Origin of the sequence: Methylobacterium sp. V23 (genome assembly GCF_002917135.1) — a bacterium.
Classification (GTDB): domain Bacteria; phylum Pseudomonadota; class Alphaproteobacteria; order Rhizobiales; family Beijerinckiaceae; genus Methylobacterium.
Window position 1 is genome coordinate 1 of sequence record NZ_PDHT01000012.1, and the last position, 56,317, is coordinate 56,317.

At 66.5% G+C, this 56,317-nt stretch carries 52 protein-coding genes and 4 pseudogenes (1 of these 56 cut by a window edge); 26 read left to right on the forward strand and 30 right to left on the reverse strand.

Features of this window, described 5'->3' with window-relative positions; translation table 11 throughout:
* Positions 1-175: 175 nt before the first annotated feature.
* Together CRT23_RS12950 and CRT23_RS12955 are read left to right on the forward strand one after the other, a co-directional pair.
* Positions 176-1,618 (forward strand): tyrosine-type recombinase/integrase, encoded by a 1,443-nt coding sequence (locus CRT23_RS12950; protein WP_103710041.1) that lies wholly within the window; start codon positions 176-178, stop codon positions 1,616-1,618.
* Positions 1,619-2,053: 435 nt separating this feature from the next.
* Positions 2,054-2,647 (forward strand): hypothetical protein, encoded by a 594-nt coding sequence (locus CRT23_RS12955; RefSeq protein WP_103710042.1) that lies wholly within the window; start codon positions 2,054-2,056, stop codon positions 2,645-2,647.
* A gap of 115 nt (positions 2,648-2,762) precedes the next feature.
* On the opposite strand, the gene CRT23_RS12960 is transcribed toward CRT23_RS12955, so the two are convergent.
* The 9 genes from CRT23_RS12960 to CRT23_RS12990 form a co-directional block, all read right to left on the reverse strand.
* Positions 2,763-3,899 (reverse strand): tyrosine-type recombinase/integrase, encoded by a 1,137-nt coding sequence (locus CRT23_RS12960; protein WP_181017342.1) that lies wholly within the window; start codon positions 3,897-3,899, stop codon positions 2,763-2,765.
* 90 nt (positions 3,900-3,989) lie between these two features.
* A complete protein-coding gene (locus CRT23_RS12965; protein ID WP_103710044.1) occupies positions 3,990-4,400 on the reverse strand; it encodes a helix-turn-helix domain-containing protein in 411 nt (136 codons plus the stop codon).
* 81 nt (positions 4,401-4,481) lie between these two features.
* Positions 4,482-4,808: a hypothetical protein gene (locus CRT23_RS12970; protein WP_103710045.1), complete on the reverse strand. Its 327-nt coding sequence runs from the start codon at positions 4,806-4,808 to the stop codon at positions 4,482-4,484.
* A 471-nt stretch (positions 4,809-5,279) separates the two neighbouring features.
* Positions 5,280-5,522, reverse strand: a complete 243-nt coding sequence (locus tag CRT23_RS27805) for a hypothetical protein (protein WP_146056380.1) — start codon at positions 5,520-5,522, stop codon at positions 5,280-5,282.
* Positions 5,519-5,749 carry a hypothetical protein gene (locus tag CRT23_RS12975; protein ID WP_103710046.1) on the reverse strand — a complete coding sequence of 77 codons (231 nt, stop codon included), beginning with the start codon at positions 5,747-5,749 and terminating at the stop codon, positions 5,519-5,521. The genes CRT23_RS27805 and CRT23_RS12975 overlap by 4 nt, the downstream gene beginning before the upstream one ends.
* Positions 5,742-7,709, reverse strand: a complete 1,968-nt coding sequence (locus tag CRT23_RS12980) for an AAA family ATPase (protein WP_103710047.1) — start codon at positions 7,707-7,709, stop codon at positions 5,742-5,744. The genes CRT23_RS12975 and CRT23_RS12980 overlap by 8 nt, the downstream gene beginning before the upstream one ends.
* A 582-nt stretch (positions 7,710-8,291) precedes the next feature.
* A complete protein-coding gene (locus CRT23_RS27810) occupies positions 8,292-8,408 on the reverse strand; it encodes a DUF2474 family protein (protein ID WP_146056381.1) in 117 nt (38 codons plus the stop codon).
* An 11-nt stretch (positions 8,409-8,419) separates the two neighbouring features.
* Positions 8,420-9,433: a cytochrome d ubiquinol oxidase subunit II gene (gene cydB, locus CRT23_RS12985; RefSeq protein WP_103710048.1), complete on the reverse strand. Its 1,014-nt coding sequence runs from the start codon at positions 9,431-9,433 to the stop codon at positions 8,420-8,422.
* 5 nt (positions 9,434-9,438) lie between these two features.
* Positions 9,439-10,881, reverse strand: a complete 1,443-nt coding sequence (locus CRT23_RS12990; RefSeq protein WP_103710049.1) for a cytochrome ubiquinol oxidase subunit I — start codon at positions 10,879-10,881, stop codon at positions 9,439-9,441.
* Positions 10,882-11,146: 265 nt separating this feature from the next.
* Between CRT23_RS12990 and CRT23_RS12995 the strand changes: the two genes are divergently transcribed.
* The 4 genes from CRT23_RS12995 (at position 11,147) to CRT23_RS13010 (ending at position 14,769) form a co-directional block, all read left to right on the forward strand.
* Positions 11,147-13,093, forward strand: coding sequence for a heavy metal translocating P-type ATPase (locus CRT23_RS12995; RefSeq protein WP_103710050.1), 1,947 nt, complete (start codon positions 11,147-11,149; stop codon positions 13,091-13,093).
* A 75-nt stretch (positions 13,094-13,168) separates the two neighbouring features.
* On the forward strand, positions 13,169-13,984 hold the full coding sequence (locus CRT23_RS13000) for a universal stress protein (RefSeq protein WP_103710051.1): 816 nt from the start codon (positions 13,169-13,171) through the stop codon (positions 13,982-13,984).
* Positions 13,984-14,307, forward strand: coding sequence for a cytochrome c (locus tag CRT23_RS13005; protein WP_103710052.1), 324 nt, complete (start codon positions 13,984-13,986; stop codon positions 14,305-14,307). The genes CRT23_RS13000 and CRT23_RS13005 overlap by 1 nt, the downstream gene beginning before the upstream one ends.
* Positions 14,308-14,376: 69 nt before the next feature.
* Positions 14,377-14,769 (forward strand): BLUF domain-containing protein, encoded by a 393-nt coding sequence (locus CRT23_RS13010; RefSeq protein WP_245436187.1) that lies wholly within the window; start codon positions 14,377-14,379, stop codon positions 14,767-14,769.
* Positions 14,770-15,029: 260 nt separating this feature from the next.
* On the opposite strand, the gene CRT23_RS13015 is transcribed toward CRT23_RS13010, so the two are convergent.
* A complete protein-coding gene (locus CRT23_RS13015) occupies positions 15,030-15,896 on the reverse strand; it encodes a universal stress protein (RefSeq protein WP_103710054.1) in 867 nt (288 codons plus the stop codon).
* Between the two features lie 299 nt (positions 15,897-16,195).
* On the opposite strand from CRT23_RS13015, the gene CRT23_RS13020 reads away from it, so the two are divergent.
* From CRT23_RS13020 to CRT23_RS13040, 5 genes are all read left to right on the forward strand, one after another.
* Positions 16,196-17,746 (forward strand): PAS domain-containing sensor histidine kinase, encoded by a 1,551-nt coding sequence (locus CRT23_RS13020; protein ID WP_103710055.1) that lies wholly within the window; start codon positions 16,196-16,198, stop codon positions 17,744-17,746.
* A complete protein-coding gene (fixJ, locus tag CRT23_RS13025) occupies positions 17,736-18,344 on the forward strand; it encodes a response regulator FixJ (RefSeq protein WP_103710056.1) in 609 nt (202 codons plus the stop codon). Before CRT23_RS13020 ends, fixJ begins: the two co-directional genes overlap by 11 nt.
* Before the next feature lie 89 nt (positions 18,345-18,433).
* Positions 18,434-18,826: a response regulator gene (locus tag CRT23_RS13030; RefSeq protein ID WP_103710057.1), complete on the forward strand. Its 393-nt coding sequence runs from the start codon at positions 18,434-18,436 to the stop codon at positions 18,824-18,826.
* A gap of 203 nt (positions 18,827-19,029) precedes the next feature.
* On the forward strand, positions 19,030-19,254 hold the full coding sequence (locus CRT23_RS13035) for a hypothetical protein (RefSeq protein ID WP_103710058.1): 225 nt from the start codon (positions 19,030-19,032) through the stop codon (positions 19,252-19,254).
* Between the two features lie 122 nt (positions 19,255-19,376).
* Complete coding sequence (locus CRT23_RS13040) at positions 19,377-20,069, forward strand: helix-turn-helix domain-containing protein (RefSeq protein ID WP_103710059.1); 693 nt, start codon at positions 19,377-19,379, stop codon at positions 20,067-20,069.
* Between the two features lie 89 nt (positions 20,070-20,158).
* On the opposite strand, the gene CRT23_RS13045 is transcribed toward CRT23_RS13040, so the two are convergent.
* On the reverse strand, positions 20,159-21,019 hold the full coding sequence (locus CRT23_RS13045; RefSeq protein WP_103710060.1) for a universal stress protein: 861 nt from the start codon (positions 21,017-21,019) through the stop codon (positions 20,159-20,161).
* 116 nt (positions 21,020-21,135) lie between these two features.
* Complete coding sequence (locus tag CRT23_RS13050) at positions 21,136-23,802, reverse strand: cation-transporting P-type ATPase (protein ID WP_245436205.1); 2,667 nt, start codon at positions 23,800-23,802, stop codon at positions 21,136-21,138.
* A 305-nt stretch (positions 23,803-24,107) separates the two neighbouring features.
* Here CRT23_RS13050 and CRT23_RS13055 point away from each other — a divergent pair, with 305 nt between their 5' ends.
* On the forward strand, positions 24,108-24,758 hold the full coding sequence (locus CRT23_RS13055) for a BON domain-containing protein (protein WP_103710062.1): 651 nt from the start codon (positions 24,108-24,110) through the stop codon (positions 24,756-24,758).
* Positions 24,759-24,847: 89 nt separating this feature from the next.
* Positions 24,848-25,246, forward strand: coding sequence for a hypothetical protein (locus CRT23_RS13060; protein ID WP_103710063.1), 399 nt, complete (start codon positions 24,848-24,850; stop codon positions 25,244-25,246).
* 305 nt (positions 25,247-25,551) lie between these two features.
* Here CRT23_RS13060 and CRT23_RS13065 read toward each other — a convergent pair whose 3' ends face one another.
* The 3 genes from CRT23_RS13065 to CRT23_RS13075 all read right to left on the reverse strand — a co-directional run bounded on the left by CRT23_RS13065 (position 25,552) and on the right by CRT23_RS13075 (position 29,530).
* A complete protein-coding gene (locus tag CRT23_RS13065) occupies positions 25,552-25,785 on the reverse strand; it encodes a polyhydroxyalkanoate synthesis regulator DNA-binding domain-containing protein (RefSeq protein WP_245436189.1) in 234 nt (77 codons plus the stop codon).
* An 80-nt stretch (positions 25,786-25,865) separates the two neighbouring features.
* Complete coding sequence (locus CRT23_RS13070; RefSeq protein ID WP_103710064.1) at positions 25,866-26,978, reverse strand: acetate/propionate family kinase; 1,113 nt, start codon at positions 26,976-26,978, stop codon at positions 25,866-25,868.
* Positions 26,975-29,530, reverse strand: coding sequence for a phosphoketolase family protein (locus tag CRT23_RS13075; protein WP_103710065.1), 2,556 nt, complete (start codon positions 29,528-29,530; stop codon positions 26,975-26,977). The genes CRT23_RS13070 and CRT23_RS13075 overlap by 4 nt, the downstream gene beginning before the upstream one ends.
* Positions 29,531-29,661: 131 nt before the next feature.
* Between CRT23_RS13075 and CRT23_RS13080 the strand changes: the two genes are divergently transcribed.
* The 6 genes from CRT23_RS13080 to CRT23_RS13105 all read left to right on the forward strand — a co-directional run bounded on the left by CRT23_RS13080 (position 29,662) and on the right by CRT23_RS13105 (position 33,016).
* Positions 29,662-29,862: a hypothetical protein gene (locus CRT23_RS13080; protein ID WP_103710066.1), complete on the forward strand. Its 201-nt coding sequence runs from the start codon at positions 29,662-29,664 to the stop codon at positions 29,860-29,862.
* 32 nt (positions 29,863-29,894) lie between these two features.
* Positions 29,895-30,542, forward strand: a complete 648-nt coding sequence (locus tag CRT23_RS13085) for a BON domain-containing protein (RefSeq protein ID WP_103710067.1) — start codon at positions 29,895-29,897, stop codon at positions 30,540-30,542.
* A gap of 55 nt (positions 30,543-30,597) precedes the next feature.
* Positions 30,598-30,888 (forward strand): hypothetical protein, encoded by a 291-nt coding sequence (locus tag CRT23_RS13090; protein ID WP_146056382.1) that lies wholly within the window; start codon positions 30,598-30,600, stop codon positions 30,886-30,888.
* Between the two features lie 85 nt (positions 30,889-30,973).
* A complete protein-coding gene (locus CRT23_RS13095; protein WP_103710069.1) occupies positions 30,974-31,789 on the forward strand; it encodes a universal stress protein in 816 nt (271 codons plus the stop codon).
* Positions 31,789-32,136 (forward strand): cytochrome c, encoded by a 348-nt coding sequence (locus tag CRT23_RS13100; protein ID WP_103710070.1) that lies wholly within the window; start codon positions 31,789-31,791, stop codon positions 32,134-32,136. Before CRT23_RS13095 ends, CRT23_RS13100 begins: the two co-directional genes overlap by 1 nt.
* A gap of 19 nt (positions 32,137-32,155) precedes the next feature.
* On the forward strand, positions 32,156-33,016 hold the full coding sequence (locus CRT23_RS13105; RefSeq protein ID WP_103710071.1) for a universal stress protein: 861 nt from the start codon (positions 32,156-32,158) through the stop codon (positions 33,014-33,016).
* Positions 33,017-33,130: 114 nt separating this feature from the next.
* On the opposite strand, the gene CRT23_RS13110 is transcribed toward CRT23_RS13105, so the two are convergent.
* Entirely contained in the window at positions 33,131-33,550 is a 420-nt protein-coding gene (locus CRT23_RS13110) for a helix-turn-helix domain-containing protein (protein ID WP_245436190.1), read from the reverse strand.
* 113 nt (positions 33,551-33,663) lie between these two features.
* Between CRT23_RS13110 and CRT23_RS13115 the strand changes: the two genes are divergently transcribed.
* From CRT23_RS13115 to CRT23_RS29095, 3 genes are all read left to right on the forward strand, one after another.
* Entirely contained in the window at positions 33,664-36,075 is a 2,412-nt protein-coding gene (locus tag CRT23_RS13115) for an EAL domain-containing protein (protein ID WP_103710072.1), read from the forward strand.
* Positions 36,076-36,680: 605 nt separating this feature from the next.
* Positions 36,681-38,624 (forward strand): GAF domain-containing protein, encoded by a 1,944-nt coding sequence (locus tag CRT23_RS13120; RefSeq protein ID WP_103710164.1) that lies wholly within the window; start codon positions 36,681-36,683, stop codon positions 38,622-38,624.
* Between the two features lie 54 nt (positions 38,625-38,678).
* Positions 38,679-39,068 carry a methyl-accepting chemotaxis protein gene (locus CRT23_RS29095; RefSeq protein ID WP_280951981.1) on the forward strand — a complete coding sequence of 130 codons (390 nt, stop codon included), beginning with the start codon at positions 38,679-38,681 and terminating at the stop codon, positions 39,066-39,068.
* A 482-nt stretch (positions 39,069-39,550) separates the two neighbouring features.
* Here CRT23_RS29095 and CRT23_RS13130 read toward each other — a convergent pair whose 3' ends face one another.
* Both CRT23_RS13130 and CRT23_RS13135 read right to left on the reverse strand, forming a co-directional pair.
* Positions 39,551-40,882: a globin-coupled sensor protein gene (locus tag CRT23_RS13130; RefSeq protein WP_103710073.1), complete on the reverse strand. Its 1,332-nt coding sequence runs from the start codon at positions 40,880-40,882 to the stop codon at positions 39,551-39,553.
* A 283-nt stretch (positions 40,883-41,165) separates the two neighbouring features.
* Positions 41,166-42,272 (reverse strand): PAS domain-containing protein, encoded by a 1,107-nt coding sequence (locus CRT23_RS13135; RefSeq protein WP_245436192.1) that lies wholly within the window; start codon positions 42,270-42,272, stop codon positions 41,166-41,168.
* A gap of 460 nt (positions 42,273-42,732) precedes the next feature.
* On the opposite strand from CRT23_RS13135, the gene CRT23_RS13140 reads away from it, so the two are divergent.
* A complete protein-coding gene (locus tag CRT23_RS13140; protein ID WP_103710074.1) occupies positions 42,733-44,211 on the forward strand; it encodes a PAS domain-containing methyl-accepting chemotaxis protein in 1,479 nt (492 codons plus the stop codon).
* A gap of 37 nt (positions 44,212-44,248) precedes the next feature.
* Positions 44,249-46,420, forward strand: a pseudogene (locus tag CRT23_RS13145) (chemotaxis protein CheA); the annotation flags it as partial.
* A 112-nt stretch (positions 46,421-46,532) separates the two neighbouring features.
* Here the strand turns inward: CRT23_RS13145 and CRT23_RS13150 are convergent.
* Together CRT23_RS13150 and CRT23_RS13155 are read right to left on the reverse strand one after the other, a co-directional pair.
* A complete protein-coding gene (locus CRT23_RS13150; protein WP_181017343.1) occupies positions 46,533-47,624 on the reverse strand; it encodes an HD domain-containing phosphohydrolase in 1,092 nt (363 codons plus the stop codon).
* Positions 47,625-48,059: 435 nt separating this feature from the next.
* Positions 48,060-48,500, reverse strand: a complete 441-nt coding sequence (locus CRT23_RS13155) for a hypothetical protein (protein ID WP_348628854.1) — start codon at positions 48,498-48,500, stop codon at positions 48,060-48,062.
* A gap of 210 nt (positions 48,501-48,710) precedes the next feature.
* On the opposite strand from CRT23_RS13155, the gene CRT23_RS13160 reads away from it, so the two are divergent.
* A complete protein-coding gene (locus tag CRT23_RS13160) occupies positions 48,711-49,175 on the forward strand; it encodes an Rrf2 family transcriptional regulator (RefSeq protein WP_103710077.1) in 465 nt (154 codons plus the stop codon).
* A pseudogene (locus CRT23_RS29100) lies at positions 49,165-49,435 on the forward strand (class I SAM-dependent methyltransferase); the annotation flags it as partial. The gene CRT23_RS13160 and the pseudogene CRT23_RS29100, both read left to right, overlap by 11 nt.
* A 126-nt stretch (positions 49,436-49,561) precedes the next feature.
* Here the strand turns inward: CRT23_RS29100 and CRT23_RS13170 are convergent.
* The 10 genes and pseudogenes from CRT23_RS13170 to CRT23_RS13215 all read right to left on the reverse strand — a co-directional run.
* Positions 49,562-50,206, reverse strand: coding sequence for an NAD(P)H-binding protein (locus tag CRT23_RS13170; RefSeq protein WP_103710078.1), 645 nt, complete (start codon positions 50,204-50,206; stop codon positions 49,562-49,564).
* Entirely contained in the window at positions 50,203-51,126 is a 924-nt protein-coding gene (locus tag CRT23_RS13175) for an SDR family oxidoreductase (RefSeq protein ID WP_103710079.1), read from the reverse strand. Before CRT23_RS13175 ends, CRT23_RS13170 begins: the two co-directional genes overlap by 4 nt.
* Positions 51,127-51,144: 18 nt before the next feature.
* Complete coding sequence (locus CRT23_RS13180; RefSeq protein ID WP_181017344.1) at positions 51,145-51,672, reverse strand: TetR/AcrR family transcriptional regulator; 528 nt, start codon at positions 51,670-51,672, stop codon at positions 51,145-51,147.
* Positions 51,673-51,853: 181 nt separating this feature from the next.
* Positions 51,854-52,613: pseudogene (locus CRT23_RS13185) on the reverse strand (IS3 family transposase); the annotation flags it as partial.
* A 251-nt stretch (positions 52,614-52,864) separates the two neighbouring features.
* On the reverse strand, positions 52,865-53,674 hold the full coding sequence (locus tag CRT23_RS13190; RefSeq protein WP_103710081.1) for a universal stress protein: 810 nt from the start codon (positions 53,672-53,674) through the stop codon (positions 52,865-52,867).
* A gap of 74 nt (positions 53,675-53,748) precedes the next feature.
* Positions 53,749-54,174, reverse strand: a complete 426-nt coding sequence (locus CRT23_RS13195; protein ID WP_245436209.1) for a histidine kinase — start codon at positions 54,172-54,174, stop codon at positions 53,749-53,751.
* A gap of 128 nt (positions 54,175-54,302) precedes the next feature.
* Positions 54,303-55,645 (reverse strand): annotated as a pseudogene (locus CRT23_RS13200) (divalent metal cation transporter).
* Positions 55,642-55,932, reverse strand: coding sequence for a hypothetical protein (locus CRT23_RS13205; RefSeq protein ID WP_103710083.1), 291 nt, complete (start codon positions 55,930-55,932; stop codon positions 55,642-55,644). Before CRT23_RS13205 ends, CRT23_RS13200 begins: the two are co-directional and overlap by 4 nt.
* 25 nt (positions 55,933-55,957) lie before the next feature.
* A complete protein-coding gene (locus CRT23_RS13210) occupies positions 55,958-56,173 on the reverse strand; it encodes a hypothetical protein (protein ID WP_103710084.1) in 216 nt (71 codons plus the stop codon).
* Positions 56,170-56,317, reverse strand: the 3' portion of a protein-coding gene (locus CRT23_RS13215; RefSeq protein ID WP_103710085.1) for a potassium channel family protein. 470 nt of this gene lie beyond the right edge of the window; only the last 148 of its 618 coding nucleotides appear in the window; its start codon lies beyond the right edge, outside the window; its stop codon occupies positions 56,170-56,172. The genes CRT23_RS13210 and CRT23_RS13215 overlap by 4 nt, the downstream gene beginning before the upstream one ends.

Genomic DNA, 56,317 nt, shown 5'->3' on the forward strand with positions numbered 1-56,317 from the left:
GAGGAAAAAACCAGCTATATCAGCGGTTTAAGGGTATCTGGCGGAGACGGAGGGAATGTCCATCGCGGAACCCTAACCCGTTGTTAACCATCTAAGTATCTGAATAGCTGCGGCTTGCGGGGCCAAACCCCGGGGACAAATCGGGGACAAATGCCCCTGCCGCGGTGATTTCTTCATGCCACGTAAGCCTGATCCCAAGAACGCCTATCTCGAACTGCACGACAGCTACTATCGTGTCTCGATGGGGGTGCCGGCGCCCCTGCATCAGCATCTGGGAAAACGCCTGAAGAAGGCGCTCGGGACGAAGTCGCTCCTCTCGGCCAACGTCCTGAAGGTGCCCATCGTCAGGGACTTCCACGCCCGGATCGCGAAGGCATGGGAGGTCCAGGGCGGCAACAAGGGTTCCGTTCTTCAGGAGGCGGTAGGCTGGGCCCAGACGCTCGCGACGGCGGGGAAGCCCGGCGACAACGCCTATGACTTCTACTCCAAGGACATCGCCGAGCGCCGCGCGGAGATCGAGATGACGAACGCGCGTACCATCCGCTATTTCGACGAGGAGGAGGGCTGGGTCGAGGTCGACCTGCCCAGCCCGGAGGCGAAGGAGGCGGCCGCGCTGTTTTCGTCGGTCGTGCATGGTACCGCGACCCCGATCACGCTCCACCATGACGCGTACATGCAGACGCTCGTAATCAAGGACCGGTCCAAGACGGACGACCCGAGGGCTCTAAAGATCCTCCTGGACTGGTGCCACCAGAAGGACATCCCGCCCTACCTGGAGAACATCGACCAGCTCACCGCCGTCCGCTTCATGGATGAAATGCCCAGGTTCACCGGCCTAAGCTGGGCGACCAACGCCAAGTACCTCGGGCGCCTGGGCCATTTCTGGAAGTGGATGCTTCTCCGGATGAAGGTGAAGACGAACCCATTCCAGGGGCTGGCTCTACCAAGGCCATCAGTGGTCCACGGAGAGGAAGAGAGGGCATTTACGGATACGGAGGTTCAGAGGCTGCTAATGGGCACCCAGGACCCTGCCATGCTCGACGTCATGATGGTCGCGGCCTTGACTGGCGCTCGGCTCGACGCGGTGATCGACCTGCGCGTCGGCGACAGCGCCGACGGGTGGTTCACGTTCAAGCCGCAGAAGAAGGAGGGTAGGGCCAGGGACGTTCCGATCCATCCCGACCTGCGCGAGATCGTGGCGCGAAGGGCGAACAGACATAGACCCGAGGATGAGTTCTTCCCGGAATGGCCTGGCCCAAAGAACCCGAAATCACTCCGGGAGCGTTCGTCCACGTATTCGAAGCACTTCACCCGCTATCGGAAGACCGTCGGGGTCAGCGACGAAGTGTTGGGCAAGCGTCGAAGCCTGGTCAATTTTCATTCGTTTCGGCGCTGGTTCATCACCAAGGCAGAGCGCGCGGGCTCGTCAGGCGACCTCATCGCCGCCATCGTCGGTCATAAGCGATCCGGTTTGACGCTGGGTCGTTACAGCGAAGGGCCAGACATGAAGGCAGCTGAGGCCGCGGTGGCCAAGGTCATGCTGCCGCCGCTCGATGGCAGCCCGGTTCGCGAGACACAGGCCCTGACCCCACGTCGTCGGAAGATTGCCACCGTCTGATCGGCCGTGCAGTCGATTCGCACAACCATCCCTATTTGCGCCGGCGAAGGCCGCAGTAGAACAAAACAGAATCAAACGGCACGGAAAGGCTCAAACAAATCGTCAAACTTTTTGGCAAGTCATTGTTCTAACTTGAGAAATTGAGGGCCTAATTACTGGCTTCGCAAATCCTCACGGTGTTTGATCCGCCTTGCGATAGATCGAAGTGACCCCCCCCTCCGCCCTACTAAACCATTGATATGATGTTCGAATTTTATGTCGTGCAGACAGGGCCAGTGTCTACCACCTCTATTCCGTTAGCACCGGATCTGCACCATTCGGAGCGTGTCGGAAGGTACATCGTCAAACATTCGTCAAACCTGCGAGGCCAGTGCGGGATGGCGTTTGGCTTGGCCAACTGCGGCGGGCGTAGCTACCGGTTGGATGAGGCTGACCATGATTGACGATGTTCGCGACGTGCTGCGGCGGCGAGAGGCCTTGCTCGTCCACTTCAACACACCGATGTCCCGGCACGAAAGCGGGTATCCGCGAGACTTGCACGATGCCCTCGCCAATCTCCAATGGGAGATGTGCTACTCGACGGTCGTCAGTACCGATGTCGGCCCCACACACCTGGCTGATCCCAGCAAGGCGGCCGCGTGTGGCAGCGTCGGGATTGTCGTCGACCTGCAGCCGCTCAGCCAAATCATCACGGTTCACAGCTCGGATGCTGGCAGCAACGGGCGGGACGGGAGTTCAGGGATGGGTTCGGTCGCGAGCGTAGCAACCTGCGAGCAAAGTATGATGGGCCGCGCCGGTGGCCACAACGAATGGTATCTCTCTCACCCGAGATCTCTCGGAATCTTCAGCTTCACCGGTCCGGCGGTGTTCGTTCCCGGCAACGGTGAACTGCCTTACGGGCTCGACGCAGTTGCCGGAGACTTTCCTGGTGAACGCATCTTCACCGTCTTCCAAGGCCAGTTCCATGAACTAGATCGAAACACCTGGCGGTGGCTACCTCGAAGCTATTCCGAGATCGTGCCCAGGTGAACGCCTGAGGAACTGGATCAGGCGGCACATCGGGGCATCAACGGCCGAGAATAAGCGCCGTCAAACAAAAAAGGCCACCCTGGGGGTGGCCTCATATTCGAGCTTGGCGTGTGGTTTATTCAGCGAGTTGCTCGCGGACCCGATCCCTCGTAGCCAATTCCAGCGCCTCGGCGGCGATGATGCGGTTACTCACGTCGTTAAGCTTGATATGAACGTAGTGCTTGCGAGTGATCTTGATGTCCCTGTGCCCAAGGAACTGCGCGACCAAGCCAATGTCACCCGTGGAGCGGTACTTCCTCGACCCAGCGGTCCGCCGCAGATCGTGGATGGTCAGGTTCGTCACCCCCGACTTCCGGCGGAAGTGACGGAACGCGCTGAAGAGCATCTCGTCCTCGATAGGGATGCCGGATCCGGCCGGGCGCTCCGGCAGGTTCTCGCCGTACCGCAGGCCTTCCTTTCGCACGGTGAACACGTGTGTGTCATGCCTGCCGCGGTTCGCTTCCAAGAGGCGACGGATACCAGGGGTAATCAGCACCTCGTGGGTCATGCCGCCCTTGACCTTGACCCTGATCCGATTGAGCTCCCACAGCACATTGTTCCACTTGATGGGCAACTCGGCACGGCGGAGGCCGCTCAGCAGGGCAAACTCCAGGATGTCCCTGTAGTCACCGGCAAACCTCATGATCCTGAACTCCTCCTGGAGAGAGAGCTCGCGCTCCCTCGGATCCGGCCGCTTCACGTGCATGCCGAAGTCCGGCATATGGGGCAGACTCACCCCCCACATCCGCTTGGCGCGCCACATGACGCCGCTAAGCGGCGTCACGACCTCATGCCCCACGGTGCAGCTCGACACCTTGCCGGCCGACGCCCGGCCATACCGGTACATGCCCGCCCGACGGGCACACAGCTTGGCCACGAGGTTATTGTCGATGTCGACGAGCCTGGTTCCCGGGCCAATCTCGTCCACCAGCCAGTCCAGCTGTCTCTCCAGCACGGCGAGCCGCTTGGCGGTCCCCGTGAACTCCTGCACGTACCTTTCGACGGCGGGCAGCAGGGTCAGGTTGGCACCCGCGGACCCATCAGTGTCTTCGTACTTGCGGACCTCGATCCGCTTCCATTCCTTCACGAAGGCAATGGCCTCCGCACGGCTGGTCTTCTTCGTGGACCCGCGGAAGATGTGGCCGCCGACGGTGAAGCGACAGTAGAAGAACTTCGACGTCTTCGGCTTCCAAATGTTGAAACGCTCAGCCATTGTAGAATTCCCTTGTGTGCTGTGAGAGCTCGCCTCGTCATGCGAGCCTGCAGGGGGAGGACGGAGCGCAGCGCCCCGCGGTCGCATCCCTTAGTTCTCGGAGAGGCCTCGCTTCGCCGCGAGGCGGGCGGCACGCCTGGCGGCATAGCCAACCGGCTCGGGATCGGCCTTTCTGTGCGGCGCCGCCTTGGGCGGCACGAACGCGGCCGTGCTAACGCCGGTCTTTCTCCGCCTGGCGAAGCCCTCCAGGTCCTCGTCGAGGATCCGCAGGTCCCGACGGTCCCTGCCGCGGCCGACGTTGACCGCGACGAGGTTGCCGTCGTCGATGTGGGCCTGGACCTGGCGGAGGCTGATGCCGAGCCGCTCGGAGACCTCGGCGAGGGTGAAGGCCCGGTCGAAGTGGAAGGAGACATCGCCGCCGGGGGACGAGATAAGCTTGTTCGGGCACAGGTCGGCCCGCTCGCGCGCCGACATCGGCGCACGCCTGTTCAGGTCATGCATCTAAGTGTTCCTTTTGGCTGGGTTCGCGTAGGCGGGCCAGGCGTGCCGCCCGGTGAGGGACCGTCCGGCCCGCCGAGGATGTCAGGCGTTCGTCGCTGGCTGCACGGTCGGGTGCCCGTACGCCACGCACTTCGCGAGCTTCATCTGCGCCCGGGCCCTGACGACATCGGCATGCGCCGCGCGGGCGAAGGCCATGGCGGCCCTGCGGTCCTTGGTGTGGGTGGGGCCGAAGTACCGCCGCCCTGCCACGGTGAACAGCATCCGGTATTGCGGGTCGCCCCCGCGCCGGAAAACGGAGGGCTTCCGGTCGTCGGTCGTCACATGATCCGTGAACGGCAGCGACAGCTGCAGGCACGCGTCGGCTCTCTCGCGCCCGCCGATGCGGGCGCGCCTGGTGGTCTTGGACATGTTACGGTTTCCTTGAGGACGGCGTTGCGCTGATGGATCGGGTGGCGCCCGTGCAGGGCACCCCGACCGTCGGTGCCGTCCGGCAGCCGGTTTGACGGCCGCCGGACGATCGCTTAGCGTCCACGTCACTCCTTGGGTCGCCTCTCGGCGCCTTCGGGTTACGCGGATGGTCCGGTGCTGCCTGGTTAGGGACTGGCCGAACGTTCTTGAGAGCCCTGGCGACGCCACATCGCTGGGGCTTTCTCTTGCCTGCGGGGCCGAGGTCCCGCCTGCTTTCTTCCGGAGCGGCTGAGGCGTTGCCCCCCGCTCGGTGATCCATGACTGACTCGATCTGGCGCCGAACGCGAGTCCACGGATTTACGGCCCTTGGATGGCCACCTACGCCAGCGTCGCGGCCAATTTTCCCTTATTCATCAACGACATAATAGATCTGCCTTTGCATTCCTTGTTAAATGGCCGCCAATACCTTGGTCATCCTTGAAGGATAAGGGTCACGATCCTTGTCCCGCCCTCTGGCAAGCACTTCGTGGATTGACCCTTCGATCCTTTGTTTTGAACGCCCTGGGTCGCCTGGGAATAGGCTTTCGCGTCATCCCGGCCGCCGATCAGCCCCGAAAGTTTTCCACAGCCGAATCCAAAAAAACTCATGTTTTGCCCCATGCCCTTGGCGAGATTCGTGTTTTCGCCTGGGCGCCGATCATGCCAGGCCGTCATGGATGGCCGCCGCTTGCCGAGCCCGGAAACGGGATGACGATGCCGTCGCCTGTGATCGGGGGCTCGGCCCGTCGCCGAGCCTTGAGCGCCCTGCGTTCGGCCTCGACCAGGACCTCGTGCGCAACGGCCACCCGCGCCCGTTCGACGACTGCCTCGAAGGCGTCGCGTCCGAGTTCCCGCTCGATCTCCGCGAAGGTGCCCAGAAGGGCCAGCACCGCCTCATCCATGGCTCGCCTCCATCGTCATCCCTGCGGCCGGCGCAGGAGCCATTCCCTGGGCCTCGACGAGACGCAGGAAGTCCGCCCCATCCACGACGCGTCTCTCCATCAGGAGGGTGGCCAGGGCCCCGATCAGATCCCGGTTCGCACGGACACTTGCCAGGGCTGCGGCATAGCCACGGTCGAGGTCACGGCCTACGGCCGTGCGCAGGGTACGGTCCTGCTCCAAGAGGCATGCGGCCCGGTCCATGTCGGCGCGATGCACCAGGGTGCCGCCAAAGCCGAACGAGACCCTGATCGAGGCGGCGATGCGAGTGGCCTGGGCGAGGTCGTCATGAGACCCCGTCGATGCCCCGAGGCCGAACTCCGCCTCGCCGGCGCGACCCGCCAGGGCCGCCACCACCAAGGCCTGCAGGCCGTCCTTGCCGAGGGTCGGGGCTCCGCCGCTGCTCACCATCGTCGCCCCGCCGCGCTTGCCGATGGAAACGATGCTGACCCGCTGGACTCGTCCCGAACCTTCGGCGTGAGCCACGACGGCATGTGCCGCCTCGTGAACGGCGCATCTCCAGAGATCGGCCTCGCTTCGGTCCTCGGCGGGCAAGACCTCGGCCGCGAGGTCTGCCAGCATCACCGGTCGTCCGGCGATCCGCGCGGCCCTTCGGGCTGCCTTGACCCAAGCCGTGACGTCCGCGCCGGTCGAGCCCAGCCCTGCGTCGGCGACGCCAGACAGGTCGGCATCCGGGAGTTCGGGTCCCAGGTGCTGACGCAGGATGGCGGCGAGCGCGATGGCGTCCGGCTTGGGAACATGAACCACGCGTCCGAACCGGCCCGGACGCAGGATGGCGGGATCAAGCCGGCCTGCGTAGTTCGTGGCGCCGATCAGGATGACGCGCACGCCCGCGGCGGCCGTGGCCTCTACTTCTCGGAGATAGGCTTGCTGCAAGGGCTTCCAGTAAGAGGTGTGCCGCTCGTCGCCGCCGTCTTCACGCGACGGCATCGCGTCCAGCTCGTCACAGGCCAGGATGACCCCGCGGCTCGACCGGCCCTGGCTCCTGGCACCCGAGAATGCCGCGACCAGCGCAGCAAGCGTCCGATCAAGGTACGAGGAACCCTCGAACCAACTCGAAATTGAGGTCTCCAGGAGATCGAGCTTCATGGTCAGCGCAAGGCTATGCATGAGCGAGGTCTTGCCCACGCCAGGCGGCCCTGAGATCACGCAGCAGCGATCTGCCTCACGCCAGAATGCGTCCGCCGGCATCGTCCTGAAGTCCTCCACGAGGCGCCTGCACCAGTCACCGGCAGGACCCATGCCGTGCAGGTCATGGATCGGTGGAACGTCCCTGAGGGGCGTGGAGGACTTCACACCTGAAGTCACAGCCCTTTCCAGGCGCCGCACGCAGGCCGCGGCGCCCCCTGCACCGGACCGGAGGGCCACCAGTAGATCGGAAAGATCCAGCCGGTCGACCTGAGCGGGAACATCCCTCGGCGCCTCTCCGGTCACCGTCTTGATGGCTGCCTCAACGAGGGACACGGTGGGGCGACCGAGCCGTAGTCGCATGTCGGCCGTGGCGATGAAGGCGGGCGGGACGTGCGCCTCCGGCGCGTGGCAGACGACGGCGACACGCAGGCCGGCTCCGACCGCGTCGGCGAGAGCGGCACCATCCTCAGGCTTCCTCTTGTATCGGGAGGAGCCGTCGCGGACCTCGATGTGGCCCCATGCGGCCAAGTCGGCGAGCGCTCCACGTAGGTAGGACACCCAGGCGGCGGAGGGGGCCTCGACCAAGACGGCGATACCGCGCTCCGTACGGATGCGAGCTCGCACTTCCGGTGACAGGACTTCGTCCAGCAGCAGGCGTGCGAGCACGCCGCCGCAGGAGGTTGCCTTTGGGTTTTCCGCTTCATCGCCCAGACCAAGGTAGTCGTCGGCTGGAATCTCGTCGGGGTGCTTGTTCTTGAGTTGCTTAATCATGGCTGCCTCCGCGCAGGGGCAGCCGGCCGCGCACTCTGGCGGCGGGTCAGCCCTGGGGGGTGTCGGGAAGGCGCGAACGCGCCCGTGACGGGTCACGGCCGGGGTTTGCCCGAGCCGGGATGGCAGCCGATTTTCGGAAGGTTCGCGTAGCTGGGTTCATCGAGAAGGCTCCGTTTGGCAGCCTCCCGGGCACGCAGGCTTACGCCGCGTGACTACCCTCGGGAGGAGGAATCGGCGCAGGCCGGCACGGGGATACCCGTCCGGCTCGCCTCAGGTTTCATCCGTGCGAACATAAGAGCCTAAGTGAATCTAAACGCAGCCTTCCGCAAGCCGTCCCGCGCAGAGACTTGGCGATGCCTGTGGATGACACATCATCGCGGTAGAAGGTAAAGGGTAATCCTACCCCTTACCCGATGCGCGCGCCGACGCCAGGTGCGCGTAGCGTCACTCACGCGCGCAGGCTGAATGACGGAGACGGAGCCGCTCGACTGCGGATCCTGCCGATCCATGATTTTGCAGCCGATGTCGGATGCGGACAGAATGGAATGGTAGACGGTGGTGCAGGTACCGCCCAGGGAAGCATCATACCACCTTGAGAAGCCATCGCAGGGGCAGGGCAACCGCCGTGAGGCAGGCAATACCGCCGGCCCACAGCGCCACGAACCAGCCGATGCGGCGCACCGAATTGGGAATGGTCATGACACGCCCCCTCAGTGATATCCGGGTGCGCCGGAAGTGACCTTCCCCCGGAACAGCCAGTAGACGTAGGCGGTGTAGCCGAGGATCATCGGCAGCAGTACAACCGTTCCGACGAGGAGGAAGCGCTGGCTGCTCGGGTGCGTGGCCGCATCCCAGATCGTCACCGAGGGCGGCACGATCAGCGGGAAGAGGCTGATGGCAAGCCCGATATAGGACAGCAGAAACAAGCCGAGCCCGCACAGGAAGGGCATGACCTCCTCACGCCGGTCGAGGGCGTCGCGCAGGCGCCAGCCGAGAAGGCCGACCAGGATCGGGACCGGGGCGACGAAGGCCATCGCCGGCCAGGTCAGCCAACGACCGCGGAAGGCGGGGCTGAGGAACGGCATCGCCAGGGACACAACGGCAATGGCGAGGAAGGTCGCCAAGCCGAACGCCCGTGCGACGCGATAGGCCCGGAGCTGGAGCTCGCCCTCTGTCTTCCAGATCAGCCAGCACGCCCCGAGCAACCCGTAGCCGGCAACCAGCGCGAGCCCGGTGAACAGGGAGAACGGCGACAGCCAGTCCCACCACCCTCCGGCGTAGGCCCGCCCCTCGACGCGGACGCCCTGAACCAGGGCGCCGAGGCAGATCCCCTGGCAGAACGCGGCGACGAAGCTCCCTGCCGAGAAGGACCGGTCCCAGGCGGTCTGTGCGAGCGGGGAAGCGCTTCGAAAGCGCATCTCGAACGCAACGCCACGGAACACCAGGGCGAGCAGCATCAGCGTCAACGGGATGTAGAGGGCCGGCAACAGCGTGGCGTAGGCCAGGGGGAACACGGCGAACAGACCGCCGCCGCCGAGGATGAGCCAGGTCTCGTTGCCGTCCCAGACCGGGGCGACAGTGTTCACCATCACATCTCGGTCGGCCTTCTCTCTGATGGCTGGAAAAAGGATGCCGACCCCAAGGTCGAAGCCGTCCATGACGACGTAGAGGAAGATGGCGGTGGCGATGAGCAGCGCCCAGACGAGGGTGAGATCGAGGATCATGGGGACTACTCCGCGGGCTGCAGGGTGGGACGGCTCGCACCATCGTGGGGCGCGTCGAGCGCCGGCGCCGGGGTTATGCCGGCCGTCCGGATCGGTACGCCGGTCGGGGGGCCGGCCTCATGGACGTGCGGGGTCTGGTTGAAGAGGTGAAGGAGATACCAGATGCCCGCCCCGAACACGGCGAGGTAGACCACCGCGAAGGCGGCGAGCGAGGCGGCGACGGCTGGGGCCGCGACCGGCGAGACGCTGTCGGCGGTACGCAACAGGCCGTAGACCGTGTAGGGCTGGCGGCCCGTCTCGGTGACGGTCCAGCCGGCGGTGACGGCGATCAGACCCGAAGGCCCCATGGCGACCGCAAAGCGCTGGAACCAGGCGGTGTCGTAGAGCCTGCCTTTCGCGCGCAGCCAGAGCGAGGCCAGGCCGAGGGCGATCATGAGCAGGCCGAGCCCGACCATGACTCGGAACGACCAGAACACCAGCGGCAGGTTGGTCGGCCAGGTCGCGCGGGGCATTTCCTTGAGACCCTTCACGGTGCCGTTGAGGTCGTGCGTGAGGTAGAGGCTCGCCAAGCCCGGGATGCCGATGGCGCCCCGCGTCTCGCCGGCATCGGCGTCGGGCCATCCGAATACAAAGGCGGGGGCCCGGCTCTGGGTCTCGAAATGACCTTCCATCGCCGCGACCTTGGCGGGCTGGTGCTCGTAGGTGTTGGCGCCGTGCAGGTCTCCGATGACCAGTTGCGCCGGCGCGACGACAGCGGCCATCCACATGGCCATCGAGAACATCACCCGGGCGCGAGGGTTCGTGCGGTCGCGCAGGAGGTGCCACGCACCGACAGCGCCCACGATCATCGCCGTGGTCAGGTAGGCGCCGGTCACCGTATGGATGAAGCGGTAGGGGAACGATGGATTGAAGATGATCGCCCACCAGTCGGCGGGGGCGAACCGGCCGTCGGCACCCAGCACGTGCCCGGTCGGGGTCTGCATCCAGGAATTGGCGGAGAGGATCCAGAAGGCCGAGGTCAAGGTGCCGAAGGCGACCAGGCAGGTGGCCAGGAAGTGAAGGCGTGGGCCAACGCGCTCCAGGCCGAAGAGCATGACGCCGAGGAAGCCCGCCTCAAGGAAGAAGGCCGTCAGCACCTCGTAGCCGAGAAGCGGCCCAAGGATCGGCGCCGTCCGGTCGGCGAAGACCGACCAGTTGGTGCCGAACTGGTAGGACATCACCAGGCCAGAGACGACACCCATGGCGAAGGCCACCGCGAAGACCTTGAGCCAGTAGCGGTAGGTGTCGAGGTAGACGGCCTTGCCGGTGGCCAGCCAGCGGCCCTCCAGGACGGCGAGGAAACTCGCCAGGCCGATGGTGAAGGCCGGAAATAGGAAGTGCCATACGACAGTCAGGGCGAACTGGGTGCGAGCCAGGTCGACCGCGCTCGGCAAGGTCAGGAAAGGCATCGGGGTCTCCAGGCGTCCGGGTCATTCGCCCGGATCGATCCCTCCGACGATGGCGGGGGCCTGACACCGCGACCTTGCGCTGGATCAATGAAGCGGAAAATCTTCCCGATTTTCGGGACGGGTTCAGCCAGGTGACGCAGCGGTCACCGTCGTGCGGCTTCGGCCCTATCAGCTGGCTCCGGCATCGCCTGTTGATCCAGCGCAAGGCTTCCCGAGCGGTCCGGGGGCAAAACCAAGGCCCCCACAGTCGGAAGCGATCCGGAGAATGACGACGACGGCCATCGACCCAGTGGAGGCGGGAGCACCAGCTACCGGCGGCGGGTTACCGAACCTGCGCGGATGGCTGGCGGTCCTGCCGCTAGTCGGCCTTTGCGCCGGCATATCAGCCGTGGCGCTCGCTCGCCCGGACATCGCGGCCTGGGCGTGGACGCTTCCCACGCTGGCGGTCCTCGCTGTCCTCATGGCCCAGGTCGTGACCAACCTAGCGAGAGGCGACGTCGGGCTCGACCTGGTCGCCCTGCTCTCGATGGGGAGCGCGCTCGCCCTGTCCCAGCCGCTGGCCGGCGTCGTGATCGCCCTCATGTACGCCGGTGGCCAATCGCTCGAAGCCTACGCGTCCGGCCGGGCCGGCCGGGCCATGACGGCTTTGCTCGCCCGCCAGCCACGCACCGCCCTTCGCGAGGAATCTGGGTCCGTGAAGGAGGTACCCATCGCGATGCTGGTACCGGGCGACCGCATCCTCGTTCGCGTGGGCGACGTCCTCCCGGTCGACGGCCGCGTCGCTGCGGGCCGTGCCATCCTCGATCAGGCGACACTCACCGGCGAGGCGTTGCCGGTCACGTACGAAGCGAACGCGGCCGTGCTCAGCGGCACTGTCAATGTCGGTGCGCCGTTCACGCTGATGGCCGAGCGCCGGGCCGCCGAGAGCACCTACGCGGGCATCGTCCGGCTCGTCGAGGCCGCCCGATCCCAGAAAGCCCCGATGGCGCGCCTCGCCGACCGCTACGGCTTGGCCTTCCTCGGCCTGACCCTGATGCTGGCCGGGGGCGCCTGGGCCGCCACGGGCGATCCCGTGCGGGCCCTCGCGGTACTGGTCGTGGCCACACCCTGTCCGCTCATCCTCGCGGTGCCCATCGCCCTGATTTCCGGCCTCTCGCGAGCGGCCGGCATCGGCGTGATCATCAAAGGGGGCGGCGCTCTGGAGACACTGGCACGCGTGCGCGTGCTGGTGGTCGACAAGACCGGTACGCTCACCCACGGGACAGCGCGACTGACAGCCGTGGATCTCCTTGCTCCCATCGGGGAGCAGGATGTCCTGAGGCTGGCGGCCTCCCTCGACCAGGCCTCCGGCCACCCGACCGCCCGTGCGCTGGTCGATGCGGCCCTCGCACGCAGCCTCGCCCTGACGCAACCGACGCAGGTGGCCGAAGTCCCGGGCGAGGGCGTCACGGGCCTCGTGGAGGGGCAGCCTGTCCGGGTCGGCGGACCCCGCCTGATGCGGGCGCACGGCATCCCCTTCCCGGAAACGGACGCCACCCGGAACGCGGACGCAGTGGCCGCCACGGTCCTGGTGGCCGTCGACGGCAAACCCGCCGCGATCCTGCGCTTTACCGACCCGCTGCGAACGGACGGCGGACGGACGCTCGCGGACCTGCGCCAGTGTGGCATCTCGCGCGTGGTGCTCGCGACCGGTGACCGGCGCGGCATCGCGCAGGCACTGATCACAGGCCTGCCCATCGATGCCCTGGAGGCCGATCTCGATCCGGCGGGGAAAACGCAGGTCGTGGCCAACGAACGGGTGCATGGCCCGGTGATGATGGTGGGGGATGGCGTCAACGACGCGCCGGCCCTCGCAGCGGCCGACCTCGGGGTAGCTCTCGGCGCCAGGGGGGCGGCAGCGGCGGCCGAGGCGGCGGACGTCGTCCTGCTGGTCGACAGCCTCGCGCCCCTTCCGCATGCCATCGGCATCGCAAAGCGGTCCCGAGTCATCGCACTCCAAAGCGTGATGGTCGGCCTTGGCCTGTCGCTCGCCGGCATGGTCGCGGCGGCCCTTGGCTACCTGACGCCGCTGCAGGGCGCCCTGTTGCAGGAGGCCATCGACGTCGCCGTCATCCTCAACGCCATGCGGGCACTCGGAGGCCCGGTCCCCGCCACCCCATCGGATGCTCACGTTTCCGCGAAGCCGGGCCATTTATCCCGGATGGTTCCTTGAGATGGATCAAGGCGTGCGGAGCCGGAACGACCCAAGGTTCCCTTCCGCTGGGTTCGGCGGGCTCGGGAGACGGCCGTGGGTTACGCGAACATCCTGGTATCCGTGGACCTGGACCGAGGTGCCGCCGACCGTGTCCGGCTCGCCGCCGGGCTCGCGAAACGGTTCGAGGCGGACCTGACGGGCGTGGCCGCCCGGTTGATCCTTGCCCCCCCGGCTTTCACGAACATGCAGGAGGACGGCATCCTGCGCGCCGCCGAGGAACGCCGGTACCGGGACGAGGCGGCTCAAGTTCGGGACGTTTTCACGCCCTATGCCGGCGAAGCACTCCGAACTAACTGGCACTTTGCCGAGGGGCACCCCACGGCCAATCTCGCCCGGGAGGCACGCGCGGCGGACCTCGTGGTGGTCGGACGCCATGGCGCGGCCGACGGTGTGCCGGGCCCGATGGCGGTGCTGCCCGGCCCGTTGCTGATGGAGGTGGGACGTCCGGTCCTGGTCGTTCCTCGGGATACCGAGCACCTGGGCGCCGACCGCATCGTGGTCGCCTGGAAGGACACCCTTGAGGCACGACGGGCCATCCCGGCGGCGATGCCTTTCCTTCGAGAGGCGGACCATGTCTACCTCGTCTCGGTGGGAGACGAGCCACCGTCCCAGGGGACCGAGGCGGTGGCGGACCATCTCAGGCGACATGGCGCGAACGTCACCATCCATGTCCTGGACCCCTCGCTTCGCGGCGAGGCTGGCGATGTCATCCGGTTCGCACGTCGCGAGTACGCCGATCTCATCGTCATGGGGGCCTACGGCCATTCACGTCTGCGGGAATGGGCCTTCGGCGGCATGACCCAGGATATCCTGCAGACGGCACCCGTCTGCTGCCTGATGAGCCACTGATGCGCCGCCCCCACATCATCGCAGCGCTTGCGGTGTTCCCGCTCGTCGTTTCGGCCGCCTTCGCCCGTGAGGGTTCGGCATCCCGGGGCGAAGCGTTTGCCCGCACGACCTGCGCGCGATGCCATGGCGTCGGTTCTCGGGGCGCAAGCCCGATGCCCGAGGCGCCGACGTTTCGAACGCTCGCCGGCCGCTTTCCCATCGATGACCTTGCCGACATCCTGGTCGAGGGTGTCGAACGACGTCATCCGGCCATGCCCGACTTCCGGCTGGACCCGGTGGATGCCGACGACCTTACGGCCTACCTGAAGACCCTGAGGCGGTGACGGGCCATCCGCAACTGCCTCAAGCAAGCGTCGGAAGGCCAAAGGGAAAAGAAGTCGATGGAGCGATCCTTGCTCTACGTCAGCCGCCGGCGAGCGACCGACGCGGACATCGTGGACATCGTGGATGCAGCGAGGGCCAGGAACGCCCGACTGCATGTCACCGGCGCGCTTATCGCGACCGATGCGCGCTTCGCCCAAATCCTGGAGGGATCTCACGCCGCCGTCGATGAGCTCATGGATAGCATCCGCCGTGACCGGCGCCATGAACATGTCGACGTCGTTCAAGACCGGCAAACCGGCAAACGAGAATTCCCGATTTGGTCCATGGCATATTCGGGCCGCTCGGTTTTCGCCGAAAGCCTGATCGGCGCCCTTGCGACGAGCGGGTCCGGCGAACTCGAAGACCGACATCTCAAGCGGTTGCAGGACTTCATGCGGGAATTTGCCCGCACCTCTCCTTGAAGAAGCCTGCGCTTCGGCTGATCCGCATACGCGCTTTATTCCACGAAGCCCCAAGCGGCTTCCAGCGCCCGCAGATCGTCTTCCTCCAGTGGCTTCATCCAGTCGTCGTCCGAGGACGAACGCTCAGGGAGCTTGGCTTGGGTCGAGTCCCGCTCCCCCTCGCGGCGAGACCCTGGTCGAGGCTGATTGTTCACCCTCGAAACCCTTCGCACGGCATGGCAGCCGGAACGTCTCCTCGGGTTCATGGCCCTATCCCCTTCTCAATGCACGAGGAACAAAGGGGCCGGACTGCTGCGAAGTAGGGAGCGCGTCACCCCGCCGAAGAAGAACTCCCGGATGCGGGAATGGCCGTAGGCTCCCATCACGAGCATGTCGGCGTGGAACATCTTCGCTTGGTTGCGAAGCGTCTCGGCGACGTCACCCACGACCGGCACATCGACCACCGAGACGTGCACGCCGTGACGCGCGAGATGGGGCGCGAACTCGGCGCCCGGCACCGATGTATGGAGTTCCTCGGTACCGGCAACGCAGACGATCTCGACGGCCTCCGCCGCGCGCAGGAACGGCATCGCGTCGTTGGCCGCCCGCGCCGCCTGCGCGCTGCCGTCCCAGGCCACGATGATGCTCTTACCCCTGAAAGCGTCGTGGCCCGGCGGCACGGCAATGACCGGCCGGCCGCTCGCTAGGAGGGCTTTCTCGATGACTTCGCGATCCAGATCGTAGGTCCGCGGTCCCGCATCCAGGATGGTCAGGTCGTGTAGGCTTGCCTGAGCCACCAGCCGGCCAACGACGTCCGGATAGGGAAGGCTTGGCGTTTGCGTCGTGCAAAGCACGCCGGCCTGCGCCGCATCCCCGGCCGCACGGTCCGCGACGGAACGAGCCATTGCATCGAGGCGCCGGTCGATGCGTGCAACCCCGTCGTCGTCGAGATCGAAATCGCCGAGCCAGGCATCGTCGCCCGAGAGGCACCACGAGGCGGATTGGACCGTCAGGTGCGCGCCGGCGGCTTTCGCGAGCGTCAGTCCGTAACCGATGGCGCTGAAGGCTTCCTCGTACTCGTTCTCGACGGTCGTGCCGACGAGGACGTCGCGAATGGCCGCGAGCGGCGATGAGGGGGGCTTCGACATGGGTCGTCTCCGGTTTGTGCCGGCCCCACTGTTCGTCCCCTCGCGACAACGCAGCCTTGATCCACCTCAAACGGTGGCCGATTGCACACCATCATCAAGTGGTGAGCGCTTCGCCGCGGCGGCCGACTTTCGCCGATGGTGCAAACCGAATAGCTTGCCGGTCACGGACCCGTGAGGCTTGCTGAGCGCGAAGATGCAAGCCCATCGTCAGAGCACCACTCATACGAGGAAGCCGGACGGAGGTCTTGCAACGGTCGCATCAGCTGCGCTGACTCGGAAGACGCCGGGATGGGTCAACGATGACGGAAACCATCGACTCGATGGCTCTTGCAGAGGGTGGCGAGGGGACGCTCACCGTCGACAAGCTCCGTCAGACCCTCGACGAGGTCGGCATCTGTATCTGGTCGTTGGACATCCCAACAGGTCGGGTCACGGTTTCGCCGACCTGCCTCCGCCTCTTCGGCGTTCCACCTGGGCACTTGACGACTTTCGCCGCGACCCAGGCCCTCGTGCACCTGGATGACCGCCAGGCCAGGGCGGAGGCCATCCAACGGGCCCTGCGGGAGGGCGGGAGCTACGAAGTCGACTACCGTGTCGTGCGGCCGGATGGTCACGTCTGCTGGCTGCGCTCGCGCGGGCGGGTGGACATCGGCGCGGATGGCCGACCGGCGCGGCACCGTGGCGTCGTCCTCAGCATCCACGAGCAGAAACAGGCAGAGGCGGACCTGCGCGCACGCGAGGCACACCTGCGCTCGATCCTCGACACCGTGCCCGAGGCCATGGTCGTCATCGACGAGGCGGGCACCATCAGTTCCTTCAGCAGTGCGGCCGAGCGCCTCTTCGGCTACACGGCAGCCGGGGTCAGCGGCCAAAACGTCCGTATCCTGATGCCGGAACCAATGCGCGGCGAACATGACGGCTACCTCGACCACTACCGGCGGACACGGGAGCGCCGCATCATCGGGACAAAGCGGGTCGTCACAGGCCTTCGCGCCGACGGCACGACCTTTCCGATGGAGCTGGCCATTGGCGAGATGCGCTCGGGCGATCAGGTCTTCTTCACCGGCTTCATCAACGACCTCACCGAGCACCAGAGGACCCAGGCCCGGCTTCAGGAGCTGCAGTCCGAGCTCGTTCACGTGTCTCGCCTGAGTGCGATGGGCGAGATGGCGTCCACCCTGGCGCACGAGTTGAACCAGCCGCTTGGGGCCATCGCCAACTACACCAAGGGCTGCCGTCGCCTGCTGGCAAAGCCGGATGCCGAGGCAATCGCGAAGACCGTCGAGGTTCTCGACAAGACCGCCGAGCAGGCCTTACGCGCCGGCCAGATCATCCGTCGTCTTAGGGAGTTCGTCACCCGAGGCGAGACTGAGCGTCGGCCTGAGTCCGTCTCGCGGCTCATCGAAGAAGCGAGCGCCCTGGCGCTGGTCGGCGCCCGCGAACAAGGCGTGGTCGCCCGCGTCCGCGTAGCCCCAGGCCTGAAAGCCGTGTTGGCCGACCGGGTGCAGGTCCAGCAGGTCCTGGTCAACCTCATCCGCAACGCGCGTGAGGCCATGCAGAACAGCGAACGACGGGAGTTGGCTGTCGGCGCCCATCCGCTCTCCTCGGAGATGGCCGAGATCACGGTGTCGGACACCGGCCCCGGCATTGCAAACGAGGTCGCCGACCGGCTGTTCCAGCCCTTCGTCACCACAAAGGCGAGCGGCATGGGCGTCGGCCTCTCGATCTGCCGCACCATCATCGAGGCGCATGGCGGCCGCCTCACGGTCGAGCGCAACGCGGCCGGCGGGGCGACCTTCCGCCTGACCCTGGCAACCGCCCACGAGGGAGACCCGATCAATGGCAGCTAGCCTCGTTCATGTCGTCGACGATGACCCGGCGATGCGAGATTCGGTCGGCTTCCTGCTCGACACAGCCGGATTTCAGGTCGCGCTCTACGAGGCCGGGACAAGCCTGCTCGCCACCCTTGTGAAGCCTGCCCGCGGCTGCGTGCTCACTGACATCCGCATGCCCGACGTGGACGGGCTGGAATTGCTGCGCCGTCTTCGGACGGATGGCCACACGCTCCCCGTGGTGATGATGACGGGACACGGTGACGTGCCCCTCGCGGTGGAGGCGATGAAGCTCGGGGCCTGCGACTTCATCGAGAAGCCTTTCGAAGACGAGGCGTTGGTGCAGGTGTTGCGTTCCGCACTCAACCGGGGCGGAGCGTCCGAGGCGGCCGACCCGACCCTGCAAGAGTTCATCCGTCGTGTCGCTACCTTAAGCGAGCGCGAGCGGCAGGTGATGGACCAACTCGTCGCGGGCGGCTCCAGCAAGGACATCGGCCGTGCGCTCGACATCAGCCCGCGGACCGTCGAGATCTATCGGGCCAAGCTCATGGCCAAGACGCAGGCAGAAAGCCTGCAGGAACTGGTGCGCTGGTCTGTGTTGGCTGGTTTGGCCTGAGATTGAGGCAGGTCAAGGAAGGGAGAACCTCTCCCTACTACGCTTTTGGCTCAGAAGACGCCCGGCACCTGGGCACCGCGGCGAACATCATGTCGGCACCCTTCCCATTGCCTATCTACGTCGTGGATGACGATCCCGCGATCCTGCATTCGCTCTGCTTCCTGCTTGAGGGCGAGGGGCATCGCGTAAAGACCTTTGGCAGCGGAGCGTGCATGCTGGCCGCCTTCCCCGGCCCAGAACCGCACTGCATCGTCGTCGACTACGTCATGCCGTTGATGGACGGGATCGAGGTGTTCCGCCGGCTCCGCGCCCTCGACGTCCGCGCGCCCGTCGTCCTGATGACCGGGGATCCCGGCACCCTGGTCCGTCGGCGAGCCCAGCGCCTCGGACTGCCGTTGATCGAGAAGCCACTCGCCTACGAGCCTCTCCTCCCCATGCTCGCCGCGGAGGCCGTCGGCACGCGGCCTAAAGCCCCTCACTGAAGGGAGCCTCGACTTTCAGCCCGCCGTGGGAATTCGCGGGCATGGCGGCTCTCGCGGACCAACCCGTTCCCGTTTGAGCGCCTTGATCCAGATCCGGGGCGTCCCACCGGGATGCCGCAACCCAAACTCGTTGACCTCGATCAAGGCATCGCCGCCGCTGCGCGGCATGCTCCGCCCGATGGAATCGGTCGCGGAGCCATGTGATGCCATTCGACCCCTTCGCGCTTCTCATCGCTGCAACCTTCACCTCCGGCTGCGCGTCGGTCCACGGGCTGCGCCATCATGCCGATGCCCTCACGTTCGCATTGGCCCTGTTGGCCTACGCGCTCGCAATCGCGGTCGGGTCCTTGCTCGCGGCGCGCTTCTCCCTGGTCATGGTCCCTGACCATGCGGGCGGATGGATGTACGGGATGCTCGGCGGCGGCTGAACCCATCCTTGGGCATACGTAATCGCCCTTACGCAGACTCTCTTAAGAGACCGCCCGGAATTTCGTCGGGATGCTAGCCCCGTCAATCTCGTCCTCACCCACCAGGGTAGAGGAGCGAACCGATGGCCCCCGAGACTACACACCGCATCGACCGGCATCCCGTCCCGGGCCTCCCTGCTTCGGCCGATAGCCTTCACGACGTCGGCCTCTTCGCGGGTTGCCCCGAACTCCTCGGCACTCCTTTCACGTACGGCCGTGAGGAAGAGATCTACGGCGAGGGTGAGGACGCGGAGTTCGTCTACCGTGTGGTCGGTGGAGCGGTGCGCACCTACAAGGTCTTAAGCGACGGACGACGCCAGATCACCGGCTTCCACCTTCCCGGAGACCTGTTTGGCTTTGAGCAAGGCGAAGAGCACCGACATAGCGCGGAGGCCCTCACCGACACCAAGGTGCTGATCTTTCGTCGCCGGCACATCGAGCACGCAGCGGCCCACCGAGCAGAGGTGGCCTGTCAGCTCTGGGGCATGGCGACAAACAACCTTCGCCACGCCCAGGACCACATGCTGCTGCTCGGACGCCGCTCGGCCACGGAGCGAGTCGCCGCCTTCCTCATGGACGTCGACGAGCGTCTCGGCGGTACAGGTGCATTCGAGCTTCCCATGACGCGGCGCGATATCGCCGACTACCTCGGGCTGACCATCGAGACCGTGTCTCGCACCCTGACCCAGTTGGAAGGCGAAGGAGCGCTCCTTCGCACCGGTGGCAGGCAGGTCACCCTCCGCCGCAGCCGGATGCGCCGCGTCGTCGAGGACTGAGCCAGTTCTTCCAGGGGCGTGAGCGTGGCTGATGCCTCGCCTCCCGTCATCCGATGGCGAACCCTGCGCGTCCGCCGGATGCCCGTCGCTCAGTGAGACATGAACAGGGGTAGGGGGCTGCGATTGAGGAGGGACTCCGTCACGCCGCCGAGGAACCACTCCTGGACGCGCGAGTGCCGGTAGGCGCCCATCACGAGCATGTCGGCGCCGATCTCGACGGCCCGGGACCTGAGCGTCTCCGCAACATCGCCGATGACCGACATGGCGACCGCCGAGACCCTCACGCCATGCCGTGCGAGATGGGGAGCGAACTCGGCGCCGGCCGCGGATGTCGACAGGTCCTTCTCCCCGATGACGGACACGATTTCCACCAGCTCCGCCGCTCGCAGGAACGGCAGGGCATCGTTCGCTGCCCGGGCCGCCTGGGCGCTGCCGTCCCAGGCAACGAGGACCCGCCGCGCGGAGTACGCCTCGCAGCCCGGCGGAACCACGAGGAGGGGTCGCCCACTCCGGAAGAGGATGCCGTCGATCAGGTCACGGTCGAGATCGACCTCCCTCGTCTCGGCATCGAGGATGGTCAGGTCCGCGAGCCGCGCGCGGGCTGTGAGCCGTGCGACCAAGTCCGAATAGGCGAGGTATGGCGCCTCGGTCGTGCAGGTCACGCCCGCACTGGCGGCGTCCGCGGCGGCGCTTTCGGCGACTAACTGCGCGAGGGAGCGTAGCCGCCTGTTTTCGGTCGCGACAAGGTCTCTCACGAACCCCCACGCGCCCCCCGCAACCACGGTCACTCGCTTTGCCGCGGATTGCACGGTGAGATGTGCGCCCGTCGCGGCGGCGAGCAAGAGCCCATAGGCCAGCGCGGTTCCGGCCTCGTCTCCGCAGCCCTCCTCGGTGAGGCACACGAGGACGTCGCGGATCCCGGTGTGCGGGGATGAGGACGAAAGGGACATGCGAACCTCCGTACGCGTTGACGGACCAAGTTTCGCATCGAGGTGAGGTCGCGCGTTGATCCATCGCAACGCCGGGCGAGTTGGGACGCATGGGCGCATCGCCGGTACGGCAGGCATCATGCCCTACCGGCTGGCCCGCGAGCGGCCATGACCATTGCACCGAGTTGGACGAGTAGGAGGGGCGCGAAGCTCGCGCTGAGGATGATCGCCCACATGGTCGAGTCGGGCGTCACGAGGCCGAGCACGTTCCCGACCGCAGGCATGTAGGCCGGGCCGACGAGCAGCACCGTGCACAGTAGCAGAGCGGCCCAGATCCAGGGGTTGCGGGTGACCTCGTTACGAAGCGGTCCCGATCCCGATGCCCGCATGTTGAACACCTGCCAGAGCTGCGCGAAGGCGAGCGTCAGGAAGGTCACGGTCACGACGGAAGCCCGGTCGAGGGCGAACCACAACTCGGCGACCACCAGCCCCCCGAAGGTCGCGACCGCCAGAACGGCGGCGTGGAGGGTAATCCGCACCCATTGCGGACGTCCGAGGATGGGCTCACCCGGCGCACGCGGAGGACGTGCGAGAATGTCATGCCGTCCCTCGCACATCGCCAGCGCGAAGGCGGGGAACACGTCGGTCACGACGTTGAGGTAGAGGATCTGCAACGGCAGGATGGGGAGGGGTAGGGCGGAGAGGATGGCCAACCCGACGACCAAGACTTCGCTCAGGTTGCAGGCGAGGAGATAGGCGGCGAACCGACGGATGTTGTCGAAGATGACCCGTCCCTCGTGGACCGCCCCGACAATGGTCGGAAACGCGTCATCGAGGAGAACCATGGCGGCGGCCTCCCGCGCCACGTCCGTTCCCCGTAGACCCATCGCGACGCCGATATCCGCCTGCTTGAGGGCGGGGGCATCGTTGACGCCGTCGCCGGTCATGGCGACGATCTCTCCCCTGTCCTGGTAGGCTCGGACCAGCGCCAGCTTCTCGCCGGGGCTCACCCGCGCGAAGACCGCGACCTCCTCCAGGCAGTCCGGGACCACGCCGCCGACACCGCCCTCCACGACACGCTCACCGGGGCGGGCGAGCCCGACCGCGTGAGCGATGCTCAAGGCCGTGACGGCGTGGTCGCCGGTCACCATGATCACCCGGATGCCGGCCTTCCGGCAGGCCGCCAACGCGTCCGGGACGTCCTTTCGAGCCGGATCCTCCAGCCCGACCAGCCCGAGAAAGGTGAGCCCCTCGAAGGGATCTGCTCCAGCATCGTCGGTCGTCTTCTCAGCACAGGCGATGACGCGCAAGCCTCGGCTGGCCAGTTCCTCGATGCGGCGTCGCCACATGCACCGGGCATCGTCGTCGAGCGGGACGGCGCCAGTCCCACCATCGATGTGCCGCGAGGCGGCAAGCACCGCTTCCGGAGCCCCTTTGACGACGGTCAGATGGCCTGGTCCAGATGCATGGACGGTGGCCATCATGCGCCGGACCGCATCGAAGGCATGCTTCCTGACCAGCGGTCGCTCCCGCGCGAGCGCGATACGGTCCAATCCGACGGAAAGGCCCGCCCGCAGCAGCGCCTGTTCCATCGGGTCGCCGCTGTCCCTGCCAGGATCTACTCCGAGCGTGGCGTCATTGCAGAGGACCGCGACCTGAAGCAAACGTCCGGTCCCGGCAGCGGCGGAGCCTGGATCGGTCAGGTCGACATCACCGGAAGGCAGCAACAGCCACCGTACCGTCATCCGGTTCTCGGTCAGGGTGCCTGTCTTGTCGGTGAGGATAACCGTGGTGGCGCCGAGCGTCTCGACGGCCGAGAGACGCTCGATCAAGGCGTTCTTCCGGGCCATCCGCCACATGCCGCGCGCGAGGGCCAAGGTCGCCACGATGGGCAGCCCCTCCGGAATGGCGGCGACCGCCAAGGCGATCGCGGCTTCGGTCATGAGACGGAGGTCCTTGCCGGTCGCCACGCCGATGCCGGCGAGGACGAGCGCAAGCGCCAGGATCACCCAGACCATCTGGCCGGACAGACGTGCCAGGCGTCGCTCCAAGGGCGACCTGTCAGGCTCGGCTTGCTCGACGAGGCGCGCGACGGCACCGAGCTCGGTTCCGGCCCCGGTCGCCACGGCGACACCGGTGCCGCTGCCGTTCACGACGAGGGTTCCCCTGAACAGCATGGACGCTCGCTCTGCCAGACGCGCATCCGGAGCGACCGGCTTCGGCGATTTGTCGGCCGGCACCGATTCACCCGTGAGGGTGGACTCGTCCGCGCGCAGGTTGGATGCCTCGACGAGCCGGATGTCGGCCGGGACGGCATCGCCGCCTTCGATTAACACGATGTCGCCCGGGACCAGATCCTCGGCGGGGAGCACCTGCGTGCGTCCGTCGCGGCGGACGCGGGCCGAGCGCGTCCCGAGCGCCCGCAATCCTTCGATGGACCGCAGCGCTCTCAGTTCGGTGAAGAAGCCAAGGCCGGTGTTGATGGCCAAGACCGCGATAATGGCGGCCGCCTCCTGCCAGTCGCCGAAGTAGAGCGAGAGGGCACCCGCTGCCGCGAGCAGGTAGACGACAGGGCTCGCGAGCTGGTGGACGAACAGGGCAAGCTTGCCGGCCCTCTCCTTCGTGGCGATCACGTTCGGGCCGAAGCGTGCGAGCCGTCGCCGGGCTTCCGCTTCCGTAAGGCCCGCGCGCGGGCAAGTTCCGAACTCCTCTGCTATGTCCTCGCCAGGCACCGCATGGGCGGCCTCCTTCCCCGCAGGCGTCGAACCGGGTGTTGTGCGCGTGTCCCAGGTCGCGGCTCCAATGTCCTGCCGGGTAGATCCGTGCGCGGGAAAAGGGCGTTCGGGACCGTAAGGCGCAACGGCCGGATCGCACACCGTCCCTGGGCCCCTGGGGGGTTGATCGCTTGCCATCTGAGAGCCTGCCCTGGTTTACCACTTCCCAGCCTCCCAGTTGTCGACCGGCCGGACGTTGATCCGCCTCAAGGTCCGAGCGGATTGGCATCTCGTTCGCGCGGAACAGAGCGTCGGCCTTGCGCTGGATCAAGGCTCCTCCGCTTGAGGCACCTCATCCTCGTCCGGCCTTCACGAAAGCAAACGGGAGAGACGCCATGACCGACAAGGACCTGCGCCGCGACGTGCTCGACGAGCTCGACTTCGACCCCAGCCTGGATGCGGCCGACATCGGCGTCGCGGTCTCGGATGGCGTCGTTACCCTGACGGGGCATGTCGGTAGCTATGCCGAGAAGGTCGAGGCCGAGCGCGCGGTGAAGCGGGTCAAGGGCGTGCGCGCCATCGCCCAGGAGATCCAGGTGCGCCTTCCCAAAGCCAAGGCCGTCGAGGACGACCAGATCGCGGCGCGGGCATTGGCCATCATCGACTGGTCCGTCCATCTCCCGAAGCAGGCGATCCAAGTGAAGGTCGCGCAGGGGTGGGTCACACTCACCGGTGCGGTGCCCTGGCAGTACCAGGCGATGGGCGCCGAGGCGGCGGTCCGCAAGCTGTCCGGAGTGGCCGGCGTCTCGAACCTCGTCGAGGTCAGGCCGGAGGTGCGACCGACGGCCGTCAAGGAGAAGATCCTGGAAGCGTTCCGGCGGAACGCCCTGTTCGAGGCGGACGCGATCAAGGTCAGCGTGGACGGCGACCAGGTCACCCTCGAAGGAGCCGTGACCGTCGGCATCGAACGGGATGCCGCCGAGCGGGCGGCTTGGTCCATACCGGGCGTCCGGACCGTCGTGGACCACATCGTCGCCCTGCGCTGAGGAGACATGACATGACCCATGGGACACAGGAACCCGCCAACTCTAAGGAGCGGGGCGGGACGCCTTCTGGAGAGCATGCCCTGCCATCCATGCTGCATCGGGTGATGCTGACGTTGGCGAGGTGCCCAGAGTACCCGGACGGCAGCGTGGGCCGCGGCTATGAGATGATCGCGCCGCTCGGGCCTGATGGCCATCTCGATGCCGGTCTCTGGCGCGATACTCGCGATTGTTGCCGCGTGCGCCGCTTCTGGGCTGGGGAGCGCGACCGTGACGGCCGCCTCGTCCACCGAGCCGGCGGGGATGGCGGTGCGACCTGGCTGATCGACTACGAGGATTGGACGAACGAGGACGACGAGCCGGGCTATCACCTCGGTACGCACGCCTTCGTTCCGGGAGAATACGTCTCGATCCGCGACGCCGACGACGGGGTCTACCGCACGTTCATGGTCACCCGTGTCGACCTCGCAAGTGCGGGAGGTCGGACATGACTCCGATGGCCTTGCCTTTCCCCCCGATGGGTCCGCGGTCCGATCTCGACCCGGCAGAGGCTGCGTGACTGGTCGTATGGCGTACCCTGTGGCTGGACCTGCCACTCGCCTGGGCCAGCGAGGTGGACCGGTTTCTGTTCCGATGGATCGAGCCGGCGGTCACTGAGACGGACACTGCCGGTCTCAATGCGAAAGGGGGACCGCACACGGCGACGCAGGCTGTCGCCCTGAGCCTCGGATGCGACCCCTCGGAACCAACGTGAGCGGCAACGCGCGACCAGTCCGGTCTGCGTTCCGCTTGGCTCTCACTGAAGATCAGGCGGAACGACCTCGTGGGTCACGTCCTGACCCGTGTCGACTTCGCGCACGCTGACTCTGACGCCCCGTCGGATCAGCCGCTGCAAGTCCTCTGGTGCCAGGTAGACTTGGGTCTCGGGGTCGTAGAGCCTGCATCCGCCATACCGTTTGAGGTGCCGAATGGCCGAGGACTTCTTGTTGGGCATCATCTCGAATGCGCGGCGATTGCCGTCTCCCACCATCCGCTAGATCTTATCTGGAATAACTAAATTGTAGGCGTTGGACGCGCAATAGCCGTGCCGTTGGTCGCCCCGCGGTCGAGTCACTCTTGGATCAACCCCTCGGTCAGGAAGGCAATCTCATGCTCCTCGTCCGCGGGGACGATGCGCACCTCCACGATGGAGGACCGGTGGCCGATAACAGCCTCGTCACGGGTGTTCGCGTCCGCGTCGAGGGCGATGCCGGCGAACGCCAGTCCACGGCAGACGGCTGCGCGAACCCAATTCGAGTGCTCGCCGATGCCACCGGTGAACACGAGGGTGTCGAGGCCGCCGAGCGCTGCGATCAGCGAACCTGCCTCGCGTACGATCCGGTAGGCGAAGAGGTCGAGGGCTTCCCGTGCCTCCGGCGCCTGGCTGGCTTCAAGAACGCGCACGTCGTCGCTAACGCCTGATACGCCGAGGAGCCCGGACTTCTCATTCAGCAGGTCGGCAACGGCGTCCGGAGTGAACCCACGCTCGCGGATCAGGTGCAGGACAAGGCCCGGATCCACGGACCCGCTGCGGGTGCCCATCATCAGACCGTCAAGCGTCGTGAAGCCCATGGTGGTGGCGACGCTGCGCCCGTCCCGGATGGCGCAAAGGCTCGCCCCGTGTCCGAGATGCGCGGCGAGCACTCGGCCTTGCGGGCAGATCCGGGCAATGTGGGCGTAGGAGAGGCCGTGGAAGCCGAAGCGGACGAAGTCCTCGTCGATGAGGGGCCGCGGAAGGGGGTAGAGCTGGGCGAGCCGGTCCTGGGTGCGGTGGAAGGCGGTGTCGAAGCATGCGACCTGAGGCAAATCCGGCCAAGTCTCCGCTACCGTTCGGACGCACGCCAATGCCTGCGGCTGATGGGCCGGCGCCAGGGGGATCAACGTCTCCAATTCGGAGATGACCCCGCCGTCGAGGCGCAGCGGGACGGCGTAGCGTATGCCGCCATGGACAATGCGGTGGCCTGCCGCGGTCGGTGCGGCGGGCAGCCGTCCGAGTAGCCATCGGGCGACCTTTGCATGGTCCCCTACAGGGGGCAGCGTGTCATCCCGGGCGATGCCATCGACCGCGAGCCTCGGCTCGTTTCCGATGTCGGCGACGTGCGCTCGCCAGTCCGGCCCGTCCGCACCTGGCTGGAACAGGGCGCAACGCAAGCTGGAGGACCCTGCATTGAGGACCAGGATCATCGCTGATGGTCCGCCTCGGGAAGCCGAACACCGGTCTCGAACTCGTCCTGGTCAATCTCGTGTGCACCTGCCGAGCCGCACTGCATGATATCCGCCTCGATGCGGCGGTCGGGGTGCGCGTGCGCATGACTCTCGGGCCAGACCCAGTCCCGGACGGCCGGCAGATCGTCGCCGGTCCGGCAGACGTGTTCGCGATGGGTCGCTAACGCCTCCCGGAGCGCCTCCTGGGCGTGTTCGCCTCGTACCCCCAGCAGCGGTGCGGCCCGCAGGGCGGCCTGCGCGAGATGGAAGCGGTCGAGCCTGTTCAGGACGCACATGTCGAAGGGCGTGGTCGTCGTACCTTCCTCGATGAAGCCATGGACGTGGAAGTTCGCGTGGTTCGTCCGCTTGTAGGTCAGTCGATGGATGAGCCAGGGATAGCCGTGGTAGGCGAACACCACTGGCCGATGGTGGGTGAAAAGGCTGTCGAAGGTCGGGTCGTCCAGTCCGTGCGGATGCATCTCTCGCGAAGCCAGGGTCATCAGATCGACGACGTTGACGACCCGGACCCGCAGCTCGGGGACATGCCGGCGCAGCCAGTCCACGGCCGCGAGGGTCTCCATCGTCGGCACGTCCCCGGCGCAGGCCATCACCACGTCGGGTTCGGCCTCGCCCTCGTTCGAGGCCCAGTCCCAGATGGATGCGCCAGCCGCGCAATGCTTGGCCGCTTCCTCCAGGCTCAGCCATTGCAGGGCCGGCTGCTTTCCGGCCACCACCACGTTGATGCGGTCGTAGGTGCGCAGGCAGTGGTCCATGACGCACAGGAGGCTGTTCGCGTCCGGCGGCAGGTAGATGCGGGCCGTGTCCCCGCGCTTGTTGGCCACGAAGTCGATGAAGCCGGGGTCCTGGTGGCTGAAGCCGTTGTGGTCCTGGCGCCAAACATGGGACGACAGCAGGATGTTGAGGGATGGCACCGGCCGGCGCCAGGGCAGGTCGCGTGACGACTTCAGCCACTTGGCATGCTGGTTCACCATCGAATCGACCACGTGCGCGAAGGCCTCGTAGGTCGCGAACAAACCGTGACGGCCGGTGAGGACATAGCCTTCGAGCCAGCCCTCGCAGAGATGCTCGCTCAGGATCTCCATGACGCGGCCATCGCGTCCGAGGTGGTCGTCGCCCGGCAGGATCGGCTCCTGCCAGGCCCGGCTCGTCACGTCGAATACCGCGTCGAGGCGGTTCGAGGCGGTCTCGTCGGGACCCATGATGCGAAAGTTGCGGGCTTCCGCGTTGAGGGTCAGGACCTCCCGCAGGTAGGTCCCAAGCGCACGGGTCGACTCGGCCCGCGATCGGCCAGGCTCGGGCACCGCGACGGCGAGGCGGCGCAGGTCCGGAAGGCGCAGGGGAGCGGTCGCATGGGCATTGGCGTGCGGGTTCGCCGAGATGCGCCGGCGGCCCTTTGGCGGCAGCGCCGCCAGGCCGGCCGCGAGCGAGCCGTCCTGCGCGAACAGTTCCTCGGGACGATAGGACCTCATCCAGGCTTCCAGGATGGCGCGATGTTCCGCGTTGTCCCGAGTGGCTGCCACGGGGACTTGGTGCGCGCGCCAGGTGCCCTCGACGGGCTTCCCGTCGACGGTCCTGGGTCCGGTCCAACCCTTCGGGCTTCGCAGCACGATCATGGGCCATCGCGGCCGCTCCACCTTACCGCGGTGGGCGGCCCTCCTGATCTCCGCGATGGCGTCGAAGGCCGCATCGAGGGCCGTCGCCATGGCCTGATGCATGGCGGCGGGCTCGTGGCCCTCGACGAAGGCCGGCTCGTAGCCGTAGCCGACGAGAAGACTGCGCAGTTCCTCTCGCGGCATGCGAGCGAGGATGGTCGGGTTGGCGATCTTGTAGCCGTTGAGGTGCAGGATCGGCAGGACCGTCCCGTCATGGCGTGGGTCGAGGAACTTGTTCGAGTGCCAGGAGGCGGCGAGCGGCCCGGTCTCGGCCTCGCCGTCGCCGACGATGCAAGCGACGATCAGGCCGGGGTTGTCGAGGGCCGCCCCGAAGGCATGGGCCAGCGAATAGCCGAGCTCGCCGCCCTCATGGATGGAGCCCGGCAACTCAGGCGAGGCGTGGCTCGGGATGCCGCCGGGGAAGGAGAACTGGCGGAACAGGCAGGTCATCCCGTCGAGGTCCTGCGCTACGTCCGGGTAGATCTCGCTGTAGGTGCCTTCCAGGTAGGCGTTGGCCACCAGCCCTGGCGCGCCATGGCCCGGCCCCCAGACGCCGATCATGTCGAGGTCGCGCATCCGGATGACGCGATTGAGGTGCGCGTAGATGAAGTTCAGGCCGGGCGTGGTGCCCCAATGGCCAAGGAGCCGCGGCTTGACGTGCTCGGCCTTCAGAGGCTCGCGCAGCAGGGGGTTGTCCATCAGGTAGATCTGCCCGACCGACAGGTAGTTGGCGGCGCGCCAGTAGGCATTGATGTCCCGCAACTCATCTGGCCCGAGAGGACCCGGTACGAATGGCAGGTCGCTTCGATCTCCATGCCCAGGGTGGGTTTGGCGGATCCGCTCGGATGTCAGTTCCATGTCGGCCTCTAGGCGGGTCTCGGTTCTCCGGTCGAGTATGCGGTTCCTGAACCCGGAGTCGTTGATCCACCTCAAGGCGGCCTCCGGTCCGGCGCTCATCATGGCCCCGCAATCGAGGACGGGAGCGGGCGATGACCCTGGTCGTGAGATCCACCTACATCGAGACGATCCGGTATGTCCGGACGCCGATCCGGCTACAGGCGAACGACACGGAGGCGCCCTCGGTCGTTTCGGACGGCCACCGTTACCGGAGCATCGGAAGCCTTCAGGCCCTGGGCCTTGCGGTCGTGGCCGCGGCGGTGACGCCGACGCTGCTGTGGCTGGTGCTCTGAAACTGCAAGCCCAACTCAGCGGGAGACGAACGATGGACGACAGGACCTTGCGCCAGCACGTGCTGGAGGAATTGGACTTCGATCCGAAGGTGGACGCAGCTCATATCGGCGTGGCCGTTCGCGACCGCATCGTGACCTTGTCCGGCCACGTTGCCACCTATGCCGAGAAGATCGCCGCCGAGAGGATCGCGCAGCGGGTCCGCGGTGTCCGGGCCGTCGTCGAGGGGATCGAGGTCCGCTACCCCTCCGACGAGAAGACTGGGGACGAGGAACTCGCCGCCCGTGTCGTGAAGGTCTTGGCCTGGAACGTCCAGGTTCCGGACGAGGCAATCAAGGTCAAGGTCGAGCATGGCTGCGTCACCCTCGATGGCTGCGTGCCCTGGTACTACCAGAGGGCTGCGGCACAATCCGCGGTGTCCAAGCTCACGGGAGTTCGGGAGGTGCTGAACCTCCTTGCCGTCAAGCCGCCAGTCCAGTCGGCGGACGTAAAGGCCAAGGTGCTTGCGGCTCTGAAGCGGACGGCACGGGATCCCGACAGCATCACGGTGCGCGTGGAAGGGGACACGGTGATCCTCGACGGATGCGTCGACCTGTGGCGGGAGCGCGAGCTCGCCGAGCGTGCGGCATGGTCGACTCCGGGCGTCCATGCCGTCGATGACCGCCTCAGGCTTGCCTGGTGAAGGGGCCGGCAGGCTCTCGGTCCACTGACGCTCCCTGGAATTTCAAGAGTCTCAGATGACGGCGGAGGATCAGGGCTCCCGAATGGCGCGGCTCAAATCCGGACGGCCCCTGCCGCGATGGGTGCCTGCGAAGCTGTGCAAGCAGCGCAAGGCGGCCATCGCCCATCGTGCCCAGGACGCGCAGATGGTTGGTCCAATGGACGTCAAAGCCTTGCTTCGGGGCGTTCGATCGGTGGCCGAGGAGGGGTTCGGCTCCGGCCCGATCTCTCTCCGGTCGCGGCTTCGCGAACAGATGTCGCGAGCGGGACGACAGCGCTGCAACGCGGACGTGACCGGCAATCCGTAGCTCCTTGAGATGGATCAAGGCCTCAGGGGCCATCGCAGGCAAGGTGTCCGAACAGGGCGGGCATGCCTGAAGTCGGGAGGTATTCATGAGGATCTCCAACGTGATGGTCTCAGTTGACCTCGGGGCCGCGGCCGCAGACCGGGTCCAACTCGCCGCCGGCCTTGCCGAGCGCCTCGGGTCCAAGCTGACCGGCGTCGCCGGACGCCCGATCCTGGGTCCGATACCGGTCGGGGACGTGCTGGAGGCAGAGCGTTCCTGGGCGGCCGAGGAGCGGTTGGCCGAAGAGGATCTCGCCGCGGCGAAGGCCCTTTTCGAACGCGAGGCCGCAGCGGTGCAAGCAAAGGCCTGGAAGTCCGCAACGGGCTCACCCCTGGCCTACCTCGCCGCGCAGGCGCGCACCGCCGATCTCTTGGTCGTTGGAAGACAGGGGCCGGGAGACGGCGACCCGGGGGTGATGGGTGTCTCGGCCGGTACGCTCCTGATGGAGGTCGGACGCCCCATACTGGTCACGCCGCCTGGAATCGAACACCTCGCGGCGAAGAGGATCGTGGTCGCCTGGAAGGACACCCGCGAGGCGCGCCGGGCCGTCCATGACGCGCTGCCCTTCCTGACAAGGGCGGACGAGGTCCACATCGCCGTGGTCGGCCCGGCGGCGGACCAGGAGGGTGCCGAGGACGTCGCCGCCTATCTCTCCAGCCACTGCGTCACCGTCACCACGCATCTGCTGCGCAGGCCGGAGATCAGCGCCGCGGACGAGATCCTTCGGTTCGCCCGGCGCGAAGAGGCCGACCTGGTCGTGCTGGGTGCATACGGGCATAGCCGGCTTCGCGAGTGGATCTTCGGCGGCGTCACCCGCGACATCCTTCAGACGACCTCCCTCTGCTGTTTGATGAGCCACTGATGCGCCGCTTCCCTCGAAGACACCGTGATCTTCTGGCTATCGTCACGGCGCCACTCCTCTGGCTGGCCATATTCGACACCGCCTCGGCCTGGGACCTCAAGGCGAAGCAAGGCGAGACCATCGCCCGGACGAACTGTGCCCGGTGCCACGCCGTGGGTCGGCAAGGTTCGAGCCCCCTCCGGGAAGCACCGCCTTTCCGTGAATTGCACAGCCGCTACCCTGTCGAGAACCTCGCGGAGGCCTTGGCGGAGGGCATCACCACCGGGCATCCGTCCATGCCGGAATTTCGCCTCGAACCGGACCAGGCGGACAACCTGATCGCCTATCTCAAGTCGCTCGAACGCTGAGCGGGGACGGAGAACCGAGATGTTCCTTCGCTGCCTCCTCGTCCCGACCGCGCCCGGCATCGACCCGACGCGTCGGATGGATGCCGCGCTGCGGCTCAGCCGACGCCTCCACGCCCATATCGGCGTCGCCTTCATGGCCCCGGGACCGGAACACGTCCTGGCCAGCATGGCGAGCCTGGTACCCGTCGGGCAGACGACCATCGAGGCCATCAAGCAGGGCGTGCGCGAGGCTGCCGCCGATGGGAAGGCGGCCCTGCAGGCGTGGTGCGGGCGGCAGGGCGTGGCGTTCATGCCGACCGGCGAGCGCCTCGACGCCACCTTCACGACCTGGACCGAGTATTCCGGCGAGGTCGAACCGATCCTGACGAGCCTCGGTCGGGTCAACGACCTCGTCATCGTCGACCGTCCCGATCCAGCCTGGCCGTTCACCGGGCGAGCGCTCGACACGGCCCTGTTTTCCATAGGACGACCGACCCTGATGATCGGGGAGCCCGTGACGTACGACCCCTTGTACCATGTGGTGATTGCCTGGAACGGCAGCCTGGAAGCGACGCGCCTGATTGGCCAATCCATCACGCTCCTGCGCGAGGCCGAGCGCGTCACCGTCCTACACGCGAAGACCGGGAGATTCGAGGAGGCACACGCGGCGGACCTATGCGGCTACCTGCGCTGGCACGGGATCGTCGCGGAAGCGGTCACCTTGCCGGTGAAGGAAGGCACTTCGGTCGGTGCGGCCATCCTTGCGGAGGCCGAGGCCAGGGATGCCACTATGCTCGCGCTCGGTGCCTATACCCACAGCCGCGTGCGCGAATTCCTGCTCGGGGGTGTCACCCGCCACGTGATCGAACACGCCGGCATCCCGGTTCTGATGGCTCACTAAGCCGACAGCCCATTTCCCGAGAGGTCGGCGTAGAGCCGCGGTGATCTTCGGCCAAATTCAGCGCTTGGTGTCGACCGCTTGTGACCTGATAGGACATAGCGGTTCAACATCCAGCTAACCGAAAGCGGACGCATTCTCATGGGTTGTTTTCAGGCTGTCATGCTCGTCGTTGGCCGCCTCAATTGCGGCACCTTTGTTGAGTGCCCACCCGCAGAGCGCCTCGAAGGGTTGGCGCAGTGAATGGCCGAGCGGGGGATTCGCGTACTCGACGCCGATTGGTGCGGTCGGCAGCACTGTCCGGGTCACCATACCGTTGCGCTCCAGCCGCTTCAGCGCGTCCGCCAGCGCCTTGTGCGTGATGTCATCGAGCCGCCGCTTGATCGCGTTGAACCGTGCCGGTCGCGGGCAGTGCACCGTGAGGATCAGGATCGTCCACTTGCCGGCGATCTTGTCCAGCACCGGGCGGACCCGCGCCTTGTCAGCGAGCGCGCATCCTGATCTCACCCAGAACGAGGATGCCACGAAATCGGTCACAGAATTCGTCACATGGAAGCCTCTTTAAAGGATCGGCTTGAGACGTTGGCAGCTGGTGGCTGCGATAATCCCCATCAACGGCGACATGATGCCGGATGCGGGAGGGAAGGTGGATGTCGGTCTCCGACGACGAGGTGTTCCACGGTGATGCATCGGACTTTCCGGACGGCGATGACGTCCGCTTCCGCCAGCGCACCAGGACGGCGTTGCTCAGGGAGACCCTGCAGCTTGCCAACTTCTCGGCCGTCACGCAGGCCGCCGTGGTCGTGGCGCTCGCCTGGATGTTCTGGGGAGTCGCCCCCAACGCGTATCTCATCGCACTCGCGATCGGAGTGACCTCCCTATGCGCGGCGACCTTCGTCGCGACGCGGCATCACCGGAGCCGGTTCCGCGATTGCGCGACCCCGACGGCGGTCCGCCGCGGCTTCCTCCTCGCGAAAACGCTTTCCTTCGGCCTGGGTCTCGTCTGGTCGACGATGCCGGCGATGCTCCTCCCGACGGTGGACAATGCCTACCGGGTCGTAGTGGTCGCAGTCTGCGCCGGGCTGATCTCGGACGCCTACGTGGTCGGCCCGATCTTCTCCGTCGCGATCCTGCTCGTCGCTCCCGTCGTCGCCGGGGCGGTCGTCGGGCTGGCGGGGACGGAGGCGCCGGTCGGCGGATACATCGCCGTGCTCCTGGTCATCTACGCGACGTTCGTCTTCAGCAGCGCGCGGCGGATCTGCCGCCTCTCCTACCAGCGCATCCTCGACCGTCTCAAGGTGCAGGAGCAGAACGAGACTATCGGCCTGCTCCTCAACGACTTCGCGGAGGGGGCGAGCGACTGGCTCTGGGAGACCGACAACGCCGGCCGGCTTCGGCATGCCCATGTGCGGATCGGCGAATTGCTCGGCATCGACGCCGCAAGCCTGCGCCACCGCACCCTCGCCGGCGTCCTCCAGGCGCACGCGGACGACCCGCAGGGACATAGCAACGTGGATGCCGTGGTCGCCGCCATCGAGGCGCGTGCCCCGTTCCGTGACCGGACGGTGCGGCTGCGGACGCCGACCGGAGTCCGCTGGTGGAGGCTCAACGGAAAGCCCGTGCACGACGAGGGGGGAACGTTCCTGGGTTATCGCGGGGTGGGATCGGACACCACCGCGGGCCGGGAAGCCCAGGCGCGCATCGCCTTCCTTGCCGGACACGACACCCTGACGGGATTGCCCAACCGCGCGGCGTTTCAGGAGGCGGTTCAGGCGCTCTGCGACGACGGCGTCTCGACGGCACGAAGCGGCGCGCTATTCTATATCGACCTCGACGGCTTCAAAGCCGTCAACGACGAGCGCGGGCACAGGATGGGCGACCGGCTCCTCAAGGCCGTCGCTAGGCGCATGACCGACCTTGCGGGACCCGACGCTTCCGTCTTCCGCCTGGGTGGCGACGAGTTCGCGGTCATCGTCACCGATGCCGGCCAGAAGGTGGCGGAGGCGTTGGCCGGACGCATAGTGTCCGAGTTGCGCCGTGCCTTCCAGATCGACGACGCGCGCCTCGATATCGGCGCCAGCGTCGGCATCGCCTACGTCCCGGACGACGCCGTCGACCCGGAGAGCCTGCTCATGCGCGCCGACCTGGGGCTCTATTCCGCCAAAGCCGCCGGCAAGGGGCGGTGGCAGGGCTTCGACCCGTCCCTGGAGGAGAAGGCGCTGCGCCATCGCCAGCTGGATGCCGACATGCGCGTCGCCCTCGCGGCAGACGAGATGGAGCTGCATTACCAGCCTCTGGTCGACATGCGTACCGGCCGCGTCACAGGATTCGAAGCGCTGCTGCGCTGGAACAAGCCCGGACACGGCTGGGTGTCGCCGGGAGAGGTCATCCCCATCGCCGAAGCGACGGGCTTCGTCGTCGAGATCGGCCGTTGGGCCCTGCGCCGAGCGTGCGCCGACGCCCGGATGTGGGCCGACCTGCGGGTCGCCGTCAACATCTCCTCCATCCACGTCCGGATGCCTGCATTCCACGAAGAGGTCGCCGCCATCCTCCGCGAAACCGGCCTGGCACCGGAGAACCTGGAGATCGAGATCACCGAATCCGTTCTGCTCGACCATGGCCCCGAGGTGCTGGGCAACCTGAAGCGTGTGCGCGCCATGGGCGTGCGGATCGCCCTCGACGACTTTGGCACGGGCTATTCCAGCTTGAGCTACCTGACCGAGTTCCCGTTCGACAAGGTGAAGGTCGACCGGTCCTTCGTCCGCGATCTGCAGGGACGGCCCGAGAAGGTGGCCGTAGTCGAGGCGATTGCCCGAATGGCGCGGGCGCTGTCGATGAACGTGACGGTGGAGGGCGTGGAGACGCAGGCCCAGCTCGATGTCCTCAGGGCCAAGCGCTGCGACATCGCGCAGGGGTTCCTCTACAGCCCCGCGCGGCCCGCCGGCGAGATCATGGCCCTGATCGAGCGGATCGAGGCGCCGTCGCAGCCGATGGACGGGAACCGAGGCGAGCCGATGCGCACGCGGATGCCAACCCTTGCCCTGGTGAGGCCCGCGGGCTGACGGGCACTTAGAGACCTGGACATAGCATACAGGCGTGCGTCCCTGGCAAGACATTCCATGAACCAAAACCTTTCAATCGTTGCAGGATATCATGAATACAAACGAAATGGCATTTTTTGTTCCACGTATTAGAGATTTTGGCGCGAATAAGTAGAAGTTACTATTTGCAAATCGAACTGAGCTGATTAACTTCACGCCGTGGCGGCGACGATGCTCCGCGGACGAGCGTCCGCTTCAAGGAAGGCGACGCCACGGGACGCAGAACCCGATTCGAAGTCGGGCCCGACCGTTCAGGTGTGCCGCACGATGCCACCGTCTCGACTTCCCGAAGACTGGACGCCACCGGCCGGGGGTCCGAGGAGATCCCGACCTATGCCCGCCGGGACCTACGATGGGAACAGGACCTTGAGCCGGCCTCACGCCAACATCGAAGCCAGGTCGTCCTTCCGACGCGTTGGCCTCCTTCGCCGTTTCGTTTCTCGGATGTGGGCCCTTCGGATCTCCGCTCTCGGATGAGCCGGGTTCCATTCAGTGTCGAAGCCACCACGGCGAACGGGGAGGAAGGCTTGCCGCCCTTCGGGACCGCCGAGCCGGAACGTCTTGCGATGTTGGAGAAATATCGCATCCTGGATACACCCGAGGAGGAAGCCTTCGACGGCATCGTCCGGCTGGCGACGCAGCTCTGCGGGACGCCGGTCGGCATGATTACCCTGATCGCGTCAGACCGGCAGTGGTTCAAGGCGCGGGTTGGTCTCGACAGGCGCGAGACCCCGCTCGAAGAATCGATCTGCGTACACGCTCTGCCGGCTCCCTCCCTCCTCGTCATCCCCGACATGGCACTCGATCCACGCACGCGGAAGAACCCCGTCGTCACGGGCGAGGCGGCGATGCGCTTCTATGCGGCAGCGCCGTTACGGACCGCCTCGGGACTTGGCCTTGGCACCCTCTGCGTCATCGACCGCGAACCTCGCAACGGCGGCCTCACGGTCGCGCAGGAAGGGGTCATGCGATCCCTCGGCGAGCAGGTGATGGCCCTGATGGAGGCGCGCCGGGCGCTGCGAAGCCAGGAGGAATCCGCGGCGAGGCTCCAGGCGAGCGAGGCCTTTCTCAGAAGCGTCCTCGCCGCATCGCCGGATTGCATCAAGGTGCTCGACCTCAACGGGCGTCTCACCTTCATGAACGAGCCCGGCCGGTGCCTGATGGGGATCGACGACTTCGCGACGGTCGCCGGAGCCGAATGGCATCGCTTCTGGACCGGACCGTACGAGGCCAAGGCGCAGGCTGCGGTCGCCATGGCCCGCGCCGGTGGCGTCGGGCGGTTCGAGGGCTGGGCCGATACCTTGGGAGGCGTTCCGAAATATTGGGACGTGACGGTCTCGCCGATCAAAGGCGTGGACGGTCGGCTCGAACGTATCCTGGCCGTCTCCCGCGACCGGACGCTGGCTTACGAGGCAGCCCGGCGCCAGGAAGCCCTGACGAGCCTCGGCGAACGCCTGAGGGAGCTCGCCCAGCCCGACGAAGTCGCGGTGCAGGCAGCGCAGGCGGCGGTCTGGGCCCTTCGCCTGACCAGGGCGGCCTATGGTGCCGTCGATGCGTCCGGGAGCGTGATTACCTTCCACCAGGATTGTGCCCGGCCCGGACAGCCCAGCGTCGTCGGCACGCACCGCTATGCGGATTACGGCCGCTACGTCGAGGATTTGCGACGGGGCAAGACCGTGGCCATCGCCGACGTGCGGACCGATCCGCGAACGGCGTCGAACCTACAAGCGCTGGGGCGCTATGGCATCGGCGCGCTCGTCAACGTGCCGGCGATGGCGGACGGGCGCCTCGTCGGCGTCCTTTGCCTCCACGACGTGGTTCCGCATGCCTGGACGGAAGAAGAGGTTGCCTTCGCGCAGGCGGTCGCGGAGCGGGCGCGCCTGGCGTTGGGTCGTATCGCCGCCGAGGAGCAGCAGCAGCTTCGGACCCGCGAGGTCAGTCACCGGTTCAAGAACCTCCTTGCCATCATCCAGGCCATCGCAACCCAGACCATGCGCTCGGCCGATGACCTCTCGACCGCGAGCGAGGTCCTTGCCGGACGCCTCGCCGCTCTGGGGAAATCCCAGGATCTGCTCCTCGACGGCGAGATCGGCAGCAGCCCTATCCTGGACGTGGTGAAGGGCGCCCTGAACCTGCACACGGAGGCCACTCGCTTCGATGTGTCTGGCCCGGATGTCCGGATCGGTGGCAAGGTCACCCTGTCGCTGTCGCTCATGCTCCACGAATTGGCAACGAACGCGATCAAGTACGGTGCGCTCTCGAACGGCGTCGGCGGCGTCGCGATCTCGTGGGGGATACATGGCGCCGGCGGTGCGACGAGCCTGCGCCTGACCTGGCGCGAGAGCGGGGGGCCGCCGGTCGTCGCTCCGTCACGCAAGGGCTTCGGGAGTCGGCTGATCGAGCGCGGGCTTGCCGGCCAGATCGGGGGCGTGGTCGAACTCTCGTATGCCCCGACAGGCCTCGTGTTCTCGGTTGAGGCGCCCCTGGCGGCGTTTCAGGTCGAGAGTTGACCCCGAGGCATCGTAGCGAACCATGAAACACGCCGGGCCGTTCGTCCTTCGACCATTCCATCGCAACGATGCCCCCGGCAGGTCGACCAGACGGCGGGGCTGGTACGCGAACTCAGCCAGGGCGCCGCTCGGATCGGCGACGTGTTCGGCATGATCTCGGGCATAGCCTCGCAGACCGACCTCCTGGCGTTAAATGCGACCATCGAGGCCGCAGGGGGCCGGCGAGGCATGCAAGGGGTTCGCGGTCGTAGCGTCAGAGGTCAGGAATTGGCCTCGCAAATCTCGAAGGCAACGGAGGAGATCGGGCGGCAGATCGCGGCCATGCAGGCCATGACGGGCCGAGCCGTGGATGCCATCGCGCAGATCGCAGGACGCATCCGCGAGATCGATGCCTCGACGGGGTTCATCTCCACAGCCGTCGAGCAGCAAGGCGCGGCGACGTAGGAAATCGTGCGCAACGTGGCCTAGGCGGCACAGGGGGCCGGTGAGGTGACTTCGGGTATCACGTCGGTCGCGGCCGCATCCGGCGAGACGGGAGCGGCCGCTACGCAGGTGTTAAGCTCGTCGGGTGAGGTTGCGCGGCATGCAGAGCAACTCTCGGCCGTGATGGCCCGCTTTCTCACCACCGTTCAAGCCGCCCGAACGCGGATGCCGGCGTCGAGGTCGTCGCCGGCATCCCTCCATGATTGGTCCCGCCACGGCGGGGATCCCCCGACCGGATGGATCCGAGGGCTACCGAAGCTCCTCGGGGGAGCTGGCGGCATGTCGCCCGTCATGTTGTGGTTCCCCGATTCCGGAGCGGATGCCATACCGGCACACGCCGGGCCGGGGCGTCCGCTACCCTGTAATCCATCGTGCGGAGCGGTCGTTGAAGACGCCGACGCGCGCATGTCCCTCGGTTTTGTCCTCGACGTTCCCATGTGCGCTCAGGCAGACGTTGCAGTCGCGAGGAACTCGTCGATGTCGCCACGCAGCCTGGCCATCTGGTTACCGAGCGACGTCCGGGCCGATCCGACCTCGACCGAGGCGGCCGATGCCGCGCGCGTTGACCGGCCGAGCTCGACGAGGGTCTCGACGACCGAACGGGTATGCTCCGCCGTGACGTGAACGGTCTGGGCGAGCTCGGCGGTCACGGCCGTCTGCTCCTCGACCGCAGCGGCGATGGCCGCGGCGATGACGTTCACCTCCTCGATGACTTTTCCAATACGCTCTATGTCGCCGGTGCTGTCCCGGGTGGCACACTGGATGGCCTCGATCTTGGAGCCGATCTGCGAGGTCGCCTGGGCCGTCTGGCTGGCAAGCTGCTTCACCTCCGTGGCGACGACGGCGAAGCCCCGACCGGCCTCGCCGGCACGCGCCGCCTCGATGGTGGCGTTCAGGGCGAGGAGGTTTGTCTGGTTGGCGATACCGCTGATCAGTTCGACCACCTGCCCGATCTCCATGGCCTGCTGGAGCAGGTTCGCCATCGATGCCTGGGTGCCGCTCGCGGTCACCACCGCGGACTTCGCCACGTCGGACGAGCGGGCCGCCTGCTGACCGATCTCCCGGATGGAGGCGGCGAGTTCCTCGGTGGCGGCGGCGCTCGTCTGCATGTTTGCCGAGGTCCGCTCGGCGGCCTCCGAAACGTTCCCGGACAGGGCGAGAGCGTGGTCCGTGGCCCGGTCGAGTGCCTCGGCATTGCTCGACAAGGCGTCGGTCGCTGCTTCTGCAACACCAAGCGAGCCCGAGACGGCCGTTGAGAACACGGCGACCGCGGTGCCGAGCGTCTCGCCACGACGCTCGCGGTCCTCGATCATCACCTCCTGATAGACGGAGATGGCGTAGTCCATGTCCAGCATGACCACCTTGTTGAGCGCCTCGATCTTCCGTCCCAGCGCCGCGCCGCTGATGCGATGACGACGGGCCAGATGCCGAACGATCTCGTTCAGGACAAAGGCGTATCCCCCGATGTACCAGCGCGGCTCCAAGCCGATCTTGTGATGCACGAGACCGATGCGTCGAATGCTCTGCTCGTAGTCGGCATCAAAACGACCGGAGAACAGGCGGGTCCAGTGCTTGGTCTGGACCGAGACCAGCCGCTCCTGCTGGGTCCCAAGCATCGCGGCCAGATGGGGAACGGCGAACATCTTCTCATAGAAGCGACCCATGATCCCCGGGATCGCGCACTCGATGACTGGCCAGAGACTCACGATGTCTCGGCGCGTCTCGTCGTCGATCTCCAGGAAGGTTAGGCGGTCCTGCTGATTGCCCTGATCCATGTCAGATGTCTCTCTCACCGGCTTTTTGCGCTTGCTCGATTGCCGATATCGCGGCGTACTGAACCTGACGCGAAGGTTAACGGAGCATCGTTGCCAAGGAGCTAATATTGGCTAAGGTTAGCTTGCGACCAACGACATGAATGATGTCACGGGCGTTTTTGTCCGCCGGACTGCGTTGAAATTGACAGGTTTCGTGTCGCAGAGTGGGGTACCGTCGCAGGGCGGCGTGGCAAGGCGTCCCGGTCCGCGGCGCACATGGGTCGGACCGTGGAACGGCCGTACCTCAGACCTCGCGGACACCCGGCTTCGCCCCGTCCTCGAACGTGAACTCGACCCCGGCCTTCTCCAGCGCGCGGCGAACCGCGATGGCGGTCTCGCTACGGGTCCGGATGGGTGAGTTCGGATCCTCAAGCCGGTTGATGGTCGAGACGGATACGTTCGCCAGCCGGGAGAGGTCTTCCTTCGAAAGGCCGACGAAGGCGCGCGCCGCGCGGATCTGGCCCGGGGTGGGAAGCTCCTCCCCCGGGAGTGGGGCGGCGGAGGGGTCCCTGATCGCGTTCGACCGGACGGAAGTCTCGGATGAGCCGTAGCGGTTGCGCCCGGCCACGTTGAGGCAGACCCCGACCCACTCCCGGACGGAGCCGTCCTTGTTGAAGACGGGAGCGCCACGGGCGTTGAACCACCGGTAGATGCCGTCCGCACAGAGGACGCGGTAATCGGTGTTGTACGGTGCTGCATGCTCGACGGCCGTCATCCAGGCCGCCCTCGTGCGGGGTTGGTCCTCCGGATGGATCGCGTCCAACCAACCGAGGCCCTGCATCTGCGCATGGGACTGCCCCGTGAGCTCCATCCACTGAGGCATTTCGCTCGGCTCCCCGTTGGCCTTGTTGATCCAGAAAACGGTCGCGGTCGCGGCGACGAGGGCGTTGAGCCGGTCGTGCCGCTGCATCAGGGCGTTCATGGTGTCGTGCTGCGTGGTGACGTCGAACACCACGCCCATGCCCAGGCTCGGCTTGCCGTCCGGACCGAGGATGACTTCGGCTTGGTGGAGAAGCCAACGCTGCGTCCGGTCTGGACGGATGATCCGGAACTCCCGGTTGACCGGCTGGCCCGAGCGGAGGACGGCGATCTGGTCGCCATGGGCTGCATGGTCGTCGGGATGGATCATGTCGAGGCCGAAGCCGAAGGTCATTTCCTCGGACGGGTCGAGTCCCAGGATGCGATAAAGCCCGGGCGAGACGTCCATGCGTTCGGCGCGAAGGTCCGCGGACCAGAAGCCGACCTTGCCCGTTTCCTCGATGAGCTTGAGGAAGTGCCGCGAGGAAAACGCCCGGGGAGCGGAGCCCTTGTCCGCCACCGAGGACGGACGCATGAACGAAAGACCGGACATCGCTTGAACCTCGGCACCAGGCGCCCTTGCGCTTCGTGATATTTTCGATAGCACGCAACTCGTATTTGAAGCCTTAAAAGAAATGAATCATATCAAGCGCACTTCTGCGATCCCCATCAGTACCTTGCGACAAACCAAACCCATTTGACCGCGGTAATGGGTCAACGGATATGGTCAGTCCACTGGCCATTGGTACACCTGTCGGACTTGAAGCTCGAATGCCGACGCCGCAAGTTGGTAACGGATATCGTTACGCCCTCCATCATCGATGTTGCTGCCCTGACATAAAACCTTTCCTACCTTTGTCTCGGATCGGAAAGACCACACCGATGATACGATAAGTGCCATGATATCCGCATGATGCATCCGTGTTTCGCGGATCGATTTGAGCCTCCGTCAGCGCGCCTCACCCATAGTTCCCTCGTGATGGCAAACGGCCATCGAACGAGGGAAATGACGGATGTTCTTCGGTAGCCATGCACTGACCTCCAAGCTGAACGCACTCGACGCGTCGCAGGCACTGATCGAGTTCGACCTCGAAGGCAGGGTCGTCGCCGCCAACAAGAACTTCCTGGACGCGTTGGGTTATCGCCTTGACGAAATTCAGGGACGTAACCATTCCATCTTCGTCGACCCGGCCGAGCGGGAGGGCGAGGACTACCGTCGCTTCTGGGACGCCCTTCGCCGCGGCGAGTTCCAGTCGGCCGAGTACAAGCGCATTGGCAAGGGCGGACGCGAGGTCTGGATACAGGCCAGCTACAACCCGCTGATCGGACGTGACGGCAAGCCCTACGGCGTGTTCAAGTGCGCCGTCGTCATCACCGCGCAGAAACTGCGCAACGCCGACTTCGAGGGCAAGCTGAACGCCCTCGACCGCTCGCAAGGCATCATCGAGTTCAACCTCGACGGCACGGTCATCACCGCGAACCCGAATTTCCTGGCGGTCGTCGGCTACGCTCTCGACGAGGTGGCGGGCAAGCCCCATGCGATGTTCGTGGATGCGACGGAGCGGGACGGCACGGCTTACCGCGCCTTCTGGGATCGCCTTCGACGGGGCGAGTTCCAGCAGGCGGAGTACCGGCGCATCGCCAAGGACGGCCGCGAGGTCTGGATCCAGGCGACGTACAACCCGGTGCGCGACGCTTCCGACCGGCTGGTAAAGGTCGTCAAGTTCGCCACCGACATTACCGACGCCGTCAGGGACCGGCTCCGGCGGGCGGAACTCCAACGTGGGATCGACCGCGACCTCGATGGAATCGCCGCCTCCGTCTCGCGAGCGTCCCAGCAGGCGATGGGGGCCGCTAGCGCTGCCGAACAGGCCTCGGGCAACACGCAGAACGTTGCCGCCGGTGCCGAGGAGCTCGCGGCCTCCGTCGGCGAGATCAGCCAACAGGTCAATCGCGCCCTCCTGGTTACGGGACGCGCCGTCGAGCAGGCCAACGCGACCTCCGTGGTCGTTGCCGGCCTCGCCGCGGCCGCGCAGCGCATCGGCGAGGTCGTCGAGCTCATCGACAGCATCGCGAGCCAGACCAACCTCCTGGCATTGAACGCCACCATAGAGGCGGCGAGGGCCGGCGAGGCGGGCCGCGGCTTCGCCGTCGTTGCCGCCGAGGTAAAGAGCCTCGCCGCCCAGACCGCGAAGGCCACCGAGAGCATCGGACGCCAGATCACCGAGACACAATCGGCCGCAAACGAGGCCGCCGCAGCCATCGCGGGCATCGGCGGGACCATCGGCGAGGTCAACGAGATTTCAGCCGCCATCTCGACCGCTGTCGAGCAGCAGGCGGCGGTCGCCCAGGAAATGTCCGCCAACATGCAGGCGATGACGGGCGCGGTCACCGAGATCAGCCAGAACGTCGGGCTGATCGCCACGTCGACCCAGGAGATCGACGCCTCGACCCGCCAGGTCCGTGAGGCGTCCCGGAACATGGCGGCCTAAGGGCCGCGCCACCTACCCCCGTGACGAGGAAAAACCGATGGACGACCTTCTGCGCGAGTTCCTGAATGAGAGCGGGGAGCATCTCGAAACCATCGATGCGGAACTCGTCCGCTTCGAGCGTAATCCCGGTGACGAGGCGATGCTGCGCAACATCTTCCGACTCGTTCACACCATCAAGGGCACATGCGGCTTCCTCGGCTTGCCGCGCCTGGAAGGGCTTGCCCATGCGGCCGAGACCCTGATGGGCCGGTTTCGCGACGGGCTTCCGGCGACCGCCGATTCCGTGACCCTCGTCTTGGCGACCCTCGACCGCCTTAAGGAGATCCTGACGGCGCTGGAGGCCGCCGGCACCGAACCGGAAGGCTCGGACGACGACCTCATCGACGCCCTGGAACGATTGGCGGCGGAGCCCAGCACCATGGGCGCCGAGGCTGTCGTCGAGGCATGGTCGCAGAGTGCCGGGACGATGGCGTTCGGCCTCGGGGGCGAGACCTCGTCGATCATGGATGAGCTTGAGGCGGCGTTCCGGGCCGCTCCGGGGCCGGACGCAGCCGAGCCCTTTTCCGAGGCACCCTCGGCGAAGGCCGCCCTACCCGCGCCTGATGCGGGCACGTCCGGGGCGCAGACCATCCGGGTGAACGTCGATACCCTCAAACACTCCATGACTATGGTGTCGGAGCTGGTGCTCACTCGCAACCAGATCCTGGAGATCGCCCGCACCACCGAAGACGAAGCCTACAAGGTCCCCCTCCAGCGGCTGAGCCAGGTGACCCCGAGCTCCAGGACGGGGTGATGCGAACCCGCATGCAGCCCATAGGTACCGCCTGGCAGAAGCTGCCGCGCGTGGTCCGCGACCTCTCGGGCGAACTCGGCAAGCGGATCGAGCTCGTCATGACAGGTTCCGAGACGGAACTCGACCGCCAAGTGCTCGACGCGATCAAGGACCCGCTCACACACATGCTGCGAAACTCCGCGGACCACGGCCTGGAGGGGACCAAGGTTCGCATCGCCGCCGGCAAGGCGTCCACGGCACGATCCGCCTGTCCGCCTTTCATGAGGGCGGCACAATCACCATTGAGGTCTCGGACGACGGCAAGGGCCACGACCTGACCGCCATCCGCCGCAAGGCGGTCGAACGCTGCATAGCCATCCAGGCCGAGGTCGGGCGGACGACGGACGCGCAGGCCGCGCGCTTCATCTTCCATGCGGGCTTCTCGACAGCCGCCGCCGTGACCCCGGTCTCCGGGCGCGGCGTCGGGATGGACGTGGTCAAGGGCAACGTCGAGACCATCGGCGGGGTCATCGACATCGCCACTCGTTCGGGCGAGGGTATCACCTTCACCATCAAGATACCGCTGACCTTGGCCATCTTCGCCGCCCTGATCGTCCGGACCGGCAAGGACCGCTTCGCCCTTCCCCAATCGGCGGTGCTGGAGCTCGTTCGCGTCGGCAGGGCGGCGGACCAGCGGGTGGAGCGCATCAACGGTGCCCCTGTGCTGCGCCTACGCGACCGGCTGCTTCCCGTTATGCCGCTTTCAGGCGTCCTCGGGGTCGGCGATGCCGCCGGGGAGGACGGCATCGTGGCCGTGACCCAAGTCGGGCGCCAGCGCTTCGGCATCCTCGTGGACGAGGTCTTCCACACCGAGGAGATCGTCGTGAAGCCGATGTCGTCCAAGCTACGCCACATCCCGCTCTTCGCCGGAAACACGATCCTGGGCGACGGGGCCGTGGTGCTCATCGTCGACCCAAACGGCGCGGCCGAGAGGATCGCCTCGGACGCCCGCGAACCCGTCGACGCCGGGGGGCGGGTGACGGTCCGACAAAGGCCGAGGAAGCCCAGAGCTACCTCGTCTTCCGTGCCGGTCCCGACGTTAGGGCGGTCCCCCTGTCCCTCGTTACTCGCCTGGAGACCGTCGATGCCGAGAGGATCGAGTGGCTCAGCGAACGCCCGCTGATCCAGTACCGTGGCCACCTGATGCCTCTCGTCGCCGCGGACCCAGGCAAGGCGGTCCTACGCGAGGGAAGCCAGGACCTGCTTGTCTTCTCGGACGGCACGCAGTCGACGGGCCTCCTCGTCGACGGCATCGTCGACACCGTCGCCGAGCACGCCAGGATCGAGACCGGGTTCGACAGGCCGGGCATCAACGGGTCCGCGGTGCTGCGCAGTCGTGCGACGGACATCGTCGACGTTGCGCATCACCTCAACCTGACGGGCACGGGATGGGGACAGGGCACCCATCTCAAGGATGCTCGGCGGGAGCGCTCCGGCATGGCCGAATCGCCTGGCGGGGGGTGATTTTCGCTGCCTCCCCCGGCCGTGATCAGGCCGCAATTGAAGGGACCGCCGCGCCGGCCGCTTCCGCCAGCGGTTGGAAGGCCCGGACAAGGTCGATGTCGATTTTACCGTCCATGCCCTGCAGGGTGGCGTAGGCCTCGTCGCCTCCAAGCGGCTTCTTGTAGGGACGACGCTCGATCAGGGCCCCGAACATGTCGCAGACCGTCACCAGCCTGACGAGATCGGGTATCCGGTCGGACCGTAGGTTGTCCGGATACCCGGATCCGTCGAGGGCCTCGTGGTGCGAACGCACGACCGTGAGCATCACCTCCGGATAATCCCCATCCCTCAGCAAATCGTATCCTATGGTCGGGTGGGTCCGCATCACGGCCAACTCTTTATCATCTAGCCGGCCGGGCTTGTTCAGGATCGACAGCGGGATGCGGGACTTGCCCAGATCGTGCAGGAGCGCCGCCTGCGTGAGCTCATGGCAGTCGGCCTCGCGCATGCCGAGGTGCCGGGCGAACCCGGCCGCGAGGCCCGCGACAAGGAGGCAGTGCTGGTGCGTCGCGTCGTCGAAGCGCCAGACCACGTCGAGCCAGGTCCGGACGTCGGCCTTGTCCAACGCGCTCAATACGAGCTCGGCGCCCTGCCTGACCAGACCTCGGGTCGGGGCGGTACCCGCTCGTCCGAGGTCGAGAAGGTGGGTGAGGACGACGTCCGCGGCGGCCGCACCGGCCGTGGTGGCGCGACCGGCATCGAGAAGCCGGTCCCCCACGAAAAGCCCTTCGAGCGTCTTCGCGAGGGAACGTGCCGCGTATCCTGCGCTTAGGGTCCGATTGGCGCCAAGCGCCTGGGCCTGGACGCGGGCACGGGGCGTATCCTCGTGCATTAGGCAGAGGAATGGCGGGCGGTTGGGTCCGAGGCGGCCGAGGTGCCGGCGCAGGGCTGCGACCTGCGTAGAGCGCGAAAGCGAAGCGTCGCTCACCACCGCCCTGATGCTTTCCGGTGCAGGCAGGGTCGTTGGCTCGGCCGGGTCGAGCAGATCGACCAGCACCGGCTCGCCAAGGGCTTCAAGGAGACTGGCAAGCTTGCGGCTCCGGGTCGGCATATCAGTGAGGAGGAGTATGGCTGCCACGTTCGTACCCATGTCGTCGCATGTTCGAGCGCAGTCTATCCGCCGGGGTGCTAGCACCAATTGAGGGCGATCCGGTAAAGTCGGGGGTATTCGATGATTTTCGATCCGACGAAATGACGTAATGGGATTCACTCATTCCGAACGGGCGATCTCGTGGCACGAAACACCTCACGCAGAACGTCAGACCCCCCCCCGGAACCTTAGACGGCAGCAACTTCGTTAATGCGAAGGCATGGGACCTAGGTAGGCTCGGCCTATCCCGGCTCGGACCTTTTAGTCGTCTCTTCATGGGAGCGGGTGACCGCCGACGGCGGTTCTAAGGCAGTCGCTCGCTGGAACATCCAATGACAGAGGCTGATTGGTGATGCCTCTTGGCAGGACGACGGGATGCGGTCGAGCCGCATCCCGCGTGGTCCATAGGGAGAGGTGTGACCATCAGGCGGCGAGTGCCGGCTCCGGTTTCAGCTCTTCCAGTTCCAGGGTCGGCCCGAAGAACTCGAAACGCACCTGCTCCACCGGTATCCCGGCACGATGAAGGCCGCCGGCGAGCGACGCCAGGAACGGGGTAGACCCGCATAGGTAGTAGGTCACTTCCGCATGGGGGGTGTTCGCGATGAGCCAGCCGACGGTCACCACTCCCTCCTCGTCGTAGTCCATGCCGAGCCGGTCCCCCACATCCGGAGCCGCATAGAACGTCCGGGTACGAAGGTCGGACAGCGCATTACCGGCGTCGGCCAGTTCCCGACGCATGGCGTGCACACGTCCGTTGCGGGTCCCGTGGACGTACCAGGTGGGACGTCCGGGAGACTCCGAGGCGATGGCCCCCAGCATGCTCATCATTGGGGTAAGGCCAACGCCACCGCTGACCAGGGCCACGGGGCTTATCCTACCCTTGTCGAGGAAAAAGTCGCCGGCAGGCGGGGCCACGCGAAGGACGGTACCCGGTGTGGCATGGTCGTGCAGCCAGTTCGACTGCCGAGATCATGGACGGGAAAATCGTTCGTCTCTGGATGCTCTTGAACACGCCTGCCACCTGAGGCCAAGCCTCTGTTGAAAGCATCCCTATCAAGAAACTAATGCAGTTTCATGATGTGGGATGGCAGATTGTCGGGCGTACTGCACGTCCTTCTGCACATGGCCGAGGCTGACGGACCGGTGACGTCTGAGCGGCTAGCCATGATGATGGGGACCAACCCAGTCGTGGTGCGCCGGACCATGGCGGGACTGCGCGACCTGGGGCTCGTCGCGTCCGTGAAGGGGCATGGCGGCGGCTGGACCATCGCCTGCGACCTCGGCCGGGTGACCTTGCGCGATGTCTACGTCGCCTTGGGCTCGCCGGAGGTGTCCGCGATGGGACACCGAAGCGGGGAGCCGACCTGCCTCGTCGAGCAGGCGGTCAACGCAGCCCTCGCGGACGCCTTCCGGGATGCCGAGTCTCTGCTGCTCTCGCGTCAGGGCGACGTCACGTTGGGCCGTCTCAGCGCCGATTACCACGCGCGCTTAGCCAAGCGCGGACCGTGCGGGCAGGAGGCCCCATCCGATGACGCATAGCGCGCAGGCTGCACCGACCAACTTCGTGGCTGCCTTTTCTGACCCGGCGGCGGCCGCGCGATATGCCGACGGACCGCCCCGTTTCGTACCCGGCTTTTAGGGCGCTGCACAGGATGACCGGCATCCTGCTGGCCGAACACGCGCCGGCCGATGCGCGCGTCCTGGTGCTCGGAGCCGGAGGGGGACTGGAACTACGGGCATTGACCGAGGCGCATCCCGGCTGGACGTTCGTCGGCGTCGACCCCGCCCGTGAGATGCTCCGTCACATTAGGCAACGCCCCTTCGAGCGGTTCGACCTTTCCCACGCCGCCGGCGAATCGCCAGACGCTCCGGTTTCGAGCGGGTCCGGGCTCAAGCAGCCAGTACCAAATGTCTTCGCGGTATCGTTAGGTCGAGCACGATCCCACGTCGGCGTTCGTCTTCACGGTGATGCCCAGCCGGGCCGCGATGGCGCCTTCGACGAGGAGCTTGGCCATCTCGGTTGCCGAGCTCGGCCTCCAGGGAGACGGCAAGATGGGCGCGAGGGACTTCAGGACGGACACGGCCAATCGCTCGTCGAGCCGCGCGCTTTCGCGTTGCCCGTCGAGGGCGCTCGGACGCACGATTGTCAACGATGGGAAGGCCGTCGCCGCGAGATCTCTCTCTAGTTCGCCCTTCCTGCGGGTATAGCCGAAGCGCGAGCAGGGATCGGCACCGAGCGAAGAGACTAGCGCGAACCGGGTCGCGCCCTGGCTGCGCGTGAGCTGCGCGATGGCGAGCGGATAGTCCCGGTCGATCGCCAGGTACTCGCCCGGCGACGGGGTGCGGGCGCGCGTCGTGCCCAGGGCGCTGATGACGCCGTCCACGTTCCACCAGTCGGCATCGGCGGGGAGGTCCGAAAAGTCGATGACGACGTTTCGCAGCTTGGTATGGGTCTCGACCGGGCGACGAGTCAGGGCGACCACGCGGTTGATTCGGCTATCAGCGAGCGCCAGTCTCAGGGCAAGGCCTCCGACGAGACCGGTGGCACCGGCGATGAGGACCGTGGTCATGCCGGACGCCCGTGCCGCTCAGCCGCCCTAGAGGCGTGCGCCAACTTGGAAAGGTGCGGCTTCAAGCCTGCGGCGAGGAGCCGGTCGAGTGCCCGGTCCGACAGATAGCGGGTCAAGCCGACGAAGACCCCGCTCCAGCGGCCAACGGTGTACCGGGTCCTCGGGCGCGCGCTGGTGATCGCATCCGCGATGGTGCGGGCTGCATCCTCGGGCGAGGCCCCGCCCTCTTCCGAGGCCTCGGCCTGCGCCACCACCGCCCGCAACAGCGCCGCGTAGCGCCCGCGCTGCACGGCGGTCATGGCGTCGATGACCCTCTCGGCCCGGGCACCGACCTGTCCGAGCATCTCCGTCCTGACAGCCCCCGGCTCGATTACGACGACCCTCACCCCGAGCGGACCGACTTCGCGGCGCAGCGAGTCGCTGAGCGCTTCCAGCGCGAACTTGGTGCATGCGTAGGGACCGTAGGCCGCCATCGCCACCCGGCCGCCCACCGACGATACGTTGACGATCGTCCCGCCGCTTTCGAGTAAGGCGGGAAGCAGGGCCTGGATGACCGCGACATGGCCGAACAGGTTGACCTCGAACAGGCGGCGCCAGTCCGGCAGCGCGTACGTCTCCACGGGCGCGTTGATCCCCACACCGGCATTGTTGACCAACACGCCTAGCCGTCGACGCTCGGGATCGTTCCTGACGCACTGCGAGAGCGCGGCGATCCCAGCCTCGTGGGTAATGTCGAGAATGATTGGCTCGATGTTCGCGGTGCGCAGCGCGTTGGCGTCCTCCTCTCGGCGGACGCCCGCCAAGACATGATAGCCCCGCTCAGCGAGCTCGCGCGCCGTCGCCGCGCCGATGCCGCTCGACGCTCCGGTGACGACGGCCACCTCTCGACGCGAGCCGGGTTGGGTTTCGGCGCTGGTCATGGTGTCTCCGATTCTCGTTCAGCTGATCGAACGCCACAGAGCGTCGAACCCAATCGCCGCATGACCTTCGGCGGCGGCCGGGTCGGCCGCGATGCCGTCGATGGTGGCTTCCATCATGGCCATCACCATCGAGGCGACGAACATCGGGGAGGCGTGGCGCATCGCACCGTCGGCGCGGCAGCAGTCGAGGAGCGCGGCGACCCGAGCGTAGGGTCGGCTCGCGATGTCGCGCGTGGCGGGCGTCAGTTCGTTCGACACGCCGAGCTGCGCCAGCGCGAGGCGCTCCAGCGGTTTCTCCCGCGCCCAGCGCAGCATTCCGTACCAGACGTGCCGCAACTGGTCGCGAGGCTCGACATCCTCCAGGATGCCGTCCGTGGTCGCGGCGGCCATCCGCAACTTCAGCTCGACATAGAGTTCGTTCAGCAGGTCGGCCTTGGTCTCGAAATAGATGAACAGGGCTCCGTTCGAGACGCCTGCGGCCTTCGCGATTGAAGCCGTCGACGCGCGCAGTCCCTGCTCGGCAACGATCTTGATCGCCGCCTCCATGATCTCGCTGCGCTTCGCTTCGCTTTTCGGTCTTGCCATAGCAGAACGATATGAAAGAGCGATCAGCCAGTCAATAATGCTTCGAGCGCGTTGCTGGTCTTCCCGACCTGGAGGGAAGGGTGCCGTGGCACCCCAGAGGTTGGTCGAACACTGCGCCACGGGCCCAAGCATTGGTATCGATGTTGATGCGCCTCGCGACCTTTAGCGCCAGGCAGGCGCGACTGTGCTCGTCGATCAGCGTCAGGATACGCAGGCTTCGCCCGTCATGGGTCTGACCCTGCACAAAGTCGAAGCTCCAGACGTGATTGCGATGGAGAGGCCGCAGCCGCACGCAGGAGCCATCGTTCAACCACAACCGGCTTCGCGGCCGATGCTTTTGCGGAACCTTGAGCCCCTCACGACGCCAGATCCGCTGAACCCGGTCTTTCCCCCCCTGCCAGCCCGCTGCCTGCAGCAGCGCGGTGACGCGGCGGTAGCCATAGCGTCCGTACTCGGACGCGAGGGTGACGATGGCGCGGGTCAGCGCATCCTCGTCGGCCAGCACGGTCGGTACGTAGCGTTGCGTTCCCCGATGCTGCCAACGATCCGGCAGGCATGGCGTTCTGAGAGACCAAACTTCTCACGAATGCCGTCGACAGCCTGCCGGCGTCGCTCCGGGGCTACAAGTTTCCCGAGGCGACGTCCGCAAGCACCTGCTTCTCCAAAGACAGGTCGGCTACGAGCCGACGCAATCGTGTGTTCTCGCGCTCCACATCCTTCATCCGACGGGCCTGATCGAACTGCAGGCCGCCGTACTCCTTGCGCCAGCGATAGTAGCTTTGCTCGGAGATCTCGGCCTCCTTGCAGGCCAGCGCCAAACTCTTGCCCTGGGCCGTCTGAACCTCAATCCGGCGAAGCTTCAGCACGACCTGCTCCGCACCCGTCTTCTGACCTCGCTTCATGTCCCAACTCCTTCGGTCCTGGCTGATCCTCTCAATCAGCCCGGTCCAAAGCCAGCCGGTCAGGTCACCGCCTAAAGGTCCGCACATTCGGTCCCGTCTTCGTCAAGCTGCATGCTACTGTCATAGACGTCGAAGAAATAGAGGGGCATCGCGGTGCCCATGCGTGGCGGTTTCAGGGGACCACGAAGGACCGGGTTCCCTCACATGCATATGTCCGGACGGACGCTGGCCACCGATGGACCGGACGACGGTCAGTGGCTCATCAGGCAGCAGACCGGACAGTGGGCGAGCAGGTCGCGGGTGACGCCGCCGAACGCCCATTCGCGCAGGCGGCCGTGGCCATAGGCCCCCGACACGAGCAGGTCGGCGGCGTGCTCGCTGGTCGCTTCTAAGAGCGCTTCGGCCGTCGAAGCGCCATAAGCGTCCTTCGGTACGGCGGTGGCGTGGACGTCGTGGGCCTGGAGGAAACCAATGACGTCCCGCGTGTCGCCGGCGCCCGCGCCTTCGTCGACGGTGAGCACCACCACGCTGGAGGCACGCTTGATGAAAGGCAACGCATCGCGGACGGCACGATGTGCCTCGCGCGTGTTCTTCCAGGCGACGGCCACCCGCCGCGCATCGAGATGGTCCACTGTCGGCGGGACCACTAGCACTGGGCTGCCGAGCCGCATCACCGCATCGCCGGGATCCACCGACAGGAGCGGACTGCCGTCGTCGCCCCGGCCGACGATCACCAGGTCTGCGGCGGCCGACTGGCGGGCCAGGAACTCCAGCGAGAAGTCCAGGTTCGAGCGCCACTCGACCCGGCTTCGGCCGGCGCTGGCCTCGTCGAAGGCCGCATGGGCGATCCGCAGATCGTTCAGGACGGATTCCTGGACCGAGGCAAGGCAGTAGGCACTCCCCAACGTCGGGCCGACGGGCGCTGCCTCATAGGCCGGCATCTCGGCTGCGACGCCGATGAGGCGAGCCTTGAAGTCGTCGGCGAGGTGCCCGGCGAGGCGGATGCGGCTGCGAGCAGCCTCACCGAGATCGACCGAGACCATGAGGCTGGCATAGGACATGGGGCTCTCCTGTTCGGCGACGGCTTCGCGGGGGGTGCGCAGGACCGGCGGTGAACTCGGCCCCGGCCGGTGGTTCAAGCGTGCGTCCGCTCTCCCGCATCCTGGCTCCCGCAGGCCGGCGGGCATTGATCCAGCGCAAAGGGCTCCCGGGATCGGATTCTGTTCTCCATTGGGCATCCCCTGCGCTTTGCCTGGTTCCCCTCCGCCAGGCGGCCCATCCGGACAGCCCGTGCGACAGCATCGGTCAGGCACGGTCGGTCGAGGACGGGGACGTCGCCGAAGGCCCGCGGAACGGGGATGGAGCCCGAGAACATCGCGAACGGGATGCCGCGTCGGCGCAGCGCGCAGGCAAGGGGAAAGCAGGGTCCTTCATGCAGGTCGACGCTGACGAGGGCGAAGGCCGGCTCGCTGCGGGCCAGCCCGTCCATGGCCTCGTCGCAGGTGGGGTAGGGGCCTTCGACCACGTAGCCTTCGTCGGACAAGGTATCTTCCAGCCACATGGCCGGTAGCGCCTGAGGCTCCGCCACGAGAACGACCGGTCTGGAGGCTTTATCGTTCCTCGGCATGGCGCACCCTTCCGATGTTGGAAGCCCTGAGGATCGGGCAGGTGGGCCAAGCCGACCTTGATCTATCGCAACGGAAGGACAGCCCTCACCAGCATCGCGGCGACCGCAACGAGCATGCAGGCGGTGGCGACCCAGCCGAGCCACCGGAGAGGCCCGCGCACCGCGAAGGCCCCCATGATGTCGGTGCGGGCTGCGGCCAGCATCATCACGGCCATGATCGGCACCGCGATGATGCCGTTGACAACCGCGCTCCAGTACAGCGCCCGGATGGGGTCGACGGCACCCAGGCTGATGATCATGCCGACGATAGTGGCGAGCGCCACGGTCCCGTAGAAAGCGCGGGCCTCCAGCAGGCGCCGGCCGAAGCCCACCGGCCAGCGCTGTGCCTCGCCGACCGCGTAGGCAGCCGAGCCGGCCAGGATCGGCACCGCCAGCAGCCCGGTGCCGATGATGCCAAGCCCGAAGACGCCGGCTGAGAGGGGACCGGCAATGGGCCGGAGCGCCTCCGCGGCCTGGGCCGAGGTCTGGATGTCGGTGATGCCGCGTGGGTGCAGCACCGCGGCGGTCGTCACCATGATCGCCAGGGCGACGACGTTCGAGAACGTCATGCCGACGAGGGTATCGACCTGGATCCGGTGAAGGGCTGCCTTTCCCTGCTCGGGGGCATGCGCGAGGTCGCGCCGCCGAGGATAGGCGTGCAGGTCCTCGGCCTCCTCCGCCGCCTGCCAGAAGAACAGGTACGGGCTGATCGTGGTGCCGAAGATCGCCACCAAGGTCGTGAGGCTGGTCCCGCTGCCGTCGAGGCGCGGCAGGGCCATGGCCCATGCCAGCTCGGACAGGAGACGCGCGCGAAGATCACCACGCCGAGATAAGCGAACAGGCTCAGGGTCAGCCACTTCAGCACGGCGACGTATCGTGTGTATTGCAGCACCAACTGCATGAACACGCAGGCCCCCGAGAACAGCGCGACGTAGAGCCAGCGTGGTCCCGGCAGCAGCAGGTCCAGGGCGTCCGCCATCGCCCCGAGATCCGCGCCGAGGTTCAGGACGTTGGCAAAGAGAAGAAGCATAACCACGGCCTGCAGGAGGCCGTTGGGATAGTGCTGGCGCAGGACGCCGGCGATGCCGTGGCCGGTGGTGCGCCCGATCCGGGCCGAGACCATCTGCACGGCGGCCATCAGGGGCAGGCTGTAGAGCATGGTCCAGCACAGGCCGTAACCGAGTTGCGCTCCAGCCTGCCCGTATGTGGCGATGCCGCTGGGGTCGTCGTCCGAGGCCCCCGTGATCAGTCCCGGCCCGAGAACGCCTAGCAGGCGTGGTTTTGACGGACCGACCGTGGCACTCAGGCCCTCCGGATCGTCTGGTTCGGCCAGGATGCCGGTGACCGGTACCGGCACCTCGGTCATGGGCCGATGCCCCGCGTGCCATCAGGGCAAATGTCGTGCGTGAGTGACGACAGGGCATCGGGCCCGGACCAGATCGTGCGGGCGACCTTCAAGGCAGCGTCCAGGTCATCGCGGTCCGTGCCATAGCGACGGCACAGGGCTTCGAGCCAAGGCAGCGTGCCGTCAGGGCCAGGCCAGATCGCCGTGGCCGCAACGTGGTACATTCCGTCGAGGGCCTCGATGCCGTAACCGGTGACGGCCCATTGCCGCCCACGCCAGTGCACCGGTTCGGTAAGCTCGTGTCCCATGACGTCACTCCCATTCGATACGGGGTTACGTAAGTTCTTCCTGCACTTCCGCCGCGTCGCAGGCGTCCGCTCGAAGCCGCCAATCCACCAAGCCATTGGCTTCGCAGAACAGGGTCTGCCCGGCTGTGATGGCAGATTCCGATGACGGAGCCGGGACGACGACCTGATGCTGGAGCGCGCGCCGCTCATGGCCGGTATCGTCGCTGACCTGCTTGTGGAACGTGACCACGAACATTCTCATCGGATCGCTTTCGTTCTTCCGTGGCGGGACGATACCTTGCCTTCCGCATCAGGGATTGAGCCCGGAGCGATGCCGACGCCTTGATCTGCCTCAACCTGGGTGACCGCCTGCGGAAAGAAGCGGGCGCGCTTCGGTTCCGGGCAC

Bases quoted from the DNA above. Each gene is read 5' to 3' on its own strand.
- CRT23_RS13180 (WP_181017344.1), bottom strand. From the start codon at position 51,672: ATGGAGGCGGCGATCAAGATCGTTGCCGAGCAGGGACTGCGCGCGTCG.
- CRT23_RS13075 (WP_103710065.1), bottom strand. From the start codon at position 29,530: ATGGAACTGACATCCGAGCGGATCCGCCAAACCCACCCTGGGCATGGA.
- CRT23_RS13175 (WP_103710079.1), bottom strand. From the start codon at position 51,126: ATGACCAGCGCCGAAACCCAACCCGGCTCGCGTCGAGAGGTGGCCGTC.
- CRT23_RS13005 (WP_103710052.1), top strand. From the start codon at position 13,984: ATGCGCCGCCCCCACATCATCGCAGCGCTTGCGGTGTTCCCGCTCGTC.
- CRT23_RS13020 (WP_103710055.1), top strand. From the start codon at position 16,196: ATGACGGAAACCATCGACTCGATGGCTCTTGCAGAGGGTGGCGAGGGG.
- CRT23_RS13205 (WP_103710083.1), bottom strand. From the start codon at position 55,932: ATGGGACACGAGCTTACCGAACCGGTGCACTGGCGTGGGCGGCAATGG.
- CRT23_RS12975 (WP_103710046.1), bottom strand. From the start codon at position 5,749: ATGGATGAGGCGGTGCTGGCCCTTCTGGGCACCTTCGCGGAGATCGAG.
- cydB (WP_103710048.1), bottom strand. From the start codon at position 9,433: ATGATCCTCGATCTCACCCTCGTCTGGGCGCTGCTCATCGCCACCGCC.
- CRT23_RS27810 (WP_146056381.1), bottom strand. From the start codon at position 8,408: ATGACCATTCCCAATTCGGTGCGCCGCATCGGCTGGTTCGTGGCGCTG.
- CRT23_RS13170 (WP_103710078.1), bottom strand. From the start codon at position 50,206: ATGACCACGGTCCTCATCGCCGGTGCCACCGGTCTCGTCGGAGGCCTT.
- CRT23_RS13080 (WP_103710066.1), top strand. From the start codon at position 29,662: ATGACCCTGGTCGTGAGATCCACCTACATCGAGACGATCCGGTATGTC.
- CRT23_RS13140 (WP_103710074.1), top strand. From the start codon at position 42,733: ATGTTCTTCGGTAGCCATGCACTGACCTCCAAGCTGAACGCACTCGAC.
- CRT23_RS13195 (WP_245436209.1), bottom strand. From the start codon at position 54,174: ATGTGGCTGGAAGATACCTTGTCCGACGAAGGCTACGTGGTCGAAGGC.
- CRT23_RS13130 (WP_103710073.1), bottom strand. From the start codon at position 40,882: ATGGATCAGGGCAATCAGCAGGACCGCCTAACCTTCCTGGAGATCGAC.
- CRT23_RS13210 (WP_103710084.1), bottom strand. From the start codon at position 56,173: ATGAGAATGTTCGTGGTCACGTTCCACAAGCAGGTCAGCGACGATACC.
- CRT23_RS12960 (WP_181017342.1), bottom strand. From the start codon at position 3,899: ATGGCTGAGCGTTTCAACATTTGGAAGCCGAAGACGTCGAAGTTCTTC.
- CRT23_RS12965 (WP_103710044.1), bottom strand. From the start codon at position 4,400: ATGCATGACCTGAACAGGCGTGCGCCGATGTCGGCGCGCGAGCGGGCC.
- CRT23_RS12995 (WP_103710050.1), top strand. From the start codon at position 11,147: ATGACGACGACGGCCATCGACCCAGTGGAGGCGGGAGCACCAGCTACC.
- CRT23_RS13090 (WP_146056382.1), top strand. From the start codon at position 30,598: ATGACGGCGGAGGATCAGGGCTCCCGAATGGCGCGGCTCAAATCCGGA.
- CRT23_RS13100 (WP_103710070.1), top strand. From the start codon at position 31,789: ATGCGCCGCTTCCCTCGAAGACACCGTGATCTTCTGGCTATCGTCACG.
- CRT23_RS13045 (WP_103710060.1), bottom strand. From the start codon at position 21,019: ATGTCCCTTTCGTCCTCATCCCCGCACACCGGGATCCGCGACGTCCTC.
- CRT23_RS13135 (WP_245436192.1), bottom strand. From the start codon at position 42,272: ATGTCCGGTCTTTCGTTCATGCGTCCGTCCTCGGTGGCGGACAAGGGC.
- CRT23_RS13015 (WP_103710054.1), bottom strand. From the start codon at position 15,896: ATGTCGAAGCCCCCCTCATCGCCGCTCGCGGCCATTCGCGACGTCCTC.
- CRT23_RS13060 (WP_103710063.1), top strand. From the start codon at position 24,848: ATGCTGCATCGGGTGATGCTGACGTTGGCGAGGTGCCCAGAGTACCCG.
- CRT23_RS13160 (WP_103710077.1), top strand. From the start codon at position 48,711: ATGATGTGGGATGGCAGATTGTCGGGCGTACTGCACGTCCTTCTGCAC.
- CRT23_RS12950 (WP_103710041.1), top strand. From the start codon at position 176: ATGCCACGTAAGCCTGATCCCAAGAACGCCTATCTCGAACTGCACGAC.
- CRT23_RS13035 (WP_103710058.1), top strand. From the start codon at position 19,030: ATGCCATTCGACCCCTTCGCGCTTCTCATCGCTGCAACCTTCACCTCC.
- CRT23_RS13055 (WP_103710062.1), top strand. From the start codon at position 24,108: ATGACCGACAAGGACCTGCGCCGCGACGTGCTCGACGAGCTCGACTTC.
- CRT23_RS13085 (WP_103710067.1), top strand. From the start codon at position 29,895: ATGGACGACAGGACCTTGCGCCAGCACGTGCTGGAGGAATTGGACTTC.
- CRT23_RS12955 (WP_103710042.1), top strand. From the start codon at position 2,054: ATGATTGACGATGTTCGCGACGTGCTGCGGCGGCGAGAGGCCTTGCTC.
- CRT23_RS13190 (WP_103710081.1), bottom strand. From the start codon at position 53,674: ATGTCCTATGCCAGCCTCATGGTCTCGGTCGATCTCGGTGAGGCTGCT.
- CRT23_RS13120 (WP_103710164.1), top strand. From the start codon at position 36,681: ATGTTGGAGAAATATCGCATCCTGGATACACCCGAGGAGGAAGCCTTC.
- fixJ (WP_103710056.1), top strand. From the start codon at position 17,736: ATGGCAGCTAGCCTCGTTCATGTCGTCGACGATGACCCGGCGATGCGA.
- CRT23_RS13040 (WP_103710059.1), top strand. From the start codon at position 19,377: ATGGCCCCCGAGACTACACACCGCATCGACCGGCATCCCGTCCCGGGC.
- CRT23_RS13105 (WP_103710071.1), top strand. From the start codon at position 32,156: ATGTTCCTTCGCTGCCTCCTCGTCCCGACCGCGCCCGGCATCGACCCG.
- CRT23_RS13030 (WP_103710057.1), top strand. From the start codon at position 18,434: ATGTCGGCACCCTTCCCATTGCCTATCTACGTCGTGGATGACGATCCC.
- CRT23_RS13065 (WP_245436189.1), bottom strand. From the start codon at position 25,785: ATGGTGGGAGACGGCAATCGCCGCGCATTCGAGATGATGCCCAACAAG.
- CRT23_RS12980 (WP_103710047.1), bottom strand. From the start codon at position 7,709: ATGATTAAGCAACTCAAGAACAAGCACCCCGACGAGATTCCAGCCGAC.
- CRT23_RS12990 (WP_103710049.1), bottom strand. From the start codon at position 10,881: ATGCCTTTCCTGACCTTGCCGAGCGCGGTCGACCTGGCTCGCACCCAG.
- CRT23_RS27805 (WP_146056380.1), bottom strand. From the start codon at position 5,522: ATGACGGCCTGGCATGATCGGCGCCCAGGCGAAAACACGAATCTCGCC.
- CRT23_RS13095 (WP_103710069.1), top strand. From the start codon at position 30,974: ATGAGGATCTCCAACGTGATGGTCTCAGTTGACCTCGGGGCCGCGGCC.
- CRT23_RS13115 (WP_103710072.1), top strand. From the start codon at position 33,664: ATGTCGGTCTCCGACGACGAGGTGTTCCACGGTGATGCATCGGACTTT.
- CRT23_RS12970 (WP_103710045.1), bottom strand. From the start codon at position 4,808: ATGTCCAAGACCACCAGGCGCGCCCGCATCGGCGGGCGCGAGAGAGCC.
- CRT23_RS13070 (WP_103710064.1), bottom strand. From the start codon at position 26,978: ATGATCCTGGTCCTCAATGCAGGGTCCTCCAGCTTGCGTTGCGCCCTG.